Annotated in this window: 69 protein-coding genes (2 of these 69 running past the window's edge); 42 read left to right on the top strand and 27 right to left on the bottom strand. The window is 72.1% G+C overall.

From position 1 onward, the window contains the following. A protein-coding gene (locus ACA511_RS13140; protein WP_375024454.1) for a TetR/AcrR family transcriptional regulator crosses the window boundary here: on the top strand, positions 1-173 show its 3' end. It extends 424 nt beyond the left edge of the window; 173 of the gene's 597 nt are visible here — the last part of the coding sequence; its start codon lies beyond the left edge, outside the window; its stop codon occupies positions 171-173. Positions 174-212: 39 nt separating this feature from the next. On the opposite strand, the gene ACA511_RS13135 is transcribed toward ACA511_RS13140, so the two are convergent. Beyond that, the gene (locus tag ACA511_RS13135) at positions 213-731 is read right to left on the bottom strand and encodes an ATP-binding protein (RefSeq protein ID WP_375024453.1); all 519 of its coding nucleotides are present in this window, start codon (positions 729-731) and stop codon (positions 213-215) included. Between the two features lie 398 nt (positions 732-1129). On the opposite strand from ACA511_RS13135, the gene ACA511_RS13130 reads away from it, so the two are divergent. The 4 genes from ACA511_RS13130 to ACA511_RS13115 all read left to right on the top strand — a co-directional run bounded on the left by ACA511_RS13130 (position 1130) and on the right by ACA511_RS13115 (position 4615). After that, positions 1130-1975 carry a helix-turn-helix domain-containing protein gene (locus ACA511_RS13130; protein WP_375024452.1) on the top strand — a complete coding sequence of 282 codons (846 nt, stop codon included), beginning with the start codon at positions 1130-1132 and terminating at the stop codon, positions 1973-1975. Beyond that, positions 1972-2172: a DUF397 domain-containing protein gene (locus ACA511_RS13125; protein WP_375024451.1), complete on the top strand. Its 201-nt coding sequence runs from the start codon at positions 1972-1974 to the stop codon at positions 2170-2172. The genes ACA511_RS13130 and ACA511_RS13125 overlap by 4 nt, the downstream gene beginning before the upstream one ends. A gap of 130 nt (positions 2173-2302) precedes the next feature. Further along, on the top strand, positions 2303-3322 hold the full coding sequence (locus tag ACA511_RS13120; RefSeq protein WP_375024450.1) for an LLM class F420-dependent oxidoreductase: 1020 nt from the start codon (positions 2303-2305) through the stop codon (positions 3320-3322). Between the two features lie 111 nt (positions 3323-3433). After that, on the top strand, positions 3434-4615 hold the full coding sequence (locus ACA511_RS13115; protein ID WP_375024449.1) for a cytochrome P450: 1182 nt from the start codon (positions 3434-3436) through the stop codon (positions 4613-4615). Positions 4616-4651: 36 nt separating this feature from the next. On the opposite strand, the gene ACA511_RS13110 is transcribed toward ACA511_RS13115, so the two are convergent. From ACA511_RS13110 to ACA511_RS13100, 3 genes are all read right to left on the bottom strand, one after another. Continuing rightward, positions 4652-5452, bottom strand: a complete 801-nt coding sequence (locus tag ACA511_RS13110; protein WP_375024448.1) for an SAM-dependent methyltransferase — start codon at positions 5450-5452, stop codon at positions 4652-4654. A gap of 34 nt (positions 5453-5486) precedes the next feature. Beyond that, positions 5487-6278 (bottom strand): methyltransferase domain-containing protein, encoded by a 792-nt coding sequence (locus tag ACA511_RS13105; RefSeq protein WP_375024447.1) that lies wholly within the window; start codon positions 6276-6278, stop codon positions 5487-5489. Between the two features lie 115 nt (positions 6279-6393). Then, positions 6394-6600: a hypothetical protein gene (locus tag ACA511_RS13100; protein WP_375024446.1), complete on the bottom strand. Its 207-nt coding sequence runs from the start codon at positions 6598-6600 to the stop codon at positions 6394-6396. 304 nt (positions 6601-6904) lie between these two features. On the opposite strand from ACA511_RS13100, the gene ACA511_RS13095 reads away from it, so the two are divergent. The 6 genes from ACA511_RS13095 (at position 6905) to ACA511_RS13070 (ending at position 10952) form a co-directional block, all read left to right on the top strand. Further along, on the top strand, positions 6905-7864 hold the full coding sequence (locus ACA511_RS13095) for an aliphatic sulfonate ABC transporter substrate-binding protein (RefSeq protein ID WP_375024445.1): 960 nt from the start codon (positions 6905-6907) through the stop codon (positions 7862-7864). Beyond that, positions 7861-8694: an ABC transporter permease gene (locus ACA511_RS13090; protein ID WP_375024444.1), complete on the top strand. Its 834-nt coding sequence runs from the start codon at positions 7861-7863 to the stop codon at positions 8692-8694. Before ACA511_RS13095 ends, ACA511_RS13090 begins: the two co-directional genes overlap by 4 nt. Continuing rightward, positions 8667-9392 carry an ABC transporter ATP-binding protein gene (locus ACA511_RS13085; protein ID WP_375024443.1) on the top strand — a complete coding sequence of 242 codons (726 nt, stop codon included), beginning with the start codon at positions 8667-8669 and terminating at the stop codon, positions 9390-9392. The genes ACA511_RS13090 and ACA511_RS13085 overlap by 28 nt, the downstream gene beginning before the upstream one ends. 125 nt (positions 9393-9517) lie before the next feature. Beyond that, on the top strand, positions 9518-9739 hold the full coding sequence (locus ACA511_RS13080) for a hypothetical protein (RefSeq protein ID WP_375024442.1): 222 nt from the start codon (positions 9518-9520) through the stop codon (positions 9737-9739). A 91-nt stretch (positions 9740-9830) separates the two neighbouring features. Further along, positions 9831-10160, top strand: a complete 330-nt coding sequence (locus tag ACA511_RS13075) for a hypothetical protein (RefSeq protein ID WP_375024441.1) — start codon at positions 9831-9833, stop codon at positions 10158-10160. Between the two features lie 111 nt (positions 10161-10271). Continuing rightward, the gene (locus tag ACA511_RS13070; protein WP_375024440.1) at positions 10272-10952 is read left to right on the top strand and encodes a DUF4328 domain-containing protein; all 681 of its coding nucleotides are present in this window, start codon (positions 10272-10274) and stop codon (positions 10950-10952) included. Here ACA511_RS13070 and ACA511_RS13065 read toward each other — a convergent pair. From ACA511_RS13065 to ACA511_RS13055, 3 genes are all read right to left on the bottom strand, one after another. Further along, a complete protein-coding gene (locus ACA511_RS13065) occupies positions 10949-14281 on the bottom strand; it encodes a DNA polymerase III subunit alpha (protein ID WP_375024439.1) in 3333 nt (1110 codons plus the stop codon). The two genes, ACA511_RS13070 and ACA511_RS13065, sit on opposite strands and share 4 nt — an antisense overlap. Position 14282: 1 nt before the next feature. Further along, a complete protein-coding gene (locus ACA511_RS13060) occupies positions 14283-14558 on the bottom strand; it encodes a DUF6504 family protein (RefSeq protein ID WP_375024438.1) in 276 nt (91 codons plus the stop codon). 105 nt (positions 14559-14663) lie between these two features. Beyond that, entirely contained in the window at positions 14664-14930 is a 267-nt protein-coding gene (locus tag ACA511_RS13055; protein WP_375024436.1) for a hypothetical protein, read from the bottom strand. 333 nt (positions 14931-15263) lie between these two features. Here ACA511_RS13055 and ACA511_RS13050 point away from each other — a divergent pair, with 333 nt between their 5' ends. The 4 genes from ACA511_RS13050 (at position 15264) to ACA511_RS13035 (ending at position 20181) form a co-directional block, all read left to right on the top strand. Further along, complete coding sequence (locus ACA511_RS13050) at positions 15264-15944, top strand: TetR family transcriptional regulator (RefSeq protein WP_375024435.1); 681 nt, start codon at positions 15264-15266, stop codon at positions 15942-15944. A gap of 79 nt (positions 15945-16023) precedes the next feature. Beyond that, entirely contained in the window at positions 16024-16986 is a 963-nt protein-coding gene (locus ACA511_RS13045) for a quinone oxidoreductase (RefSeq protein WP_375024433.1), read from the top strand. 73 nt (positions 16987-17059) lie between these two features. Continuing rightward, positions 17060-18361, top strand: coding sequence for a DUF4389 domain-containing protein (locus ACA511_RS13040; RefSeq protein ID WP_375024432.1), 1302 nt, complete (start codon positions 17060-17062; stop codon positions 18359-18361). A gap of 92 nt (positions 18362-18453) precedes the next feature. Then, positions 18454-20181, top strand: a complete 1728-nt coding sequence (locus tag ACA511_RS13035) for a serine/threonine-protein kinase (RefSeq protein WP_375024431.1) — start codon at positions 18454-18456, stop codon at positions 20179-20181. Positions 20182-20184: 3 nt separating this feature from the next. Here the strand turns inward: ACA511_RS13035 and ACA511_RS13030 are convergent, their stop codons facing one another. Further along, a complete protein-coding gene (locus ACA511_RS13030; RefSeq protein ID WP_375024430.1) occupies positions 20185-21141 on the bottom strand; it encodes an alpha/beta hydrolase in 957 nt (318 codons plus the stop codon). Between the two features lie 138 nt (positions 21142-21279). Between ACA511_RS13030 and ACA511_RS13025 the strand changes: the two genes are divergently transcribed. Further along, entirely contained in the window at positions 21280-23088 is a 1809-nt protein-coding gene (locus tag ACA511_RS13025; protein ID WP_375024428.1) for a serine/threonine-protein kinase, read from the top strand. A 19-nt stretch (positions 23089-23107) separates the two neighbouring features. Here ACA511_RS13025 and ACA511_RS13020 read toward each other — a convergent pair whose 3' ends face one another. Next, a complete protein-coding gene (locus ACA511_RS13020; protein WP_375024426.1) occupies positions 23108-23746 on the bottom strand; it encodes a LysE family translocator in 639 nt (212 codons plus the stop codon). Positions 23747-23858: 112 nt separating this feature from the next. Here ACA511_RS13020 and ACA511_RS13015 point away from each other — a divergent pair, with 112 nt between their 5' ends. Next, a complete protein-coding gene (locus ACA511_RS13015; RefSeq protein WP_375024424.1) occupies positions 23859-25397 on the top strand; it encodes a glycosyltransferase family 39 protein in 1539 nt (512 codons plus the stop codon). Positions 25398-25424: 27 nt separating this feature from the next. On the opposite strand, the gene ACA511_RS13010 is transcribed toward ACA511_RS13015, so the two are convergent. The 4 genes from ACA511_RS13010 to ACA511_RS12995 are packed head-to-tail and all read right to left on the bottom strand — an operon-like array spanning position 25425 to position 29308. Further along, on the bottom strand, positions 25425-26051 hold the full coding sequence (locus ACA511_RS13010) for a DUF1444 domain-containing protein (RefSeq protein ID WP_375024423.1): 627 nt from the start codon (positions 26049-26051) through the stop codon (positions 25425-25427). Between the two features lie 38 nt (positions 26052-26089). Continuing rightward, complete coding sequence (locus tag ACA511_RS13005) at positions 26090-27748, bottom strand: cobyric acid synthase (protein ID WP_375024422.1); 1659 nt, start codon at positions 27746-27748, stop codon at positions 26090-26092. Further along, positions 27745-28650: a cobalamin biosynthesis protein gene (locus tag ACA511_RS13000; protein ID WP_375024421.1), complete on the bottom strand. Its 906-nt coding sequence runs from the start codon at positions 28648-28650 to the stop codon at positions 27745-27747. Before ACA511_RS13000 ends, ACA511_RS13005 begins: the two co-directional genes overlap by 4 nt. Then, positions 28625-29308: a phosphotransferase gene (locus ACA511_RS12995; RefSeq protein ID WP_375024420.1), complete on the bottom strand. Its 684-nt coding sequence runs from the start codon at positions 29306-29308 to the stop codon at positions 28625-28627. Before ACA511_RS12995 ends, ACA511_RS13000 begins: the two co-directional genes overlap by 26 nt. Before the next feature lie 382 nt (positions 29309-29690). Here ACA511_RS12995 and ACA511_RS12990 point away from each other — a divergent pair, with 382 nt between their 5' ends. Then, positions 29691-29966 carry a hypothetical protein gene (locus ACA511_RS12990; protein ID WP_375024419.1) on the top strand — a complete coding sequence of 92 codons (276 nt, stop codon included), beginning with the start codon at positions 29691-29693 and terminating at the stop codon, positions 29964-29966. Positions 29967-30069: 103 nt separating this feature from the next. On the opposite strand, the gene ACA511_RS12985 is transcribed toward ACA511_RS12990, so the two are convergent. Together ACA511_RS12985 and ACA511_RS12980 are read right to left on the bottom strand one after the other, a co-directional pair. Further along, positions 30070-30270 (bottom strand): DUF397 domain-containing protein, encoded by a 201-nt coding sequence (locus ACA511_RS12985; protein ID WP_375024418.1) that lies wholly within the window; start codon positions 30268-30270, stop codon positions 30070-30072. Positions 30271-30299: 29 nt separating this feature from the next. Continuing rightward, on the bottom strand, positions 30300-31304 hold the full coding sequence (locus ACA511_RS12980) for a DUF5753 domain-containing protein (protein ID WP_375024417.1): 1005 nt from the start codon (positions 31302-31304) through the stop codon (positions 30300-30302). Positions 31305-31463: 159 nt separating this feature from the next. Between ACA511_RS12980 and ACA511_RS12975 the strand changes: the two genes are divergently transcribed. The 18 genes from ACA511_RS12975 to ACA511_RS12890 all read left to right on the top strand — a co-directional run bounded on the left by ACA511_RS12975 (position 31464) and on the right by ACA511_RS12890 (position 41412). Next, complete coding sequence (locus ACA511_RS12975) at positions 31464-31751, top strand: hypothetical protein (protein WP_375024416.1); 288 nt, start codon at positions 31464-31466, stop codon at positions 31749-31751. Positions 31752-31967: 216 nt separating this feature from the next. Then, positions 31968-32174, top strand: coding sequence for a hypothetical protein (locus ACA511_RS12970; RefSeq protein ID WP_375024415.1), 207 nt, complete (start codon positions 31968-31970; stop codon positions 32172-32174). Next, positions 32171-32386, top strand: coding sequence for a hypothetical protein (locus tag ACA511_RS12965; RefSeq protein ID WP_375024414.1), 216 nt, complete (start codon positions 32171-32173; stop codon positions 32384-32386). Before ACA511_RS12970 ends, ACA511_RS12965 begins: the two co-directional genes overlap by 4 nt. A gap of 77 nt (positions 32387-32463) precedes the next feature. Then, positions 32464-32943 (top strand): DUF1707 domain-containing protein, encoded by a 480-nt coding sequence (locus ACA511_RS12960; RefSeq protein WP_375024413.1) that lies wholly within the window; start codon positions 32464-32466, stop codon positions 32941-32943. Further along, the gene (locus ACA511_RS12955; protein WP_375024412.1) at positions 32937-33203 is read left to right on the top strand and encodes a WhiB family transcriptional regulator; all 267 of its coding nucleotides are present in this window, start codon (positions 32937-32939) and stop codon (positions 33201-33203) included. The genes ACA511_RS12960 and ACA511_RS12955 overlap by 7 nt, the downstream gene beginning before the upstream one ends. Next, complete coding sequence (locus ACA511_RS12950; RefSeq protein ID WP_375024411.1) at positions 33200-34333, top strand: DUF2637 domain-containing protein; 1134 nt, start codon at positions 33200-33202, stop codon at positions 34331-34333. The genes ACA511_RS12955 and ACA511_RS12950 overlap by 4 nt, the downstream gene beginning before the upstream one ends. Further along, on the top strand, positions 34333-34569 hold the full coding sequence (locus ACA511_RS12945) for a hypothetical protein (RefSeq protein WP_375024410.1): 237 nt from the start codon (positions 34333-34335) through the stop codon (positions 34567-34569). The genes ACA511_RS12950 and ACA511_RS12945 overlap by 1 nt, the downstream gene beginning before the upstream one ends. After that, entirely contained in the window at positions 34566-34832 is a 267-nt protein-coding gene (locus ACA511_RS12940; RefSeq protein ID WP_375024409.1) for a hypothetical protein, read from the top strand. Before ACA511_RS12945 ends, ACA511_RS12940 begins: the two co-directional genes overlap by 4 nt. 1 nt (position 34833) lies before the next feature. After that, positions 34834-35154, top strand: a complete 321-nt coding sequence (locus tag ACA511_RS12935) for a hypothetical protein (RefSeq protein ID WP_375024408.1) — start codon at positions 34834-34836, stop codon at positions 35152-35154. Continuing rightward, positions 35151-35528: a hypothetical protein gene (locus ACA511_RS12930; RefSeq protein ID WP_375024407.1), complete on the top strand. Its 378-nt coding sequence runs from the start codon at positions 35151-35153 to the stop codon at positions 35526-35528. The genes ACA511_RS12935 and ACA511_RS12930 overlap by 4 nt, the downstream gene beginning before the upstream one ends. Next, positions 35528-37804 carry a DNA translocase FtsK gene (locus tag ACA511_RS12925; protein WP_375024406.1) on the top strand — a complete coding sequence of 759 codons (2277 nt, stop codon included), beginning with the start codon at positions 35528-35530 and terminating at the stop codon, positions 37802-37804. The genes ACA511_RS12930 and ACA511_RS12925 overlap by 1 nt, the downstream gene beginning before the upstream one ends. Positions 37805-38150: 346 nt before the next feature. Beyond that, positions 38151-38363 carry a hypothetical protein gene (locus ACA511_RS12920; protein ID WP_375024405.1) on the top strand — a complete coding sequence of 71 codons (213 nt, stop codon included), beginning with the start codon at positions 38151-38153 and terminating at the stop codon, positions 38361-38363. Then, entirely contained in the window at positions 38360-38815 is a 456-nt protein-coding gene (locus ACA511_RS12915; RefSeq protein ID WP_375024404.1) for a transcriptional regulator, read from the top strand. Before ACA511_RS12920 ends, ACA511_RS12915 begins: the two co-directional genes overlap by 4 nt. Before the next feature lie 41 nt (positions 38816-38856). Further along, positions 38857-39216 (top strand): PadR family transcriptional regulator, encoded by a 360-nt coding sequence (locus ACA511_RS12910; RefSeq protein WP_375024402.1) that lies wholly within the window; start codon positions 38857-38859, stop codon positions 39214-39216. Next, on the top strand, positions 39213-39605 hold the full coding sequence (locus ACA511_RS12905) for an endonuclease domain-containing protein (protein ID WP_375024401.1): 393 nt from the start codon (positions 39213-39215) through the stop codon (positions 39603-39605). The genes ACA511_RS12910 and ACA511_RS12905 overlap by 4 nt, the downstream gene beginning before the upstream one ends. Continuing rightward, positions 39602-40645 (top strand): tyrosine-type recombinase/integrase, encoded by a 1044-nt coding sequence (locus ACA511_RS12900; RefSeq protein ID WP_375024399.1) that lies wholly within the window; start codon positions 39602-39604, stop codon positions 40643-40645. The genes ACA511_RS12905 and ACA511_RS12900 overlap by 4 nt, the downstream gene beginning before the upstream one ends. Before the next feature lie 27 nt (positions 40646-40672). Then, a complete protein-coding gene (locus tag ACA511_RS12895; RefSeq protein ID WP_375024398.1) occupies positions 40673-40882 on the top strand; it encodes a hypothetical protein in 210 nt (69 codons plus the stop codon). A gap of 35 nt (positions 40883-40917) precedes the next feature. Continuing rightward, complete coding sequence (locus tag ACA511_RS12890) at positions 40918-41412, top strand: hypothetical protein (RefSeq protein ID WP_375024397.1); 495 nt, start codon at positions 40918-40920, stop codon at positions 41410-41412. A gap of 177 nt (positions 41413-41589) precedes the next feature. Here the strand turns inward: ACA511_RS12890 and ACA511_RS12885 are convergent, their stop codons facing one another. Beyond that, positions 41590-41841: a winged helix-turn-helix domain-containing protein gene (locus ACA511_RS12885; RefSeq protein WP_375024396.1), complete on the bottom strand. Its 252-nt coding sequence runs from the start codon at positions 41839-41841 to the stop codon at positions 41590-41592. 309 nt (positions 41842-42150) lie between these two features. Between ACA511_RS12885 and ACA511_RS12880 the strand changes: the two genes are divergently transcribed. Next, positions 42151-42690 carry a hypothetical protein gene (locus ACA511_RS12880; RefSeq protein ID WP_375024395.1) on the top strand — a complete coding sequence of 180 codons (540 nt, stop codon included), beginning with the start codon at positions 42151-42153 and terminating at the stop codon, positions 42688-42690. 59 nt (positions 42691-42749) lie between these two features. Here the strand turns inward: ACA511_RS12880 and ACA511_RS12875 are convergent, their stop codons facing one another. Continuing rightward, a complete protein-coding gene (locus tag ACA511_RS12875; RefSeq protein WP_375024394.1) occupies positions 42750-43901 on the bottom strand; it encodes a hypothetical protein in 1152 nt (383 codons plus the stop codon). A gap of 407 nt (positions 43902-44308) precedes the next feature. Between ACA511_RS12875 and ACA511_RS12870 the strand changes: the two genes are divergently transcribed. The 5 genes from ACA511_RS12870 (at position 44309) to ACA511_RS12850 (ending at position 46860) form a co-directional block, all read left to right on the top strand. Beyond that, a complete protein-coding gene (locus ACA511_RS12870; RefSeq protein WP_375024393.1) occupies positions 44309-44806 on the top strand; it encodes a hypothetical protein in 498 nt (165 codons plus the stop codon). Between the two features lie 6 nt (positions 44807-44812). Next, entirely contained in the window at positions 44813-45619 is an 807-nt protein-coding gene (locus ACA511_RS12865; RefSeq protein WP_375024392.1) for a hypothetical protein, read from the top strand. Then, entirely contained in the window at positions 45616-46071 is a 456-nt protein-coding gene (locus tag ACA511_RS12860; protein ID WP_375024391.1) for a hypothetical protein, read from the top strand. The genes ACA511_RS12865 and ACA511_RS12860 overlap by 4 nt, the downstream gene beginning before the upstream one ends. Before the next feature lie 350 nt (positions 46072-46421). Then, positions 46422-46598 (top strand): hypothetical protein, encoded by a 177-nt coding sequence (locus tag ACA511_RS12855; RefSeq protein ID WP_375024390.1) that lies wholly within the window; start codon positions 46422-46424, stop codon positions 46596-46598. 31 nt (positions 46599-46629) lie between these two features. After that, on the top strand, positions 46630-46860 hold the full coding sequence (locus ACA511_RS12850) for a hypothetical protein (protein WP_375024389.1): 231 nt from the start codon (positions 46630-46632) through the stop codon (positions 46858-46860). 60 nt (positions 46861-46920) lie between these two features. Here the strand turns inward: ACA511_RS12850 and ACA511_RS12845 are convergent, their stop codons facing one another. The 10 genes in view from ACA511_RS12845 to ACA511_RS12800 are tightly spaced (at most 53 nt apart) and all read right to left on the bottom strand, a layout consistent with a single transcriptional unit that may run on beyond the window. Continuing rightward, on the bottom strand, positions 46921-47304 hold the full coding sequence (locus tag ACA511_RS12845; protein ID WP_375024388.1) for a hypothetical protein: 384 nt from the start codon (positions 47302-47304) through the stop codon (positions 46921-46923). 52 nt (positions 47305-47356) lie between these two features. Then, positions 47357-47554 (bottom strand): hypothetical protein, encoded by a 198-nt coding sequence (locus ACA511_RS12840; RefSeq protein WP_375024387.1) that lies wholly within the window; start codon positions 47552-47554, stop codon positions 47357-47359. A gap of 11 nt (positions 47555-47565) precedes the next feature. Beyond that, a complete protein-coding gene (locus ACA511_RS12835) occupies positions 47566-47814 on the bottom strand; it encodes a hypothetical protein (protein ID WP_375024386.1) in 249 nt (82 codons plus the stop codon). Positions 47815-47816: 2 nt separating this feature from the next. After that, the gene (locus ACA511_RS12830) at positions 47817-48026 is read right to left on the bottom strand and encodes a hypothetical protein (RefSeq protein WP_375024385.1); all 210 of its coding nucleotides are present in this window, start codon (positions 48024-48026) and stop codon (positions 47817-47819) included. Next, a complete protein-coding gene (locus tag ACA511_RS12825) occupies positions 48002-48847 on the bottom strand; it encodes a hypothetical protein (RefSeq protein ID WP_375024384.1) in 846 nt (281 codons plus the stop codon). The genes ACA511_RS12830 and ACA511_RS12825 overlap by 25 nt, the downstream gene beginning before the upstream one ends. Further along, positions 48844-49755, bottom strand: a complete 912-nt coding sequence (locus ACA511_RS12820; RefSeq protein ID WP_375024383.1) for an N-acetylmuramoyl-L-alanine amidase — start codon at positions 49753-49755, stop codon at positions 48844-48846. Before ACA511_RS12820 ends, ACA511_RS12825 begins: the two co-directional genes overlap by 4 nt. A 53-nt stretch (positions 49756-49808) precedes the next feature. Then, a complete protein-coding gene (locus ACA511_RS12815; protein ID WP_375024382.1) occupies positions 49809-50342 on the bottom strand; it encodes a hypothetical protein in 534 nt (177 codons plus the stop codon). Beyond that, positions 50339-50668 (bottom strand): hypothetical protein, encoded by a 330-nt coding sequence (locus ACA511_RS12810; RefSeq protein WP_375024381.1) that lies wholly within the window; start codon positions 50666-50668, stop codon positions 50339-50341. Before ACA511_RS12810 ends, ACA511_RS12815 begins: the two co-directional genes overlap by 4 nt. A gap of 36 nt (positions 50669-50704) precedes the next feature. Continuing rightward, positions 50705-50998, bottom strand: coding sequence for a hypothetical protein (locus tag ACA511_RS12805; RefSeq protein WP_375024380.1), 294 nt, complete (start codon positions 50996-50998; stop codon positions 50705-50707). A 3-nt stretch (positions 50999-51001) separates the two neighbouring features. Beyond that, a protein-coding gene (locus ACA511_RS12800; protein ID WP_375024379.1) for a hypothetical protein crosses the window boundary here: on the bottom strand, positions 51002-51932 show its 3' portion. The gene runs 143 nt beyond the window's last position; the window shows 931 of its 1074 coding nt (coding positions 144-1074); the start codon falls outside the window, past its right edge; its stop codon occupies positions 51002-51004.

Below are 51932 nucleotides of genomic sequence, written 5' to 3'. Positions count from 1 at the left end.
AGCCGACGGAGACGCTGCGGGCCGTCCTGCGCGTCTACACCGGGCTGGTGGACGCGGCGACGCGCCAGTGGCTGCAGGAGAAGACGCTCGACCGCGAGCAGGTCCACACGCTGCTCGCCCGGTCATTGCAGACGATGGTCAGCGACATCGGCCCCGCGCTGGAGAACGGCTGACGCCGCCGGGCGGGGGTCGAGGGGCAGGGGGCCAGGGGGTCAGCGGGGCAGCGCGGCGTTGCCGCCCGGCAGGGCGAACCAGACGGCCTTGCCGCGGACGGGCGGGCCGAGCCGGGAGAGCGTGCGCCGCGTCCCCCAGCGCCCGCCGGACAGCTCCCGGACGATGCTCAGCCCGCGCCCGCAGTCGCCGGACGTCCACGAGTAGCCGGGCAACGCGGCGTCGGCGAACGCGTCGAAGACCGCGCAGCGGAACTCCCGGGCGCACTGGCCGCCGCGGTACAGCCACAGCTCGTGGGGGCCGTGCTCGCCCGCGTGCTGGTGGGCGTTCGTCGCCAGCTCGCTCACCATGAGCTGCGCGTCGGCGATCACGCCCGGCGGCGCGCCGAGTGAGGCGAGCGCCTCGCGCAGGACGCGGCGGGCGTGCCCGGCGCAGCCCGCGCCGCCCGGCAGGGCCCACACCCAGCCGGGCATGCCGTCGCCCGGGGGGCTCTCGGCGGCGGGGACCTCCTCCGCCCCGGCCGGCGCCCCGGCATCGGGCACGGCCGGTTCGGACGCCATCGCGCCGGGCCCCGTTAAGGCATCGGCCCCTGTCAAGGCATCGGGCCCCGTCAAGGCATGGGACCTGGTCATCGCGTCGGGCCTCGGCAAGGCGTCGGACGCCGGCGAGGCATCGGGCCTCGTCAAGGCGTCGGACATGGTCAAGGCGTCGGTCGTGGTCAGTGCTTCGGTGTGCGCCGAAAGTTCGGCCGGCGTGCTCTTCACGGGTCCTCCCGCGGTCAACGTGCCCGGGTGCGCGACCGCCCGGCCCGTCACTGTGGGTCTCCGAGCGGTCACGCAACACAGCGTCTCGTGAGATTCTCACGATCGCAACCGTCTTCCCGGAATTACTCGGCCGTTCCCGCCGGGTTCGCCAATCGCGTTGTGACGCGCGTCGAGAGTCGCAAGACTCCACTTCCATGACCTACCGCCCCACCGTCCGTGGCCGCCGCCTCGCGCGAGAGCTCCGCAAGCTGCGCGAGGAGCAGGGCCTGACCCTGCAGGAGGTGGCGGACCGGCTCGACTGGTCGCGGGCCACCGTCTCCCGCCTCGAGACCAGCCAGACCCGCCCGAAGCCCGGCGACATCGCCGACATCCTCGACCTCTACGGCGTCCCGAGCCCGGATCGCGACGCGCTCATCACCCTCGCCCGGCAGGCCGGCCAGCGCGGCTGGTGGACGGCCTACCAGGACGTCTTCGCCGGCAGCTACGTCGCGCTCGAGGACGAGGCCTCCCACATCCGCACCTGGGACCCCCAGCTCGTCCACGGGCTGCTGCAGACCGAGCCGTACTCCCGCGCCGTGATCACGGCGGGCCGGCTGCTGCCCGCCCAGGAGGACATCGAGCGCCGCATCGCCGCCCGCAAGATCAGGCAGGCGCTGCTGGACCGCGCCGACGCCCCGCGCCTCCAGGTCATCTTCGACGAGGCGGTGCTGCACCGCCCGATCGGCGGCGCGGAGGTGATGCGCGCCCAGCTGGCCGCCCTCGCGACCGTCGTCCAGACCCACCCAACCGTGACGATTCAGGTACTTCCGTACACGGCAGCCGCGCATGCGGGCCTTGACGGACGTTTCACCATATTGTCGTATCCAGACCCCGCCGACCCCGATATCGCCTACGTAGAGGGCACTATGGGCGACGTTTACCTTGAGAGCGCCGAGGAAATAGCGAAGCATAGGTACCGCTTCGATCGGATCGAAGCGGCCGCCATGTCCCCCGAGGATTCCGCGCACCTCATAGCCGAGGCAGCAAGGAGCAGCCCGTGACCAACCTGCAGCGCGAACTCACCGTCGCCGTCTGGCGCAAGTCCTCCCGCAGTGGAAGCGGCGACCAGTGCGTCGAGGTGGCGCCCCTGTCCCGCGACCTCCGGGCGGTGCGCGACTCCAAGGACCCGGCCGGCCCGGCCCTGGTGCTGACGCCGTCCGCCTGGCGGGGTCTGCTGGACGCGATCAAGGAGAGCTAGCGATGGACCGGGGGCCGCGGCGAGCCACGCCGCGGCCCCCGCCCATGCCCGCCCCCGGCCGTCCCCGCCTCTTCCGGGAAACTAGAACCTGTTCTAGTATCGCCGTGCGTCGACAACCGGAGGGTGCAACGTGACCGCGGAACTCAAGCTCGGCATCAACGTCGGCTACTGGCAGCGCGACCCCGACGACCAGACCGAGACGGTCCTGGCCGCCGAGCGCTGCGGGTACGACTCGGTGTTCACCGCCGAGGCGTACGGCTCGGACGCGTTCACCCCGCTGGCCTGGTACGCCGCCCGAACGTCCCGGATCAAGCTCGGCACCGCCGTCGTCCAGATCTCGGCGCGGACCCCGGCGGCCACCGCGATGCACGCCCTCACCCTGGACGCGCTGTCGGGCGGACGGGTGATCCTCGGCCTCGGCGCGTCCGGCCCGCAGGTCGTCGAGGGCTGGTACGGGCAGCCGTTCCCGAAGCCGCTCGCCCGCACCCGCGAGTACCTCGACATCGTCCGGCAGGTGTGGCGCCGCGAGGCCCCGGTGACGAGCGAGGGCCCGCACTACCCGCTGCCCTGCCCCGGCGGGGCCGGCCTCGGGAAGCCGCTCAAGTCGATCGCCCACCCCGTCCGGCCGGAGATCCCCGTCTACCTGGGCGCGGAGGGGCCGAAGAACGTCGCGATGTCCGCCGAGATCGCGCAGGGCTGGCTGCCGCTGTTCGTCGACCCGCAGCAGATCGACTCCGTCTTCGGCGCGTCCCTGGCGGGCCGCCCGGACGGCTTCGAGATCGCCGCGACCGTCACCACGATCGTCACCGACGACCTCGCCTCCGCCCTGGAGTTCGCCAAGATCCCGCTCGCCTTCTACATCGGCGGGATGGGCGCCAAGGACCGCAACTTCCATCTCGACCTGATCGGCCGGCTCGGCTTCGCGGAGCAGGCCGAGCGCGTCCAGGAGCTGTTCCTCGCCGGCCGCCGCGACGAGGCGGTCAAGGCCGTCCCGAACGAGCTGGCGGACGCGATCTCGCTGCTCGGCCCGATCGGCCGGATCAAGGAGCGGCTCCAGCTCTGGCGCGACAGCCCCGTCACCACCCTGCTGATCGCGGGCGTGCGGGACGAGCCGACCCTGCGCGCCATCAAGGACCTGGCCGACTCCTGACCGCGGCGGCGCCCGCGATGGCCGTTTCCGGCCCTTAGCGATCATGGTCTGGCGCCGGGCGGCGGCGCGGACGAGACTGTGCGGGAACGCGGACATGGCGGGAGACCAGAAGTGGGCGTTGCGTTCGATCCCTACGGTTTCCACGAGGTCGACGCCGATCCGTACCCGGTGTACGCGCGGCTGCGCGAGGAGGCGCCGGTCTTCCGCGACGAGGCGCTGGACTTCTGGGCGCTGTCCCGGCACGCCGACGTGGTGGGCGCGTTCCGCGACCCCGTGCGGTTCTCCAGCGCCAACGGGCCGCTGCTGGAGCGGCGGGCCTGGGGGCCGCAGGCCCGGGAGGCGATGTCGTTCATCGCGATGGACCCGCCCCGGCACACCCGCATGCGCCGGCTCGTGTCCCGCGTGTTCACCCCCCGGCGGATCGCGGAGCTCGAACCGCGCATCCGCGAGATCGCCCGGCGCCATGTCGAGGCGGCGTTCGAGCGCCGCGCGTTCGACCTGGTCGCCGCGATCGCGGCGCCGCTGCCCACCGACGTCATCTCCGAGCTGGTCGGCGTCCCCGAGGCGGACCGCGCCGAGGTGCGGCGGCTGGCGGACGCGGCGCTGCACCGCGAGCCGGGGGCGCGGGAGATCGGCCCGGACGGCGTCGCGGCCCTGCTCGAACTGGTCGGGCACTTCGCCGCGCTCGTGGCCGACCGGCGCGGGCGCCGCCGCGACGACCTCGCCTCCGCGCTGCTCGACGCCGCGGTGGACGAGGAGCCGCTGACCGACGACGAGATCATCGCGTTCCTGCACCTGCTGGTCGGGGCGGGCAACGAGACCACGGCCAACCTCGTCGGCAACGCCTGGTACTGGGCGTGGCGCCATCCCGCGCAGCGCGCCAAGGCGTTCGCGGGCCGCGTCCCCGACTGGATCGAGGAGACGCTGCGCTACGACACCGCCGCCCCGCTCCAGCTCCGGACCCTCACGCAGGACGTCGAACTGCACGGCGTCCGGATCCCGCAGGGCGCGCGGATCGTGCTGCTCCCGGGGTCGGCCAACCGCGACCCCCGCGTCTTCGAGCGGCCCGAGGAGTACGACCTCGACCGGGACACCGGCCGGATGGCCACCTTCGGCAGCGGCCCGCACTACTGCCTGGGCGCGTCGCTGGCCAGGCTGGAGGCGCGGATCGTGCTGGAGGAGATGGCGGCCCGGCTGGCCGGCTTCGACCTCGACCCGGCCGCGGGGAGCCGGCCGCACTCGGCCTACGTGCGCGGCTTCGCGTCCCTCCCGATGACGGTGACGCCCCGCTGACCGGCATTTTTCGCGCCGCTCAGGGGCCTGCGCGGCTCAGGGCTTGCGCGCCACCGCCGCGAGCCAGACGTCGCGCAGGTCGACGGGGATGGCCGCGGGATTGCGCGACCGCCACCGCGTGATGCACACCAGGCCGGGATCGTGCGGCTCCAGGCCGTCGAGGAACCGCTCGATGTCGGCGCGGTTGCGCGGCCGCATCGGGGCGTTGCTCTCGGCGAACACCGCGAGCCCGGACCGGTTGTCGGACGGCCGCGTCCTGCGCACCTCTTCGTCGGTGATGTGGGAGACGGCGAGGTGGCCGCCGGAGCTCATCGCCTCGGTGAGCACCCCGATCGCCCCGTGCGGATCGTCGCCGTCCGGGACGAAGTGCAGGACGCCGGTGACCAGGATGCCGAGCGGCTCGCCGAAGTCGATGAGCCGCCGGGTGTCGCGGTGGGCCAGGATCCGCTCGGGGTCGCGGAGGTCCTCCTCGATGACCGCGACCGTGCCGGGGTCGCCGGCCAGCAGCGCGCGGGCGTGGGCGCAGACGGCCGGGTCGTTGTCGGCGTACACGACGCGGGAGCCGGGCGCGTGCCGGTGCGCGATCTGGTGGACGTTGTCCATGGTGGGGAGGCCGGTGCCGATATCGAGGAACTGGCGGACTCCGCATTCGGCCATCAGCCGCACGGCCCGGCCGATGAAGGCCCGGTGCTGCCGCGCGTACATGGCCGACATCGGCTCGACCTCGCTCAGCCGCCGGGCGGCCTCCCGGTCGGCGGCGAAGTTGTCCTTGCCGCCGAGCATCGCGTCGTAGATCCGAGCGATGTTGGGAACGCCGACGTCCGCATTCGGTGGCATGGAGACTCCAGATGGCCCGGCCGGGAAGACCACCTTAGCCGCGGCAGACGACCTCGGCGTGGGTAACCGAATACCAGCCGTCATCGGCCGCGGCCCAGGTCTTCCAGCCCTCGTAGACGCGCCGCAGCTCGTCGCGGGTCGCGTGGCCGCCCGCCACGGCGCGGTCGGCGACGGCGGAGCGGAGCATGCGGCCGCCCCACGACTCGCTCCACCATTCGCGTTCCTCGGGGGTGGCGTAGCACCAGGCCGAGGCGGACGCGGTGACGTCGGTGAAGCCGGCGGCGCGCGCCCAGGAGAGCAGGCGGCGGCCGGCGTCGGGCTCGCCGCCGTTGCCGCGGGCCACCTTGTAGTAGATCGGCAGCCAGGAGTCCATGCCGGGCGGGTCCGGGTACCAGGCCATGGTGCCGAAGTCGGCCTCGCGCGCGGCGACGATGCCGCCGGGCCGGGTGACGCGGCGCATCTCGCGCAGGGCCTGGACGGGGTCGGCGACGTGCTGCAGGACCTGGTGGGCGTGGACGACGTCGAAGGCGCCGTCCGGGAAGTCCAGGGCGTGGACGTCGGCGACGGCGAACCCGACGTTGTCCAGGCCGGCGGTGTTCTTGCGGGCCTCGTCCAGGACGGTCTCGGCGGAGTCGGCGGCGACGACGCGTCCGGGGGCGACGCGCCGGGCCAGGCCGGCGGTGATCGTGCCGGGGCCGCAGCCGACGTCCAGGAGGGACAGCCCCGGGCGCAGGTGCTCGATCAGGTAGGCGGCGGAGTTCTCGACCGTGCGCCACTGGTGCGCGCTCAGGACGGTCTCGTGGTGTCCGTGCGTGTATTCGGGCATGGGCCGAACCCTACGACGGCTTCTCATACTTTGAGAACCACGTATCAATATATGAGACGTCCGGGCATGGGAAAGGGGACCGAGATCCTGTCCCGGTCCCCTGTTCCGGCGTCTGTCAGGCCGCCACGGCGACCCGGCGGGCGGGCGCCGGCCGCGACCGCACGGGCAGGGCCTCGACCGCGGCGAGCACGGGCGCGGTCTCGGCATAGGCGTTCAGCGACGCGTGGGAGAGCTCGGTGAGCCACGGCTCGACGACGGTCCGCTCGGCGGGCCCGCCCAGCCGCGGGTGGGAGAGATGGAACGTGCCGGTCGCTGCGCTCATGCCAACGCCCCTTCCTTGAACCCCGGCGGGCTGCTCCTGTGCAGGTACCACCGCTGGTCACATACCCCTTAGTACGTCCGTACAAGCAACCTGGTTCGACGCCTGTTCCCAGGTGTCTCCCAAATCACATGGTCAACGCTACGGGGCGCCTCGGACACTTTCGAACGTGTATTCGACCCGGCGATCCCATGGGGTGATCTACCTCATAAATTCCTACTAAATCGGTAGCTTTAGTTCTAAGGTGAGGCCGCACGCCCCCCGCACCCACCCCGCACCACCGTCCCCTACTGGAGCACTGACCCTGATGATGCGCCGTTACGCCGCCGCACTCGCCTGCGCCCTCGCCCTGTCCGTATCCGCTCTGACGGCCGGCTGCGGCGCCGGCGGCGGCGAGGCGGGCGCCGCCGAGAGCGGGGAGCTGCGGGTCGGCTACCAGCGGTTCGCCTCGCTCAGCCTCGTCAAGGCCCGGCACGCCGAGGCGCCCGGGACGACCTGGTCGCTCTTCGAGAGCGGGCCGGCGCTGTCCGAGGGCCTCAAGGCCGGCGCGATCGACATCGGCGAGGTCGGCGAGGCCCCGCCGATCTTCGCCGCCGCCGGGAAGATCGACTTCAAGATCATCGCCACCTCGGCGCCCGTCCCCAAGGGCGAGGCGGTCCTGGTCAAGGAGAAGAACGGGTTCCGTTCCTTCAAGGACCTCAAGGGCAAGAAGGTCGGGCTCAACAAGGGCTCCAACGTCAACTGGCTGCTGGTCAAGCTGCTGGAGGCCAACGGCATGACGATCGACGACATCGACGTCAAGTACCTCAAGCCCGCCGAGGCCCGCCCGGCGTTCGACAACGACCAGATCGACGCCTGGATCATCTGGGACCCCTACTTCGCGCTCGCCGAGACGCCCGGCGTCAAGGTCCTCGTGGACGCCACCGGGCTGGCCAACAACCGCGAGTACGTGCTGGTGTCGCCGGAGGCGCTGGAGAAGAAGCCCGAGCAGGTCAGGAAGTTCCTGCGGACGCTGCGGGAGACCACCGCCTGGGGCATCGCGCACCCGGCCGAGCGCGGCGCCCTGCTCTCCCCCGAGCTCAAGATCCCGCTGGACACCACGCTGCGCGCGCAGGCCCGCAGCGCGCAGCCGATCGAGCCGGTGAACGCGGCGATCGGCGCCGAGATCCAGGAGATCTCCGACGGGTTCACCGAGCTGAAGCTGATCCCCGGCAAGGTCGACATGAAGAGCCGCATCGACGACCGCTTCACGGACGTCCTCGAATGAGCGTGGCGCAGACGGACGCGGCCGCGCCCGCCGCACTGGAGGCGCCGCCCGGCAGGCCGGCCGCCGGGCGCGCGGGCTTCCGCAAGAGGCGGCTGATCACCCCGGTCGCGCTGCTCGTCCTGTGGCAGGCCGCGGCGCAGACGGGCGTCCTCGACCCGGACAAGCTCCCGCCGCCCACCGACGTGCTGGCGGCGGGCCGGCGGCTCGCCGCCGACGGCGCCCTCGGCGGCTACCTCGCCGACTCGCTGCAGCGCGCCGTGGCGGGCCTGCTCATCGGCGGGCTGCTCGCGCTCGCCCTCGGCACCCTCGCCGGGCTGCTGCGCGCCGGGGACGACCTGGTCGACCCGACCGTGCAGATGGCCCGGATGCTGCCGCACCTCGGGCTCGTCCCGCTGCTCATCATCTGGCTCGGCATCGGCGAGTCCACGAAGATCACACTGGTCGCGCTCGGCGCGTTCTTCCCCGTCTACCTCAACACCTACGCGGGCATCCGCGACATCGACGAGCGGCTGGTCGAGGCGGCGAGGACGTGCGGGCTGACCGCGCTGGAACGGATCCGGCACGTGGTGCTGCCCGGCGCGCTGCCCTCGGTGTTCATCGGCCTGCGGCTGGCGTTCGCGGCCGGCTGGCTGAGCCTGGTCGTCGGCGAGCAGGTCAACGGGGACGGCGGGCTCGGCTTCATGATGATGGAGGCCCGCGAGTTCAGCCAGACCGACGTCGTCGTGCTCGGCCTGGTCGTGTACGCGGCGCTGGGCCTGCTGTCCGATCTCGTCCTGCGGATCCTGGAGAGGAGGCTCCTCGGATGGCGGCGCGGACTGCGGGCCACGTAGCGGAGGCGGCCGGAGTGCGCCGGTCCTTCGGCGGCACGGTCGTCCTGGACGGCGTCGACCTGGCCATCGAGCGCGGGCAGGTGATCGCCCTGCTCGGCGCGAGCGGCTCGGGCAAGAGCACCCTGCTGCGCGTCCTGGCCGGGCTGGACGACGAGGCCGCCGGCGAGTTCAGCACCACGTCCTCGCAGGCCGTGGTCTTCCAGGAGCACCGGCTGCTGCCGTGGAAGCGGGTCGCCGGCAACGTGGCGCTCGGCGTCCGGACGCCCGACGCCGGGGAGCGCACGGCGCGGGCGCTCGCCGAGGTCGGCCTCGCCGACCGGGGGCGCGCGTGGCCCGCCGAGCTGTCCGGCGGCGAGTCGCAGCGCGTGGCGATCGCCCGCGCCCTCATCCGCGAGCCCGAACTGCTGCTGATGGACGAGCCGTTCGGCGCCCTGGACGCGCTCAACCGGCTGAAGATGCAGTCGCTGTTCGGGCGGCTGCGGGCCGCGCACGGCTTCGCGGCCCTGCTGGTGACCCACGACGTCGACGAGGCGATCCTGCTCGCCGACCGGCTGCTCGTGTTGGACGGCGGCCGGATCGCCGAGTCCATCGACGTGGGGCTCGGCCGTCCGCGGGCCGTCGACTCGCCGGGCTTCGGCGCGCTGCGGCGCCGGCTGCTCGCGCTGCTGGGCGTAACCGCCGACCTGGACGGCCGGTAGGCGGAGCCGGATCGGCCGGATCGGCCGATCCGGCAGTCCGCCACCGGCCCTGCCCCGGCCTCGGGACGCGGCGCGGAGGGACGACCCGGTGAGGGCTGTCCGCGGATGCTGACAGAATCGACCCCGTGGCCATCCGCGTACTCGTCGCCGACGATCAGGAGACGGTCCGGACCGGGTTCCGGATGATCGTCGACTCGCGGCCCGACGTGTGCCCGTCCGACATCCGGATGCCGGTTCTGGACGGCCTGGCGGCGACCCGCGCGCCGGCCGGCGTCCACCGCGAGCCGCCCGCCCGGAACCGGGTGGAGACGGCCGCCTGGGCGTGGGAGCCCGGCCTCGTGACCTGACCCGCGGGCGGGCGGACGCGGGAGGGGCACGGGGCGCGCATTCGGGGGAAGGGGCACGGCACTGGCACCGGAGTCGCTGCACGGGCTGCCCGTGGCCGTCCTGGTCATCTGGGTGCTGGGCGCCGTCGGCTGGGGCGCCGTCCTCGCCGGGCTTCGCGGCCTGCGCGGGCCCGCGCGCGGCCCCGCGCTGTTCGCGCACACGGCGACCCCGGCCGGGATCGTCCTCCTCTTCTCCCTGCTCGGCTTCGGGTCGCTGTACGCGACGATCGCGCTGACCGCCGAGTGGTGGGCGCTGCTCGCCGTGACCGGTTTCCGTCCCGGGCGGCTGGTGGCCTCGGGCGGCCTCGGACGGCTCGCCGCGTGGATCGCGGGCACCGCCGCCGCGGCCTGGGCGGCCCACTGGTTCGTGTTCCACCCGTGACGCTCCGGTGGGCGTGTCGCGCGAACCCGCGTTGGGCCCGGCATGTCAAACGTACGTAGTATCCAAAGCAACCAACCGCAAAGGCCAGCTGCCAGACCAGGGAGGTGGACCATGCCGTGCGCGTTGTGCGGCGACATCATCCCGACCGAGGTCGACCGGTGTCCGGCGTGCGGCGCGTGGGCGCGGCGCCGCGACTTCCGCGCGGTCGGCGTGGCCGTGTTCATGCTGCTCGGCTTCAACGCGTTCGTCGCGCTCGGCTCCGGAATCAGCCTGCTCAGGATCGCGCGTCCGCTGCGCGGGGCGACGCACGACAGCTACGACGCGGTGGCCACCGGCAGGGCCCTCGCCCCCTACGGGGACGTGTTCACCATCGGCGCGATCATGGCGGTCGTCACCGGGCTGCTGTACCTGGTCTGGCTGTGGCGGGCGTTCCGGCAGTCGCCCGGCCCGCACCGGCACCACCGCGCCTGGGTGGTGCTCGGCTGGTTCCTGCCCGTCGTCAACCTGTGGCTGCCGCCCCGGATGGTCTACGAGGTCTGGGTGAACAGTGGCCGGTACCGGACGGCCGAACGCCAGGCCGCCGGGCTCGTCGTGACGGGCTGGTGGGTCTGCGCCCTCCTCGGCCTGCTCCTCGCCCGCGCGTTCACGCACGGCAGCGTCGACACCCTCGCCGAGGCGCGCTTCGACGTCCACGTCGGCGTCGCCGCGGCCGCCTTCCAGGCCCTCGCCGCCGCCCTCTGCATGGCCACGGTCTTCCAGATCACCCGCCTCCAGCTGGTCCGCGACGGCTAGCCGCCGGAGGAGCCGGGGCTCGCGTGCCAGAGGGCGGACCCCGGGGGGCGTTTGACGGCCGGGCCCGCGTGCCCGACGTCGGAGTACGGCGACATCGCGAAGCCCGTCGGCTGGACGATGCGGCGGCCCACCGGGCGGCCGTGCGGCGCCCGGCCCGCCATGGCGGCGCGGACGGCGTCCGGGCCGCCGCGCCGCCACTCCTCGTGCAGGACGTTCAGGTCCCAGCAGGCGTCCGCGGTGATCGAGACGGCGCGGTCCCCGGCGCGGCGGATCCGGCCGCGGGCGACGAGCAGCCAGGAGCCGAACACGGTGGCGGCGCACCGGTCCTGCACCGACTCGAAGAACGCCAGGTCGACGGGGCCGGTCGCGTCGTCCAGCGTCGCGAAGATGACGCGCTGCCCGGACCGGACCGCCGGGGTCTGCGTGGCGACCTTGACGCCGGCGACCAGGACCTCGCTCCCGGCGGGACGTCCCGGCAGGTCGGCTGCGCGGACGACGCCGAGCCCGGCGAGCAGCCCGTCGTAGAAGGTCAGGACGTGCCGGCTCACGTCCATGCCGAGGATGTCCAGCTCCGCCTCGACGATCTCGGCCGGCGTCATCGGCGGCAGCTCCCCCGCCGGGATGTCGTCGGCGGCGCCGGCCTCCAGGCCGAAGTCGTCGGCGAAAGAGAGCTGGCCCTCGACGAGGGGCGCGCGGGCGGTGACGCGGTCCAGGGCGCCGACGCGGCAGAGCAGGTCGCGGCGCGGGACGGCGTCGTGCACGGCGTCGAACGCCCCGGCCAGCACGAGCCGCTCGGCGGTCGGGCGGGACACGTGGGCGCGGCGCCAGAAGTCGGCCAGCGACGCGTACGGGCGCTCGTCCACGATCGTGCCGACCTCGGCGTCCGAGATGCCCTTGACCTCGCTCAACGCGACCCGGATGCCGGTCCGGCCGCCCTCGGAGACGGGTTCGGCGTGCCAGCCGGCGGCCGAGTGGTTGACGTCCAGCGGCAGGATCGGAACGCCGAAATGCCGCGCGTCGTCCAGGATGACCCGCTTCGGGTACATGCCGGGGTCGTGGGTGAGGACGCCCGCGTAGAAGGCGGCCGTGTGGTGCCGTTTCAGCCACGCCGACTGGTAGGTGGGCAGCGCGAACGACGCCGCGTGGGCCTTGCAGAAACCGAACGCGCCGAACGCGGTCAGCGCCCGCCAGACGCGGTCGACGACCGGCCCGGCGTAGCCGCGCGCCAGCGCCCGCTCCCGGAACCAGGCGCCGACCACGGCCTGCCCCCGCTCGTGGCCGAGGCTCCGCCGCGCCGCCTCCGCCTTCGACAGGCCGCATCCGGTCATCGCGTCGATGACGCGGAGCACCTGCTCGTGGAAGACGACCACGCCGAGGCTCTCCCGCAGCGCCGGCTCCAGGTCGGGGTGGGGGTAGTCGGGCTCGCGGGTCCCGGCGCGCGCCTCCAGGAACGGCGACACCATGTCGGAGTTGACCGGCCCCGGCCGGAACAGCGAGATGTCGATGACCAGGTCGTCCAGGTCGCGCGGCTGGAGCCGGCCGATCAGGTCCCGCTGGCCGGGCGACTCGATCTGGAAGCAGCCGAGCGTCCGGGACGTGCGGATCAGCGCGAACGTCGCCGGGTCGTCGCGCGGGACGTCCTCCAGCGCGATCGCCTCCCCGGACACCCGCGCGACCTCCGCCACCGCGTGCGCCATCGCCGACTGCATCCGCACGCCGATGACGTCGAGCTTGAGCAGCCCCATCGCCTCGACGTCGTCCTTGTCGAACTGGCTCATCGGGAACCCCGCGGCGGCCTGCTCGATCGGCGTCCGGTCGCGCAGCGAGGGGTTCGACAGCAGGACGCCGCACGGGTGCATGGCGATGTGCCGGGGCAGGCCGTCCAGGCGCTCGGCGATCCGGAACAGCACCTCCAGGCGGCCCGCCGCCAGGTTGCTCTGCCGCAGCTCGGGCAGGTCGTCCAGCGCCGCGCGGATCTGGCTCGCCCGGATCCGCGGGAACGCCTTGGCGATCGCGTCGATCTCCGCCGGCGGGAGCCCGACCGCGTTGCCGACGTCGCGGAGCGCGCTGCGCGCCCGGTAGGTCTCCATCATCGACACGCACGCCGTGCTCTCCGCGCCGAACCGGTCGAACAGCGCCCGGTACGCCTCCAGCCGCCGCGCCGACTCGACGTCCAGGTCGATGTCGGGCAGCCCCTCCCGGCTGTCGGCGAGGAACCGCTCCATGAGCAGGTCGTGCCGCAGCGGGTCGAGGTCGCCGATGCCGAGCAGGTAGTTGACCAGGCTGCCCGCGCCCGAGCCGCGGATCGCGCAGCGGATGCCGCGCTCCCTGATCAGCGCGGCGGCGTCCGCGACCGTGAGGAAGTACGGCGCCAGCCCCTTCCGGGCGATGACGCCGAGTTCCGCGTCGAGCCGCCCGGCGGCCCGCCCGGACCCTTCGAGCCCGCGCCGGGCCATCCCGTCCGCGCACCGGGCGGCGAGCAGCGCGTACGGGTCGCCCGGCGCGGCCGGCAGGTGGACGTCGTCCATGCCGAGATCGCGGCCCGGGTCCAGGACGCAGCGCTCGGAGAGCCGCCGCGTCGCCCGCAGGAGCGCCTCGGCCTCCTCCGGCCCGCAGCTGAGCTCGGCGACCCGGCGCATCTCCGGGACCGACTTCAGGTAGGCGTGCCCGGTGTGGTCCTCAAGGTGCCGCCGGTCCAGCGGGACGAGCTTGCGGGTCACGTCCAGCACCTGCGCGACCGGGTGGTCGGCCGGCTCCAGGTAGCGGACGGCGTTGCCGAGCACCGCCGGGACCCCCGCCGCGCGGGCGAGCGCCAGCATCCGGGCGGCCCGCGGCCCCTCGCCCCGGCCGTAGTGGTTCACGATCTCGAGCGCGGTCTCGGCCGTCGCGCGCCAGTCGTCCAGCCGCGCCGCCGCGACGTCCGGGCGGCGCCCGGCGACGGCGCGCCCCACGTCGGACGCCGGGCCGAGCAGCACCACGAGCCCTTCGGCGTGCGCGCCGACCATCTCCCGCGTCACGACGGGCCTCCCGCGCTCGCCCGCCGCGTGCGCCGCCGACACCAGCCGGCACAGCGACCGCCATCCGGCCCGCCCCTCGGCGAGCACCACGACGCGTTCCTCCCCCGTGGAGGCGACCCGCAGGTCTGCGCCGACGACGGCCCCGAGCCCCGCGTCCGCGCAGGCCAGGACGTGGCGGACGGCCCCGTACAGCCCGTCCCGGTCGGTCAGGGCGAGCGTCTCCATGCCGAGGCCCGCCGCCCGCTCGGCCAGCGCCGCCGGCGAGGCGACGCCGTACCGGAGCGAATAGCCCGAAGCGACATGAATATGCACGTCAGTCCCATACCCGGGAGAGCAGCCAGCTGTCGGCGGCCACGTCGCAACGCAGCTCGTAGACGCCGATCTCCCTGTCCGGGGTCGCCTCGACCCGCCAGAACTCCCGCTCCCCGGTGGCCTCGCCGGCGGGCTGCTGCTCCCGCCACCAGTCACGGGTCGTGACCCAGTGCTCCAGCACCCGCCGGACGGCGTAGAGCCGGCCACGCCAGACGAACCGGACCGGACGGCCGTCGCTCACCCAGACGTCCACCGGATCGCCGAACACGCGTGTCATCTGCCTCCCCCTAGCGCTCACCGCACGGGGGAAGGGCATGCGGCCTTTCGAACAGACGTTCGTCTCGGAGTCTAGGGAAGGCGCGACCCCGGGGGCAAGGCGGGATCAGGTCAGGAGGCGGGCCAGTTGGTCGGCGGCGATGGTCAGGTCGGTCACGTCGGCCATGCCGCCGTCCGGCCACAGGTAGGACCAGCCGTCGCCCACGGGCGTCGCGACGACCATCAGGCGGCGCCGCCCGCGCGGGCTGTAGACCGCCAGCAGCGAATCCCCGGGACCGGCGAAGCTCCAGGCGAGGCCCCGCGCCTCGACCTCGCGCGCGAGCGCCGCGAGGTGGCGCCTGCGCACCTCGGCCATCCCACCGACTACAGACATCAGCCGCCTCACCACGGTTCGAGCCGCCCGGAATGACCTTGGGCGATCATCCGGCGACGAATGGTGACCGGCCTTCAGCATGACCCGAAAGACGCGGCTGCGCAGGGAGAATCCGGAGAGTGGGACGGCTGTTTCCCGCTCCGCCGGGGACGGACCCGGGAGATGGATCCCGGAGAGGGACGCGACACGCCGCGCCCCCGTGCGCCGATCCCGCGCGGCGGGCGCCTTCCGGCGGCCGGAACCCGTCGCGTATGCGGAGGGTGCGTCCGTGATAAAAGCCTCTGTGAGACGGGCATGCTGTGCCCGCGTCAGGCCGAGAGAAGGAGCGAGCCGATGAGCGCCGTCCCCGCCGGCGACCCGTCAGGCCACCCGCCCGGTCCCGCTCCGGCGGAGGGCCGCGCGCTGGCCGGGCTCCGCGAGCGCAAGAAGCAGCGGACCAGGCTCGCGCTCATCGACGCCGCCCTGGACCTCTTCCTCGCCAAGGGCTACGAGGCCACGACGATCGACGAGATCGTGGCGGCGGTCGAGGTGTCGCAGCGGACGTTCTTCCGCTACTTCGCCACCAAGGAGGACGTCGTCACGAGCTTCATGACCGAGCACGACCAGGTGCTCGGGGAGGCGCTCGCGACCCGTCCGCCCGGAGAGCGCCCGTTCATCGCGCTGTTCGAGTCGCTGCGCGTGGTGCTGCGGGCCATCGCGGAGGGCGATCCGGCCGAGGGCGCCCGGTTCCGCCGCGTCCGGCAGGTGGTCGAGTCGACGCCGTCGCTGATGGCGGCGCAGATGGCGCGGTACTCGGCGTCCGCGGAGGCGCTCGCCGCCGAGGTCGCGCGGCGCGAGGGCGTCGACCTCCGGCACGACCTGCGGCCCCGGATCGTCGTCGCGTTCTACCTCGCGGCCGTCAAGGTCGCGTTCGAGGAGTGCGCCCGCCGGGAGATCTGGGACGCCGAGACGGTCGCGGCCCGCGTGGAGGAGGCCGTGACCCTCGCGGGCCGGACGATGCGCGACTGGGTCTGACCTCCGGCGGAATACCCGGCGGAGGCGCCGGGTTTCCCGGATCGCGACCACCGGGCCCCAGCAGGAAGGCAGAGACGCCATGCGCGCGATCGTCATCACCGAGACCGGCGGACCCGAGGTCCTGGAACCGGCGGACCGTCCCGTCCCCGCGCCCGGCCCCGGCGAGCTGCTGATCGGCGTGGCGGCGGCCGGCGTCAACTTCATCGACGTGTACTACCGGACGGGCGCGTACGCGCAGGAGCTTCCGTACACGCCGGGCGTCGAGGCGGCGGGGACGGTCGAGGCGGTCGGCGACGGCGTCCGCGACTTCGCGGTGGGCGACCGCGTGGCCTGGGCCAACGTGCAGGGCGCCTACGCCGAGAAGGCCGTCGTCCCGGCCGGCAGGGCCGTCCCCGTACCGGACGGCGTCGGCCTGGAGGACGCGGCGGCGTCGCTGCTTCAGGGCATGACGGCGCACTACCTGACCCGGTCGACGTATCCGATCGAGGCGGGCGACACCGTCCTCGTGCACGCGGCGGCGGGCGGGATGGGGCTCCTGCTCACCCAGGCGGCCAAGGCGCTCGGCGCCCGCGTCATCGGCACGGCCTCCACCCCGGACAAGGAGAGGCTCGCCAAGGAGGCGGGCGCCGACGTCACGATGGGATACGACGGTTTCGCCGACCGGGTCAGGGAGCTGACCGGCGGCGAAGGCGTCGCCGCCGTGTACGACGGCGTGGGTGCGCCCACGTTCGACGGGAGCCTGGCGAGCCTCCGGCGGCGCGGCACCCTGGCGCTGTACGGGGCGGCCGGCGGCGCGGTGCCGCCGTTCGATCCGCAGCGCCTCAACAGGGCCGGCTCGGTGTACCTGACGCGGCCGACGCTCACCCACTACGTGGAGCGGCGCGAAGAACTGCTGGAACGCGCCGCCGACGTCTACGGCTGGGTGGCGTCGGGGGCCGTGAAGGTGCACGTCGGACGCCGCCACGACCTCGCCGACGCCCGCTCCGCGCACGCGGATCTTGAGGCGCGGCGGAGCACCGGCAAGCTCCTGCTGATTCCCTGACCGTCCGGTCCGGCCCCGGCGGCTCCCTTAGGCTGGGTCCGGAAAGACGATCTTCCAAGGAGCGCCGCCCCCCATGACGACGACCGCCGCCCGCCCGCTGGAGCAGGACGAGCCCCGCGTCCTCGGCCCCTACCGCCTGCTCGGGCGGCTCGGCCGGGGCGGCATGGGCACCGTCTACCTGGGCGCCGAGCCCGACGGGCGGCGGGTCGCGGTGAAGGTCGTCAACCGCGACCTCGCCGGGGAGCCGGCGTTCCTCGACCGGTTCCGCCGCGAGGTGACCGCCGCGCGGCGCGTCCACCGGTTCTGCACCGCGCCCGTCCTGGACGCCGAACTCGACCAGGACCCGCCGTACATCGTCACCGAGTACATCGACGGGCCGAGCCTGGAGAAGGCCGTCCAGGACAAGGGGGCGCTGCCCGGCTCCGACCTGGAGGGAGTCGCGGTCGGCGTCGCCACCGCGCTCGCCGCCATCCACGGCGCCGGGATCGTGCACCGCGACCTCAAACCCGCGAACGTCCTGCTGTCGTCCACCGGCCCCCGCGTCATCGACTTCGGCATCGCCCGCGCCCTCGACGCCCCCGACGGCCCCACCCGCACCGGCCAGTTCGTCGGGACGCCGTCCTACATCGCGCCGGAGGTACTGCGGGGCGACCCGGTCGAGCAGGCGTCGGACGTGTTCGCGTGGGGCTGCGTCGTCGCCTACGCCGGAACGGGACGCCCCCCGTTCCAGGGCAGGACGGTCGCGGAGACGTTCCACCGCATCGGCCACGAGGACCCCGACCTCGCCGGCCTCGACCCGCGCCTGCACGAGGTCGTCGCCGCCGCGCTCGGCAAGGACCCGGCGGCCCGCCCGACCGCGCGGCAGCTGCTCACCCGGCTCGTCGGGCAGGAGAAGGCCGACCCGGAGCGCGCCGCCGAGACGATCTCGATGTCGTGGCGCGGGCCGGATCCGGTCTCCGCTCCGGAACCCGAACCCGTGCGGGACGACGTGGAGGTCCCGCGCCCGCGGCCCGTCCCCGAGCCCGCCCCCGTGCCGGAGCCCGTGCCGGAGCCGGTCGGCGGCCGGCCGACCGTCACCGTCGACCTGCCGTTCCCGGACGCGTGGCGGGGCCCGAGGCGCTGGTTCACCCTGCTCAGGGGCCTGCTGGTCATCCCGCACCTGATCGTGATGCTGGTCATGTACGCGCTGCTGGTGGTCGTGATGGTGCTCAGCTGGCTGGTGATCCCGTTCACCGGCCGCTACCCGCGCCCGCTGTACGGGCTGGTCGTCGGCTGCCAGCGCTGGTCCAGCCGCGTCGTGGCGTACGCGTTCGGGCTGACCGGCGAGAGGCTCCCGCCGTTCCGCACTCTGCCGCGCGCCCGCCGGACCCGCTGACGCCTTCCGCCGTCCGACCCGCACCGGGTCGGCGGCGACCACTAGAGTTCAACGGACGACTCCCCCCAATCCCCCTCAGGATCACGATCACGATGACCACGCACGCAGGAGAGAACGGTGAGGCCCTGCGCCCCGAGGACCCGGCGGAGCTCGGCCGGTACCGGCTGATCGGACGGCTCGGCCGGGGCGGCATGGGGACGGTCTACCTCGGCGAGGACGCGGCCGGGCGCCGCGTCGCGGTGAAGGTGATCAACCGGGAGCTGGCCGGGGAGGCCGCGTTCCGGGACCGGTTCCGCCGCGAGGTGACCGCCGCGCGGCAGGTCCGCCGGTTCTGCACCGCCCCGGTGATGGACGCCGAACTCGACCGCGACCCGCTGTTCGTCGTCACCGAGTACATCGAGGGCCCGAGCCTGGAGAGCGCCGTCGCCGAACGCGGCCCGCTGCCCGGCTCCGACCTGGAGAGCCTCGCCGTCGGCGTCGCCACCGCGCTCGCCGCCATCCACGGCGCCGGGATCGTGCACCGCGACCTCAAGCCCGCGAACGTCCTGCTGTCGTCCACCGGGCCCCGCGTCATCGACTTCGGCATCGCCCGCGCCCTGGACGCCTCCGACGGCCCGACCCGCACCGGCCAGTTCGTCGGCACGCCGAACTACCTGCCGCCCGAGCTGCTGCGCGGCGAGCAGGTGTCCTCCGCGTCCGACGTGTTCTCGTGGGGCTGCGTCGTCGCCTACGCCGGGACGGGCGCCGCGCCGTTCGCGGGCAGCACCGTCCCGGAGATCTTCTACCGCGTCGTGCACGAGGAGCCGAAGCTGGACGGGCTCGACCCCGGCCTGCGGGACGTGGTCGCCGCCGCGCTCGACAAGGACCCGCGCCGCCGGCCGTCCGTCCAGGACGTCCTCGGGCGGCTCGTCGGCAACGGGACGACGGACCCGGCGACGCTCGCCGAGACCGTCCAGGCGGGCTGGCACCAGCCCGGCGCGGGCCCCGCCGCCGGGTCGGCCACGCAGGCGGCCGCGGCCGCCGCCGCGCCCACCGCGTTCCCGCAGCCGAGCGCCATGCGCGGCGCCGACACCACCCGGCGCGACGCGCGCCCCGGCCCCCGCCCTGGCGGCGGCCCTCCCCGCCGCGCGCTGCTCATCGGCGGCGCGGCCGTCGCGGCGGTGCTGCTGCTCGTCATCGGCGCGTTCACCGTGCTGCGCTCGGACGGGCCGCCCGGCAACCTGGCGACCGCGTTCAGCGACGCGTTCTCCAACCCCGACTCGGGCTGGGGCGACGACTACAGCAAGACCTACACGTACGCGAACGACAAGTACCGGATGCAGACCAGCGGCACCACCGCGGCCGTCGCGCGCTGGGTGCCGAAGGACGGCGCGGACGACTTCCCCGACCCGATACTCGCGACCGTCACGGTCTCGGTGGCGCAGGGCCCCGCCGACAGCACCTTCGGGATGCTCTGCCGGTCGAACGAGGAGGGCAAGAAGCAGTACATGTTCCTCGTCCGCCACGACGGCAAGGGCGCCGTGCTCCGCAAGATCAACGGGGACCTCGGCACGAAGGACCTCGCGACCCCCGACTCCGTCCCCGGCTTCGACTCCAAGGGGCCGAACAAGGTGCAGATCGCCTGCGAGGGGCAGGAGAAGGACGGCCCGAAGGTCAGGCTGCGCCTCTGGGTGAACGGCGAGAAGGTCATCGACGAGACGGACACCGACCAGCCGCTCGCCAACGGCTGGATCGGGCTCCAGATCGAGCGGGGCGGCAACGCGGCCGAGCAGATCGTCGCCGACTTCGACGACTTCGACATGTCGAAGATCCGCGGTTAGGCGTCAGCGGCCCGGCAGGTAGCCGTTCGTCCAGCGGGTCAGCTCCTCGAACACCCGCGTCCGGGCGGGCTCGGCGGACAGCACCAGGTCGTGCAGGCCGCCGTCGATCCGGACGAGCGTGACGTGCCGCCCGATCCGGGGCGCGTACCGGGCCATGTGCTCGACGTCCAGGACGGCGTCGGCGCCCGTCACGTCCAGCACCCTGCGGGACGGGCGGACGCTGCGCGTCGACGCCATGACGAGGACGGGCACGTCGACGTCCAGCCCCCGGTGCAGGCGGAGCTGGCCGCGGCGGACGGCGGCGAGCCACGCCGCCCGCACCGGGAACCCGAGGAGCGGCTTCCAGGCGAGGTCGAAGTCCCATTCGCCTTCGTGCTCGCGGTGGATGCTGCGCGGATACCGGTCCGACACGCCCGCCGGCAGCTTCGCCTTCGGGAACCGGGAGCGCAGCGCCCGCGCCAGCCCCGCGCCGGCCTTGCGCATGACGAGCGGCTCGGCGAGGTCGAAGAACGGGCTGTTGAGGAACAGGCCGTCCACCAGGCCCTTGCCCGCGACCCGGTCGGCCCAGAGCGCGGCGATCAGGCCGCCGGTGGAGTGCCCGTTCAGCAGGAGCGTGTCGTGGCCGTCGACGTCCCGGACGATCCGGACGGCCTCGCCGATCTCCGGGAAGTAGTCCGAGAGGCTCTCGATGTAGTTCGGCGTCTGGTGCGGCCGCAGCGAACGTCCGTATTTGCGCAGGTCGAGCGCGTAGAAGTCGAAGCCGAGGTCGACGTAGAAGTCGGCGAGGTGCTTCTGGAAGAAGTAGTCGACGAACCCGTGCAGGTACAGCACCGCCCGGCGCGACGGGTCGGGGCGGCGCCGCCGGACGAGCGTCGCCACCACCTCGCCCTCGGCGTCCCGGCCCATCGGCAGCTCGATCGCCTCGTAGCCGGGGCCGAGCACGTCGTCCGTCACGTCCACGCTTCCTCCCAGGGGCCCTCTCACAGGATCTCAGCGTACGGGCGGGACGGCCCGCGCCCGTGCAAGGGAACGGATGCGCCCCGTTCCGGCGTCCGAAAGACTAAGCGCGCACACCCCTCCGGCTCCGGGAGACGCTCCATGCAGGCCCCCCTTCGCGACCGCGACCCGCGGCGGCTCGGCCCGTACCGGTTGACCGGACGGCTCGGCCGCGGCGGCATGGGCACCGTCTTCCTCGGCGAGGACGACGCGGGGCGGCGCGTCGCGGTCAAGGTCATCAACGCCGAACTGGCCGACGACGAGGCGTTCCACGACCGGTTCCGGCGGGAGGTGACGGCCGCGCGGCAGGTCCGGCGGTTCTGCACCGCGGCGGTGCTGGACGCGCGGCTGGACGGCGACCCGCTGTACGTCGTGACCGAGTACGTCGCCGGGCCGTCCCTCGACGAGGCCGTCAAGGCGGGCGGGCCGCTGCGCGGCGGCGACCTGGAGGCGCTCGCGGTCAACATCGCGACGGCGCTGAGCGCGGTCCACGGCGCGGGCATCGTGCACCGCGACCTCAAGCCGTCCAACGTGCTGCTGTCCCCGACCGGGCCGCGCGTGATCGACTTCGGCATCGCGCGGGCGCTCGACACCCCGGACGGGCCGACCAGAACCGGCCAGTTCATCGGCACGCCCGCCTACATGGCGCCGGAGCTGATGCACGGCGAGGAGATCAGCCCGGCCGCGGACGTGTTCTCCTGGGGCTGCGTCGTCGCCTACGCGGGCACCGGCCGCGTCCCGTTCCCCGGCGGGACGCTCCCGGAGACCATCAACCGGGTGACGACCGCCGAACCCGACCTGGACGGGCTCGACCCGGCCCTGCACGACCTCGTCGTCCGGGCGCTGTCGAAGGACCCCGCCGGACGTCCGTCGGTGAAGCAGCTCATCCAGGTGCTGACCGGCGACGGCACTCCTGCCGGGACACCGCTCGCGGTGCCGCCGGCGGCCGGGGCGCCGTCCGCGCCCGTGCCGCCCACGAAGCAGATGCGTTCGCCGTCGCCTCCGTCTTCCGGTTCGGCGGAGCAGCCGACCGCAGGGGCATCCGCCCCGCCCACGCGTCCGATGGGCGCGGCGCAGCACCCGCGGCCGCCGTCCCCGGTCCCGTCCTCCCCCGGCCCGGCGGCGAAGGCCGGGCGCCGGCGCCGCGACCACGGGCTCCTCATCGGCGCGGTCGCGGCCGTCGTCGGCATCGCAGCACTGATCGGCCTGGGCGACCTGCCGGACGGCGACGGAAACGGGACCGCGTCCGGGAGCGGGAGCGGGTCCGGGAGCCGGAGCGGCCCCGGGACCGGGGTGTCGGGCGGCTCCGGCACCGCGGCCGCGGCGGACTTCGGAGAGCAGCCGCCGGACACCGAAGACGAGCTCGTCGACGACAAGTTCAACCAGGAGGATTCGGGCTGGCCGCGGTCCGGCGACGGGGCGTACCTGGACCGGCGTTACGAGGTCCGGCTCGTCCCCTCGCTGAGCCACACGACCGTGGCGGCCCCCGTGCAGAGTTTCCCGGGCTCGCAGCTCATCGAGGTCAAGGTCCGGCCCGGCGGAGCGGACACGGAGGCCGGGGTGTTCTGCCGCAGCGAGGAGGGCACCGGGTACGCGTTCCTGGTCCGGGGCAACGGCAAGGCCCGCATCGTCTGGATGGCGCCCGACAGGCTGGAGGAGCTCCAGACGGGGTTCGTCGGCGACTTCCGCGAGGACGACGACAACCGTCTCCAGGCGGCCTGCCTGCCCGACGACCCCGGCATGCGGCTGGGCCTGTGGGTGAACGGCGACGCGGTGGCGAACACCACCGACCACGGGCACGCCGACGGTTACGGCAAGCCCGGCAAGAGCGGCCTGATCGTCGCCCGCGCCGGTGACCCGTCCCAGGAGCAGCGGGCGTCCTTCGACAACTTCTCGCTCTGCTCGGTCTGAGCGGAGGGCCCCGGACGGGTCAGTCCTTGCGGCCGGTGGCGGCGACGGTGACGCCGAGACCGATCATCATCAGGCCGCCGGTGCCGCCGATCGCCGCGAGACGGCGCGGCGAGCCGGCGAACCACTCGCGGGCGGCCCCCGCCGCGACGCCCCACACGCTGTCGCTGAGCAGCGCGATGACCGCGAAGACCAGCCCGAAGACCATCATCTGCAGGGCGGCGTGGCCGTGCTCGCGGACGACGAACTGCGGCAGGACGGCCGCGAAGAACACCGTCGTCTTCGGGTTCGTGATGCCGACGACGAAGCCCTGGACGAGCGCCCGGCCGCCCGACCCGCCCGGTTCGCCCGCGCCGATCGTCTCCTGGAGCGAGCGCCGGTGCCGGACGGCCTGGACGCCGAGGTACACGATGTAGACCGCGCCCACGATCTTCAGCGCGGTGAACACGACCGCGGAACGCTCCACGACCGACCCGACGCCGACCGCGACGGCGCCGGTGAGCACGAGCGCGGCGAGCACCCCGCCGACGACCCCGGCGAGGGCCGTCCGGCGGCCGTGCGCCAGCGCCCGTCCGACGACGAACAGGACGGACGGCCCGGGGATCACGATGATCGCGAACGCCATCACCGAGAACCCCGCGACTTGATGCAACGAGACCATGGGACGCACATTACGCAGCATGTCCGGCACGTCCCATCGAATATCCGCTCCCGCCGGGGACGGACACGTGGAGATCGTGACTTAGGCCACAATCTCTGCCAAAGTCTGGATCATGTCCGCCCCCGCGTCCGAGGCGTCCGATCCGGTCGAGGCCGATGTTCCGCCCGGCTCCCCCGTTATCGCGTGGCGGCCGGTGCTGGTGCTGGCCGGGGTGCTCGGGGTGCTGCTCCTGGCCGTCAGCGCGCGGTACGGCCACCACCGCGACGAACTGTACTTCCGGGTGGCCGGACGGCACCTGGCCTGGGGATATCCGGACCAGCCGCCGCTGCTGCCGCTGATCGCGCGGGCCATCACGGCCGTCTTCGGCGACTCGCTCGTCGCGCTGCGCGTCCCGGCCGCGCTGTTCGCCGCCGCCGGTGTGGTGATCGCCGCGCTGACGGCGCGGGAGATGGGCGGCGGACGGCGCGCGCAGGTGCTGACGGCCGCGTCCTACGCGGTCTGCCCGTTCGTCGCCGCGGCCGGGCACACGTTCTCCACGGCGGCGCTGGACCTGCTGCTGTCGACCGCGATCGTGTGGCTGGTCGTCCGGTGGGCGCGGACCCGCGACCAGCGGCTGCTGCTCGCGGTCGGCGCCGTGTCGGCGGTCGCGCTGAACGTGAAGTACCTGGCGGCGTTCCTGCTGGTCGCGCTGGCGACCGGGCTGCTGGTGTCGGGGCCGCGCGAGTTCCTGCGGCGGCCGATGCTCGCCGCCGGGCTGCTCGCCGCCGTCCTGGCGGTCGTTCCCGGGCTGGTGTGGCAGGCCCGGCACGGCTGGCCGCAGCTCGACATGGCGAGCGCGATCGCCGACAAGGGGGACTTCGCCGGACGGCCCGGATTCATCCCGTTCCAGCTCGTCCTGACCGGCGTGTTCCCGTCCTGGCTGTGGATCTACGGGCTGTGGCGGACGTACCGGTCGGACGGCCTGCGGACGTTCCGCTTCCTCGGGCACGCGTACCTGCTGCTGAACGTCCTGTTCCTGATCACCGCCGGCAAGCCGTACTACCTGAGCGGGCTGTGGGCGGCGCTCTGGGCGGCCGGGGCCGTGGAGATCGAGCGGAACGGCGCGCCGCGCGGCTTCGGCCGGCTCGCGTCCGCCACGATGTACGCGATCACGGGGATCACGACCGTGCTGCTGACGCTGCCCGTCTACCCGGTGAAGTGGCTGGCCGACACCCCGCAGCCCGCGGTCAACGCCGACGCGGCCGAGACGGTCGGCTGGCCCCGGTTCGCCGCGCAGGTCGCCGCCGTCTACCGGACGCTGCCGCCGGCCGAGCGTTCCGCGGCGACGATCGTCGTCGGCAACTACGGCGAGGCGGGGGCGCTCGACAAGTACGGGCCGGGCCTCGGCCTCCCCCGCGCCTACAGCGGGCACAACGGATACTGGTACTTCGGGCGTCCGCCCGACACGGGCGGCCCCACCATCGTGGTCGGCCCCGACGACGTCGCCGAGGGCGCCGGGCTACAGCGCTTCTGGACGGACGTGCGTCCGGTGGCGCGCATCGACAACGGCGTGGGCCTCGACAACCAGGAACAGGGCAAACCGGTATGGGTCTGCCGCGGGCTGCGCGACACGTGGACGCGGCTGTGGCCCGAGTTCAAGCAGCTGTCGTGACCCTGCCCCTGACCGTGCCCTCGCCCGTCAGGCGGGCAGGACGTCCCAGACGCCGCCGCGGCGCACCATCAGGTTGTGCGTGAGCAGGCTTCCCGCCGGGACGTCCCAGGCGGGGTCGGGATTGTCGCGCTCCTCGGCCCACACCTGCGCGATCGCCCAGCGCAGCTTGTCGACGCCATCGGGATGACCGGTGCCGGACGCCGCGAACACGTCCCGCGCCGGGACCGCCACGACGAGGTCGCCCTCAACGTCCTGCGCCAGCTTCTCCAGGAAACCGTCGTCCAGCAGCAGGCCCGACTCCAGGGTGCCGCGCCCGGCCGTCCCGCCGAGGGACACCGTCACGGCGCGGACGTCCGGGTACCAGCTGAGACTCAGCTCCGGGCGCAGGTCGCGCAAGTTGATCACGGCGCGGCGGCGCAGCTCGGCCGGCGCGACGCCCAGCTCGGCGCAGTGCCGGCGCGCCACGTGCTCGTAGCGGCGGCCGGACGGGGCGCCCTCGTCGGCGATCTCCATCGCGTACGTGGCGTACAGGTCGCCGGCGAACGGGTCGCGGATCGGCTCCTCGTCGGCGGGCAGCGGGAACTCCAGCTGGACCTCCGCCGGCACCCGCGCCTTCATCAGCGGGACGATCAGACTGGACCGCGGGTCGGTCACGAGACGTTCCTCCTGGCACCTGGTGCGGTCTGAGTGGATCACCTTACCGCCGTGGCGGGCGGTTCCGGAGTGTCGCCGGACGCTTCCGGTGCGCCGCCGCGCGGTTCCGGTGCGCCGCCGCGCGGTTCCGGTGCGCCGCCGCGCGGTTCCGGTGCGCCGCCGCGCGGTTCCGGTGCGCCGCCGCGCGGTTCCGGTGCGCCGCCGCGCGGTTCCGGTGCGCCGGCGGGCGGGACGACGGGGAGGCCGCCCGGCGCGCCGTTCTCGATGATCCGCCACACGGCGTCGGTGTCCAGGTGCTCCTCGACGAGATCGCCGAGCGCGTCGAGGGTCGCCTCCCTCAACGCCGCGAACGACACGTCGGGGGCGGGGGTGAATTCCCTCCCGGCATGCCGGGCGACGTCCTTGAGGAACGCCCTTCTGAAACCGTCGTTCTCCATGGCCCCGTGCCAGGTCGTACCCCAGACGGCGCCTTTCCGGCAGCCGTCCAGGAATGGCTCCCCGTGCGCCGTCACGACGCCGTGGTGGATCTCGTAGGCGTGGACGTCTTCGCCGTACGCGCGTCCCGTTGGACGTCCGAGCGTCTTCTCCGCCTCGAATCCGACGTTCGCCGGCAGAAGGCCGAGGCCCTTCGTCGTCCCGGTCCCGGACTCGACTCGATCGGTTATCTCTCCGGCGAGCATCTGGTAGCCGCCGCAGATGCCGAGCACGGGACGCCCTTCCGCGGCGCGCCTGCGAATATCCTCGGCCATTCCCCTCTCGCGCAGCCATTCCAGGTCGGTCACCGTGGCCCTGGTGCCCGGCAGGACGACGAGATCCGCCTCGGCCAGATCGCCGACGCTCGCCGCGTACCGGACGATGACGCCCGGCTCGCACGCAAGGGCGTCCATGTCCGTGAAATTCGAGATGCGCGGGAACCGGACGACCGCTATCCGCAGCGTCTCCTTCCCGTAGGGGCCGCGGGCATCGGGCCTGGGCGCGTCCAACGCCAGGGTGTCCTCGGAGTCGAGATACAGGCCGAGTTTCCATGGCAGCACGCCCAGCGTCGGCCGCCCGGTGAGCGTTTCAAGCTGCTCCAGCCCCGGCTTCAGCAACTCATAGGCGCCCCGGAACTTGTTGATGACGAACCCGGCGACAAGCGCCTGATCCTCTTTCTCCAGCAGGGCGACCGTCCCGTACAAGGACGCGAAGACTCCGCCCCGGTCGATATCCCCGACGACCACCACCGGCAGATCGGCCGCCCTCGCCAGCCCCATGTTGACGATGTCTCCGGCCCGCAGATTGATCTCGGCCGGGCTTCCCGCGCCCTCGCACACCACGACGTCGTACTCGGCCCGCAATTCGGCGAGGCTCTCCAGCACGACGCCTTTGAGCCATTCCTTGTGATGCCCGTACTGCAGCGCGTCGACCTCCGCCACAGGACGCCCCAGGACCACGACCTGACTGCGCCGGTCACTGCCCGGCTTCAGCAGCACCGGATTCATCACCGCACGCGCCTCCACCCCCGCGGCCTGCGCCTGCATGTACTGCGCGCGCCCGATCTCCGCCCCGTCACCCGTCACCATCGAATTCAGCGACATGTTCTGGGCCTTGAACGGCGCGATCTTCACCCCCTGCCTGGCCAGCCACCGGCACAACCCGGCCGTGACGACGCTCTTCCCCGCGTCCGACGTCGTCCCCGCCACCAGCAGCCCGCTCACCGCAGCACCCCGACAATGGCCGCCGCCGCGAACGTCACCGCGGCCGAAAGCCGGACGGCCCTCCTGATGTCCTTCACCTCGGGCGCCCTGCCGTCCCCCATTTCGGGACGCCGTTCGACCCGTCCCCCGTAGGCGTTGACACCGCCCAGCCGCACACCGAGCGCCCCGGCGAACGCCGCCTCGACCCGTCCGGCATTGGGACTCGGATGCTTTCCCCCGTCCCTCCGCAGAACCCGCCACGCCTCGGAACCCCCGCACAGCACGACCAATCCGCCGGTGACCCTCGCCGGAACCCAATTGGCGACGTCGTCCAGCCGGGCCGCGGCCCACCCGAACCGCTCGTATCTCGGATTCCGGTACCCGACCATCGCGTCGAGCGTGTTGACGGCCCGATACATCAGCAGCCCCGGAATTCCCGCCGCCGCGCCCCATACCAGCGGAGCGATCGAGGCGTCCGACGTGTTCTCCGCGACCGATTCCACGACGGCCCGGGACATCCCCGGCGCGTCCAGCCCCTTGGGGTCCCGCGCGCACAGATGAGGAAGCCGCTCCCTGGCCGCCTCCAGGTCTCCCCGCTCCAGCACCCGGGCCATGACGAGCCCTTCGCGCCCCAGCGACGTCCCGCCGAGCACGGCCCAAGTAACCCCGGCAGTGGCCAGGGAATGCACCCCGAACCGCCGGCTCACCCTTTCGACCGCAACGCCGAGCGCCCCCGCCCCGCCGACGAGAACGCCCGCATAAAGAACGCCCCGCCACCGCGAATCCCCGTACAAGCGCCTTTCGACGACCGAGGCGACCCGTCCGAAACCCGCGACCGGATGCCACCGGCGGGGATCCCCCAGAAAGGCGTCGAGCACGACCCCGACCGCAAGCCCCTCAGCAGAGACGCGCTTCGAGCTCATCCCAGTACCTCTCCAACCAGTCCTGCGCCCGCCGTATCCGCGGCCCGGCACCGCCGTCCCAGATCCGCGCCCATCCCCCACCCCGTTCAGCCCTCGCCCGCATCGCCCGATAAGACCGCTCGAACCTCACCCGCGCCGCCGGCAGCACGTCCCGCCGCAGCTCACGCTCCAACCCGTACGCGTCGCAGAAGACCTTCAGCCTCCGTCCGACATCGGCCCGATACAGCAGCGCGTCCCGATCGGCCGGATCCTCAATGGGCCCCCAATGCCGCAACGCCGTCACCACATCGAACAACCGCGTAGTGGGCCGCGCCAGATCGAAATCGATCAACGCCTTGGGCACCCCGCCCCGGAAGACCACGTTCTCCGGCGTCACATCGCAATGCCCGATGACCTCGGGCTCCCCGTCCACATTGGAGACGTCCCCGTCCCAGTGCGCCTCCGGCACCCCGTAGGACGCCACCGCGTCGTGATACCGCCGCAGCAGCCGCCCGACGCCCCGAAGCGCCTCCTCCGACACCACATGCGCCGCCAGCGGCCGATGCGGCACCTCCCCTGGCACCCAGCTGAGCACCTCCCGCCCCCGCTCATCGACCCCCAGCACCCGCGGCGCCCCGTCGAACCCCACCGCCTCCAGATGCCGCAGCACCCCGTGCACCGCCGGACTGTGCGCCCCGAGCGGCCTCCGCACCGTCTCCCCGACCCGCACCACGCCCTCCGACACGTCCCCACCGGAGAGCGGAACCTCAAAGTCCACTGCCACAGCACCCAAAGATAGATCCCCGAACCACCCCAACGCCCCACTCACGCGTGGTAGCGGCGTTATAGATGTGGAGCTGGAGGACCGGCACCCTTACACTGTGTCCCGGCGTCCCGCCGGGCGCCGAGCGCCCGTAGCTCAGCTGGACAGAGCATCGGACTTCTAATACTCGCTGCTCAAGCAACATGCGACCAGGGTTTCCGCAGGATTCAGCGAAGCTACATACGCGGAATCCGACGCTGTGACTCAGGCCCGTCTCCGGTCACTCTCTGGAGGCGTCATGGTTCCCGGTCACCAGACCACCACCTCTACCCCGGCGGACGAGTCGGTCCCGGCCGCTGTGTTCCCCGACCTCCGGACGGCCGAGGCGTACGGCCGCGCCTGCGTCGTCTGCCACGCCTCGTTCATCCCGCCCGACCACCAGCCGGCGCCCGAGGTGGTGGTGGTCGGACGCTCCGCCTCGACCGGCCGGCTCGTGTGCGCGTGCCGGGAACGGTGCGCCCCGATGATCGGGTACGTGCCGCCGGCGGCGGCCGTCCAGGAGACGCTTCTCTGATCAAACCGGCAGGTATCCTGACGGAGCGGGACTTGGTACTTCCGCACTCTCGATGCGAAGGCCCCGGCAGCGCACGCTGCCGGGGCCTTCGTGTTGGTCAGGGTCAGAGTTCGAGCTCGCCCTTGCGGATACGGGCGGCCAGGTCGGCGACCGCGGCGCGACCGAAGGTCAGGACCGGGCCGGCCGGGTCCTTGGAGTCACGGACACCGACGGTCGACTGCAGGTCGGCGACCTCGACGCACGCCTGCTGGTCAGACGATCGGCTGCTCTTGCGCCAACGGGCAGGGGGAAGCTGCTTGTCCATTTGGTACTTCGCTCTCGGATAGTGGGTGGTCAGGTCAGGTCTGCCGCTACTTCGGCAATGAATGCCAGGCTAGTCCTCGGGTCGAGCGCCACCCCCTTCAGCTTCTCGTGCGCATTCCGGAACTTCTTGAGATCCTCCGTCTTCTGGAGCATCAACTGTCCGGCCAGGTTCTCGGTGTAAGCCACGTCGCTCGCGGTCTCGGCGTACTCCAGGATCGTGAAGGGGCCTGACATGCCAGCGTGAAGCCCCGCTGTGAAGGGAACGACCTGGACTGTCACCCTCGCTAGGCCAGCGAGTTCCCGGATCCGCTGAAGTTGCTCCCTCATGATCTGGGCTCCGCTCTTGATGAGCTCACCGTCCGGGTTGACGTCATCGATGGGGACCCGGCGGAGCACAGCCTCGTCGATGATCGTCCAGAGCCGGAGCGGGTCCTTGCCTTCGGTGAGGAGCTTCTGCCGTTCCAAACGCACGTGGACACGTTCTTCTATCGCGTCATCGTCGAGTTCGGTTGGCCCGTTGCGCATGATGGCGCGTGCGTAGTCGGCTGTCTGGGTGAGGCCGTGGAAGACACCCTGCTCGAAGGTGTAGATGGTCTGGGCCTCGGTCTCTAGGCCGAGGTAGGTGGTGAACGTGTCGGACAGCATGGACTGGTAGTCGTGCCACCAATCCTTCTCGCGGCCTTGGCGGGCGAGGGTGAGCAGGTAGTCGCGGTGCGGGTCGCCGTCGGCGATCTTGAGTAGGTCGAGGATGTCTCGGATGTCCCGCAGGCTGGGGAGTCTCCATGCGCCGCGGAGCATCTTGGCTGTCTTGCCGCGGGTCCAGTGGAGCGACTCGTCGACCTTGACGGCGTCGAGCCCGGCGCCCTTGATGAGGGTCTCCAGTTCGGCGGAGAGGCGGCGCCTGCGGGCGGTGGGTGAGCGCCTGTCTTCGGCCATCGGGTCGTCCTCGTCCTGCTCGGTGTGCTGCGTGATGTCGTGCTCTGGTGGTGCGGTGATCGTATCTGCCGTGCCGGTGGGGCTGAGCGATGCGGACATTCGAGCACCTATCGGACGGTTGCGATTCGCCTAAGTCGATTCGCCTATGGTGATTGTGCATCGTCTGGTGCATGCTTGGGGAGTACCTAGTCCCCACAGGTCTCAGTCCCGGCTCACGGGATTGTGACAGTAAGCGAGCGCGCCATGACGCAAAACCAGGTGGATGGCCAGGATGCGCCACCCGCCAGCGACGGCCCAGCGCAGCAGTACATCGCCAACCTCCAGACCGTCATCAAGGACCTCACCGGCTGGAAGGTGTGGGCGTCCGACGGTGGCAACGGCGGCCTCTACGCCACCCGCGGCGCGTCGCTGACCGGCGTCGAGATCGACGCCGGGCTCGCGCGCACCGTCGACGCCGACGACCCGCACGACCTGGTCGCCAAAATCCAGGAGGAGTTGCGGAAGTCGGCGAAGCTCGCGGCCGCACCGCACCCCGCCGGGTTCTGACCGCGTGGCGTTCGTCTCTCGTGGAGTCGTCGCGCACCGCATAGCACGGCCGGGAGTGGTGCGCGGCGGCCCCACGAGAGACGAACCCCCGAGCTCGGGCACCGCCACACCTCGACCCCCGCGGTGCCCGAACGCGGTTGCGTGGCCGGGACGCCAGGACCCCCTCGTCCCGGTCACGCAACCACCACCCCACCCCTACGAGCCGGAGAACCCCTGATGGCCGGCGAATACGAATACACCACGATCAGTCGAGACACCTGGACCATCGCGATGAACGGCCTCGCGTCCCGCGACCCGGACGTCCGCGGCCGCGCGTACACGCGGCTCCTCGTCGCGGGGCCGCCCGGCTGGGAAGCCGACGTCGACGACCCCGACCCGGTGCCGCAGCCCACCATCCCGCCCGCAGACCAGGCCGGGCCGTGAACGAGTACGGCCTCTACCTGGACGAGACGGGCGCCTACATCGTGCGCTCCGCCAGCCGCGATATCGCCGAGCTTCGCCCCGCGGAGCCGAACTGGTGGGACGGGCGGCGGCTCCCGGACGGGCTGCCGCGGCACATGTACGAGCCGTACGACGTCGGCTCCGACGAGAGCGAGCTCCAGGCGGCGGCGAAGGTCGCCGTCCGGCTCCTCTAACCCACCACCCCGGCCAGGCGCGGACACGCCTGGCCGGGGGTCCTGCTACCGGACACCTGCAAGGAGGCATCCGGCTCATGAACCGTAACGACTACTCGACGGTTACAGAAGATCCGCCGCGCCCGCCGTGGCCCTACCGTCACCCGCACCTGTTCCCCGTCACCATCCTCAGCGGTCTGCTCCTGGTGAGCACCGGACTCGCGTTCTCGATCAAGATCGAAGTGACCGTGCCGCTGCTGCTCCCCCTCGCCGGCGCCGCCTCCACCTACCTCCTCATCCACGGGGGCATCCGCAGGCGCCGGGCCGACGCCCAGGCCAGAGCGCGGCAGCGGACCGAGTACGGGCCGCCCCTCGGCCTGCGCCTCAAGCACGCGCTCACCGGCGACGACGGGGACCTCATCGGCCGGGACGAGCGCGACGCCGTCCTGGAGCTCCTCAACGAGCGGTACGCGACGAGCCATTTCGACGACGAGGAGTTCGGGCGCCGGCACACGGTCGTCCTGCACGCCAGGCGGCGCCGCGAGCTGCGCGCCCCGCTGGAGGGGCTGACATGGTGACCATCCCCCTGACCCTGGTGAAGTCGTCCCGCACGTGGCGGGAGTCCGCCCGGTGCGCCGAGGTCGACCCGGAACTGTTCTTCCCGTTGTCGGGTGAGTCGTCCGAGCCGGCCAAGAAGATCTGTCGCCGCTGCGAGGTCCGCGCCGACTGCCTCCAGGACTCCCTCGACCGGGGTGAGAGGTCGGGTGTCCGCGGGGGCCTGACCGCCCGTGAGCGCCGCAGCCTCCGGCGGCGGCGGCGTCAGGAGGCGGCGGCATGACGATCCGCGCTGATCGTGGCCGGACGGCCGCCTATGCTCTCGCTCTCGCTCTCGGGTTCGCTGTGGCCGCGGTGGGCTACATCTCCTCCTACGACAACCTCTCCAGCTACGCGTCCGCCCAAGACTGGGCGTGGGGGCCGGCGCTGCCGATCGGCCTGGACCTCGGTATCCCGGCGCTGCTCATATTGGACTGGCTGCGTGCGTCGGTGTTCCTGCGCTCGGCGGCGTGGGCGCTCGCGCTCGGCACGGTGGCGGCCAACGGTGCCGTCGCCGACGGCGACTGGAAGGACCGGGCGCTGCACGCGGTCATGCCCGCGCTAGCGATCCTCATCATCGAGGCGGCGCGGCATCTGCGTGACGACCCGGCGCGGATGGACAAGATCCGGCTGTCGCGGTGGCTGCTGTCCCCGGTCCGCACCGCGCGGCTGTGGCGGCGGATGGTGCTGTGGGAGATCACCTCCTACTCCGACGCGCTCACCCGGGAGTCCGCGATCCTGCACGCCCGGACCGTGTTGGCCGCGCACTACGGCCGGCGGTCCTGGTGGCGGACCCGGCGGCTCGTGCCGCTGACGCTCACGCACCTGCTGGCGACGGGCCAGTTGCCGGTGACGGTCCTGCACAGTCTGGACGCTCAGGAGTCGGTCCAGGCGTGGGTCCAGGAGATGCTCGCCACGCTCGACCCCGCGCCGGTCCCGGTCCAGGCGGTGGCGGAGGAGACCGGGCCGGACACGACCCCGGACCCGGACAAGATCGTCCGCGACAGGTGGGATGCGATCTGGGTCCGGCAGGACTCGATCAGACCCGACGGTGTTCCGGCGGAGGTTTTCGCGTCCGCGATCGCGATCGCCCGGCGGGAGTTCGAGCAGGCTGGGACGCACATTACGAACGAGGAGATGCGGACCCGCCTCAAGATCGCGAAGCCTCGTGCGGATGCGACCGCGAAGGCGATCCGGTCCGCGTTCCAGTCCGGGCCGGTCCGGCCGGACCAGACTCCGGACTCCGCACCCGGCGTGGTGCCCGCGGCCGCCGAGACGGCCGGTCCCCTGATCGGGGCTCCCGGACCTGCCGGACCGGATGCCGGACTGAACGGGCACCCGGTGGCCGTCCGCGTGGGGGGCGGTGAGTCCTGATGGGTCGCATCCGCAGACGCTCCCGGACCCGCCGGACCGGTCGGCGCCGCTACAAGCTCTTCGACCACCTGATGCTCGCCGGGATCACGGGCGGCGGCATCTACATCCTGCTGCGCGTGGCCACCGCGCCCACCGTCCTCGCCGCGATCGCCGGTCTGATCGGGGTCGGGTTCTACCTCGGGACGACCATGCGGACGCCGCGGCTGCGTTCCCCGATCGTGTGGAGGCGGCGGTGACCTGCTACTGCAAGACCCCGCTGGTCTACGACCCTGATCGGGCGTACTGGTCCCGGGTCCGCTCCGCGTTCCGTGGCCTGCTGGCGGTGGCGGTGCTCCTACTCACCGCGCTGGACGAGGTGGCCACGGCGCTGCTCGGTCTGCCGGCCCTCACCCCTCGGCTCCGCCGCTGGTGGGGCGCGATCGCCGACGAGTACCGGGCCGGGGCCATGGGCGTGTTCGACGCCGAAGTCATCGAAGACGAGAACGAGGAGGTGCTCTGACGTGGGACGACGCACCATCAGTGAACTGAACGACATCCAGTTCGACGGCAGCATCGGTGAGGCGATGCACGAGTACGGCGAGCGCCTCCGCGGCCTGTCTCTGCGGTGGGCGTTCGAGTTCGAGGCGGCCGCAGGGGACGCCGAGGCGGCCATGTCCAGCCTGGACGGCCGCTGGTGGGCGCTCGGGATCGACACCAAGGTCCGGGCGCGGAAGGTGGCCAGGCGGCTGGTGCGCGCGCAGGAGATGGCGCACGCCATGGGTGACCAGGGCGGCAAGCTCCACCGCGTCTACCTGCGGCACTTCCCGGAGGCGTCGCGATGAGCGGGACGGGGAAGGCGCGGATCGACAAGCTCGGCGACACCGACTTCCGGGGGAAGGTCGGCAAGAACGTCGCCGCCTACTCCAAGGACTCGCAGCGGCTGGCGCACGACTTCGCGGCCGAGCTGGACGACGCGGCGGAGCGGGCACGGCGCAACATGCTGAAGCTCCGGAACCATCCGATGCTGTCGCCGGGTGGGGTGGCCGTGCGTGTGCGGGCCCGCCGTGTGACCAGGCAGTTCCGTAAGGCCAAGGAGGCGGCGCTTGCGGTGTCTGCGGAGATGGTGAAGTTCAACGCGCAGTATCGCCGCGAGTTCATCGAGACCGACGCGGACCGTAAGGACAAGAAGCGCTGGTCCGGGGAGGTGGATCTCTGATGGCGCGCAAGCAGACCCTGGAGGTCGCGCAGCAGGAGGGGATGGAGCGGCTCGTCGTCGCCGGTGTCTCCCGGATCGCGGTGCTGCTGCCGCCGTGGATCCTCATGCTGCTGCTGCTCATCGTGGGTGCGATCGCACATCACGTGTGGGGCGCCCCGCCGGCGGTGACGTGGACGACGATGGCCGGGACCCTCTGCACCGCGGCCCTGACTGCGCTGACCTGGGTGATCTCGCACCAGCGGGGGATGCTCGGACGCGCGCACTCGACGTTGACGACGGGGGGTGCGGGGCTGTGGTTCGTGGTCGCGAACATCACCGGCGTCACGGCGCCGGTGACGTTCACGGCGTGGGCGTTCGGTGGGGCGACGTTGTCGCTGGCCTGGAACTTCCGCGCCGTCATCCGGCAGACCGCGTCCGAGTCCGCGCAGGTCGACCCGCTCAAGGCCCTGTTCGAGGGGGCGAAGGCCAAGGCCGGGATCGAGGGTGCGAAGCTCCGCACGAAGGAGATCACCGCGGCGAAGGCGACCGGTGAACTGACCGTCCCGGACGGGAAGACCGTCGCTGACGTGCAGAAGAAGGTGGACGTGCTGGAGGCGGCGTCCGAGGTTCCGCCTGGCTCGATCAACATCGCGAAGAACGAGGACAACGCCGGCCGGGCGCACTTCACCATCGCCGACCCGCGGGTGATGAACAAGTCGATCCCGTGGCCGGGTCCGTCGCGGGCGGGCGAGAGCATCGCTCAGCCGCTGCGGCTCGGGATCTTCCAGGACGCGGAGCCGGTCGAACTGCTGGCCACGGGCGCGAACCTGCAGATCATGGGCGCATCCGGGTCGGGCAAGTCGATCGGTGGCGGCTGGAACTATCTCGGTGAGGCCATCACCAGGTCCGATGTGGCGGTGTTCGCAATGGACATCTCCAAGGGAGACCAGACCCTCGGGCCTCTCCGGCCGGCCCTGCACCGGCTGGAGACCACCAAGGCCGGGGCGTCCAAGCTGATCGAGGACGTCTACTCGTCGTTGTCGGAGCGGACGAACTGGCTCACTGCGCGTGGCTACACCGACTGGGAGGAAGGCTGCGGTCTCGCGTACTGGGTCTTCTACATGGAGGAGGCGGCGAAGGCGTTCCGGCAGCTCAGCGATACCAGCGTTGAGCAGTTGGAGGAGATCGCCAAGGAGATCCGCAGCGCGGGCGGCCGCCTGGCCGTCAGCCTGCAGAAGAGCATCTTCTCCGAGATGTCCACCGTCGTGCGATCCCAGCTGTCGTACATGTGCTTCGGGCTGAACGCCGACGACGACACCAGCTACGGCCTGTCGGCCAAGCAGCAGGCATTGGACGTGGACCCGGCTCTGTGGGGCGCGGGCCGGTCCGAGCATCAGGGGAAGGCGTTCCTGGACGCGCCCGGTGTCCCCGACACCCACATCGCGGTGCCGCTGCGCACCTACGACTGGGGGCCGAAGAGCCAGGCCGCCGCGGTGATGGCCGCGCATGCTGCGCAGTTCCCGGCGACGGCCCGGCGCGGGGACGAGTTCACGCAGCGGATCGCGGGCCCGGGCGGGTCGGCTGCGCTGCCCTCCGGGGGACAGGCGATTCCGATGCCCGCCGCATCCACCCCCGCAGCACCCGCCGTGCAGGAGAACGCGCAGGCCGGTGATGTCCCCGCAGACCTGGCGGATGCGCTCGGCTTCGCGGCTGAGCTGGTCATCGCCACCCAGGGCGCGTCCACGCAGATGCTGCAGCGCAAGCTCCGCCTCTCCCATAAGGACTGCCTGCGGGTGATGGAGGTCCTGGAACGCAAGGGCATCATCGGCCCCGCCCAGGACGGCGGACTGCGTGAGGTCCTCATCGCCTCTGATGAGGCTGCCGAGGCGTTGGAGGACCTGCGGCGGGACGGCGATCCGGTCGCCGCGTACGTGACCACGCCGGATCCGGATCCGGAGGTGACAGCCGGGCCGTATGACGAGATCCGTGAGCCGACCGAGGAGGAGAACGCCATCGAGACGCCGCCGGCCAAGGTGGCGCGGATGTCGCCGGAGGCGTCGCGCAGGTTGGTGGAGGACTGGATCCTGCACCGGCATTCGCTCGGTGAGCTGTCGTTCACTTCCTCTGATGATGAGCTTCGGGTGATCCGGGATCGGACGGGGAACACGTCGCGGACGTGGGCGCACAACGTGCTGTCTCGGCTGGCCGATGAAGGGGTGCTGGAGAAGGACAACTCTGGGAAGTCGACGGTGTTCCGGATCAGGGACCTGGCGCCGCTCGGCGGGGTGCCCGCGTGAGCGCCCGCGCCGAGAGGCTGCTTGACGGTCTGGTTGTCACGGGGGCGGGGGCTGGGGGAGGGAGTTACAGGTCAGCGGCCCGTGACGGCTGCTTGACGGTGCCCGTGACGGCCCCGCTTGACGGCTGCGTGACGGTGCATGACGGGCCCGTGACGGGGGTGCGTGACGCCCGCGCGGGGGCGCCCGCGTGCTCGCCTGCGTCCGGGTGCGCACTCACCCGCACACAAGATCATCCACGCGGGTGCGTCATCACCCACGCGCAGCCGTGCACGCACGCGCATGCGCATGAGGCGCCCGCGCCCACACCCGCCCGCGGCCGCGGGCCCGCACACGAGGAGCCCCACCGATGAGCGCCTACACCACTCTCTTCACCGACCAGGCTCAGATCCATCCGACCACCGGATCCGGCAAGCACTCCGCCGCGGGCATGGTCGCTGGCGACCTGGTGCACTCTGCGATGAGCGGCATCCTCGCCAAGCTGGAGGCGCGGCTCGATCCGCAAGAGAAGCTCGCCGACCTCTACGCCCGCGTGCAGCGCAACCAGGGCGGGCGGTCATGAGCCTCGGACGGATCGGCGGCATCTACGCTGCTCTGAACTCCGCCCACACCTTCGCCGACCACGTCGTCCAGTCAGGGGACGACGCGCAGGCCAAGGCCGGGCATGGGCGAGCCGCCCAGGTGGCGTGCGCCCGGCACGTCGCCGAGCTCAGCGCCGTCCAGGTCATCGCGCTCGCCGGCGTCTCCGCCGCGGCGGGCGAGCGACTCGACCCGCGCAGAGTGGTGGCCGGGTTGGCGTTCAACGCGGCCACGCACTACGTCCTCGACCGGCGGCCGATCGCGCAGCGCCTGGCCTACGCCTGCGGGAAACGGGACTTCTACGACAAGTTCGCGGTGCAGCGGGAGACGTGGCTCGACCCGCACGGCCCCGGGTCAGGCCCGAACGCGCTCGACCAGGCGTGGCATGTGGGGCTCCTGGCGATCACGGCGACGATCATCGCCGGGAGGGGCTGACCGTGGCGGGCCATGTGGGGAGAGCGCGGTTCCGGGAGCGGATGACTCCACAGCTGCAGCTCGTCCTTCGGCAGGCGCTCGTCGATGAGGGGCGGGAGTGGTTCGGGCGGGAGATGTCTCTGGTGACCGGGCTGGCGGAGGGGACGGTGTATCAGATGCTGGCGCGGTTGGAGGCGCGCGGTTTCGTGGCGTCGCGTCTGGAGGATCGGGGTGAGCGTGCGCCGGCGCCGGGTTCGCCGCGGCGGTACTTCCGGCTGACCGGGCGCGGCGTGGAGTTGGCGCGGTCGGCGGCTGCGGCCGCGGGTGGTGGTGGTGTGGATCGGACGGCGCCGGTGCCGTGGCCCGAGCCGGGTTCGGTGGACCGCGAGGACCCGAATGGGGTTCTGGAGGCGGTGTCATGACCGAACAAGATCAGAGATCACCTCAGCTTGCCGCCAAACGGTGCTCGAAGTGCAAGACCATCCGGCCGCTAGACATGTTCCCGCCGGACAGACGCCGCAGGAGCGGTCTCGCCTCGGACTGTCACGTCTGCCGCCGCGTCACCACGAGGATTCATCGCCTCGGGCTGGACCCGGCGGTAGCCGCGACGCAGTACCCGGACGATGGCGCCTGCGAGATATGTGGCGTCGAGCCACCGAACCACGGGCTTCACCTTGATCACGATCACGAGACTGGAGCGTTTCGTGGATGGCTGTGCCGGAGCTGTAACCCAGCAGTCGGGCTAGCGGGAGACGACCCGTCTCGACTGCGGGCTATGGCGGACTATCTCGACCGAAAGAACCGGCAATGACCGAAGATCATTACGGAGACCGCATAACTCCGGTTATGGGGGAAGTCGCGATCTTGGACGGGATGCCGCGACCGAGCGGCGTTCGGTCCAACGGCGCACGGCTCACCGTTGCACCGGCAACCATCTCCCCCAACCTTCGTTGGCCCGGCCGCGCCGCGGCCGTCGACACCTGGCTCCGCGCCTACGACTCACCCCACACCCGCAACGCATACCGGACCGACATTCGCCGCTGGCTCGACTGGTGCGACCTCTACGGCGTAGACCCCGCGGATGCTCGCCGCGGCGACGTCGACGCGTACCGCTCTGAACTCCAAGACACCGACCCGCCCCCCGCCGTCCGGACCGTGCGACGCCGCCTCGCCGCGGTCTCCAGCTTCTACCGCTACTGGGTCGCCGAGGGCGGCCTCGACTACAACCCGGCCGCGCACGCACGCCGGCCGAAAGCATCCAGTACCCCCGGCTCCATCGCGCTCACCCTTGCCCAGGCCCGGCAGCTCGTCGACTACGCGGACAGCCTGCCGGACATCCGGCCGAGCCTCGTCATCCGGCTGCTTCTGGAGACCGGCATGCGGGTCTCGGAGCTGTGCGCGGCCGAGGTCACCGATCTCGCGTTGGATTCCGGGCACCGGACTTTGACGATCGTCCGCAAGGGCGGCATCGAGGCGACCACCGTTCTGACTATCCGCACGGCCCAAGCGCTGGAGACCTACCTGCAGGGCCGGGCGGCCGGGCCGCTGCTGGCGACGTCCGGGTGCAAGAAGGACGGCACACCCCAGCCGCTCGATCGTGGGTACGTCCGCAAGCTCGTCCGACGCCTCGCCCGCGAAGCGGGCCTGCCCGCCGAGGTAGTCGAGCGCATGCATCCGCACGTGCTCCGCCACACTGCGGCCACGCTCCTCGATGAGGCGGGGATTCCGATGCAGCGGATCCAACGCCAGCTCGGGCACGCCGACATCCGCCAGACCGAGCTCTACGCCGGCCACCGGCAGGAGCTGGAGGCGTCACCGGTGTATGTGCTCGGTGGCCTTCTAGCTGCTTGACCTCTATCGATACCTCAAGGAGAACCCGTGGAGATCGATCAGCCTGCCAGGGTCGCGAGGATACGGCGTGGCGCCGATGTGGGTGTGGACGCCGAGTTCGTCATCGAGTACACCGTGGACGGCAAGCCGACCGGGCGGGGCTTCGCGCGCGCCGGCGACCTCGACACCTGGTGCCAGCATCTCCGCGAAGGAGGCTGGACCATCCAGGGCAACGAGGGAGAGACCCCGGTAGCGTGACCCGGCAGACGAGCGACAGCAGAGCAGGAGGCCATATGAGACTGCCCAGGTGGGCGCCATGGGTGCAGGAGATCCTCACCGGGTCCCCGGCCATCACACAGGTGCAGAGCTTCGCCGACGCCGGGATCGCCGACCGGCCGTGCGGTCACGTCATCACCCTGCGGACCGGCGCGAACGTCGCCGTGCAGTGGGTGCGCACATCCGCGTCCGGCGGTGAGGACCAGTCGCAGCCGGAGGAGCCCGTCACCAGGGAAGCGCCCGCGCCCGTGACGCTGCCTGAGCTGCCGTCGTCCGGCCGCACGCCGCTGACGCTGGTCGAGGAGCACCTCGCCGCCCTGATCACGAACGGTGGCAGCGCCGAGATCCGCGAGGTCGCGCGGAAGTCGACCCGCCCGGAGCCGGGGCCGCGTCCGTGCGGCATCGCCGTCCACATGCATTCCGGCGCCGACGTATTCGGTGTCTTCCTGCACACCGCGCCGGCCGGCGGTTCATTCTCGGGGGGTGAGTTCCAGCAGAGAGAGGAGGTGTGATCCATGGCCAACTGCCCCGACTGCGGTCAGAGCACGTCTGCTGAGGCGGGTGAGTCGACTCCGGCTCATCAGAAGCCCGGCAGCCGCGAGGCGTGCTCCGGCGCAGGCAAGACGGCCACCTGAGAGAAGCGGCGCCCCCGCCCAGGGGAATTGGGCGGGGGCGTCCGTATGTGCGGGCTATTGGTGGTCTTGTGGTGGGAGGACGTAGGTGCCGCGGCGGGGCAGTGTCTCTACGAGGCCCAGGTCGCGGAGGTGGCGGACGGCGCGGCGGATGGTGGTTCTGGCGGTGCCGGGGAACTCCTGCTGGAGGGTCGTCTCGCTGGGGATGGGCATGCCCGGTCGCAGGTCGCCGTTGTGGATGCGGTGTGTGATCCAGGCGGCTATCTGTTCGTAGGGGTAGAGCCGCGAGGTGCGGTCGATCTCCGGCATGGCGGAAACCGTATGGGTCATGATCGTCTCGCGTTGACGTGCTACGTAGCGATACGTAGCGCTCCTAGATCTGGACGTCTCAGGGATTCGGTCATACGGTTCCGGGGACGCCCAACCTGCTCTCATGGGTGGTCAGGTCCGGGGGGTGCGCGGGTTCGGCCGGGAAGCAGAACCCTGCGCGCCCCCCTTTTTCTCTCGGCTGGCCGGATCGCGCCAGGCGGGTTCGGCCGGTGAACGGCCGGTGAACGGGTCGCGTCTCATGTGCGCCTTGTCGCCCTCCGCCACCGACCGACACACGGGGAGAAGCACATGCGGAAGATCATGATTGTGGTGGCGGTCCTGACCGGCCTGGCGCTCACGGGCTGCGCGGCCGAGACCGGGGTGTCCACCAAGCCCGGCAGCCAAGCTACCTCCAGCGCCGGCGGCGAGGAGACCGGGGATGACGGCGACAACAACGTCACCAAGGTCGGGCAGTGGGCGCGAGCCGATGACGGGGTCGCGTTCCGGGTGGCCACGCTGAGGCGCGGCCGTGTGAGCGATATCGCCTCGGGTGGGCACCCGGGTGATCCGGCGGTGGTGGTGACGGTGCAGATCAAGAACCGTGGGAAGCACCGGGTCGATCTGTCGATGGTGGAGGTGACGGCGCGGCTCGGGAAGAGCGGCGACGAGGCGGAGCGGGTGTTCCAGGACGGGGTCGACGAGGGGCTCACGGGGACGCTGGCGCCGGGGCGGACGGTGTCGGACAAGTACATGTTCGCGGCGGCGAAGGCGTCGGATCTGAAGGTGGTGAGTGTGGAGATCGCGCCCGGTGTCGAGTACGACTCGGCGACGTTCGAGGGCGGCCTCTGACCGCAGGTCGATGTGGACGCCCGCCCTTCACGGGGCGGGCGTTCTCATGTCTGGAGACATCATCGAAGCGAGGCCAGGAGCCGATCGGCATCGGCGACGGCCGGATGCCGGCGTAGAGGACTCCAGCCCGCGCGGATCTGGCCGAGGACCGAATGCACACGCTCGGAGGAAATCCCGGCCAGGTCATCCGACAGGTCCAGCACCGTCCGGGCGGCCTGGTCGGGGTGCCGACGGCGTAGCTGGACGTAGGCGAGGCGGGCGCCGATGAGCGCGCGGGTCCGCCGCTCTATCGTGCGCCGTGACTGCACCGACGCCGCGTAGTGCTCCTCCGCCCCAGCAAGGTCGCCGAGCTGCTGGAAGGTCAGACCTACCTGGTGGGCGAACGACTCGCGCCGGTAGGCTCCGGTGATCTCGGCCTCGGGCAGTGAGTCCGCGCACTCCAAGTCGGCCTCCGCCGCGTGCAGCAGGGACCGGGCGCGGACCCGGTCGCCGGAGGCTGCGGCGAGCGCCTCGGCGCGCATCCCGGTGATCCATGCTCGTGTGCGCGCGGGCGCCCCTGCGCGGATGCCGTCGGCTGCGGCGTCGGCCAGGTCCCGCCCGTTGCGATTGTGTCCGAGTTCGATGGCCTGGACGGCCAGGCCGCGCAGGGCCGTCGCGCGCATCACCGGGGCGGCTGCCTCGTCTGCCAGCCGAACCGACTGGACATACCATCGTTGCGCAATGCCGGCTTTGCCCGCGTCGCTCGCCATGTACGCCGCCAGGTAGGACGCCTCGGCGGCCGCGACGAACAACTCGGGCCGGGCGGCTCCGGTGGTCCCGCGGAGGAGCGGCGCGACGTCGTGTGTGAGGTAGGCGGCGAGCGCGGTGCGGGCGTGCCCGCCGCCGTACAGATCGTCCAAGTCGCCGAAGGCGCGGGTCGTCTCGCGGATGCGGGCGACGTCGGCAGCGCCGGCGCGCCGTGGTTCCCCCGCCCGGCGCGTGATGCGGTGGAGGCGTTCAGGCAGGGCAGCGGCCCCCAAGGAGTACAGGCTGGCCGTGAGCGCTTCGCGCCGGTCGAGCATGTCGTTCCGTCCCAGTTGTGTGATCCAGGTGACGGGGTCACCTCGCCAAGGGTCCTCTGGTGCACTCACCGGTCCGCCCGGCCAGCCGAGGTCGCCGGCGGTGAGAGCGGGCTCGTTCAGCAGGCGCGCGAACGCCTCGACGGCGTACACCCTGGTCGCTGGGACAGGTACCGCACCAACGAGCCACCTACCCAGCGTCGCGGCCGTGCATCGCAAGTCCGCGCCACCCTCGGCCGCCACTTCATTGATCACGGCGGCGATCGATGCGTAAGTGTGCCCGCCGCGTTTGATCGCGGCGTCCAGTGCGGCGTTGCATAAGGCTCGCGTTCGCGGTCGCGGCATCGCCTTTCACCCTCCTAGCTGGGGTTTCGAGACCAGGCTCCCTCCAGCCCGACAGCAAAGCAATACGAAGCAAAACGAGGAATACGAAGCAAAACGGCGCCCCCTGTCGCACACACGAGACGAGGTGTTTCCTTGGCTCAACCCCGCTGCCCCGGGCTGTGGCGCGCACCAGGACCTGCGGGCACCACCCTCAAGTAGCGCGCCTGGAGGTTCCGATGACCATCACCACCGAACGGCCGGCCGTGGCCGTCAAGGACCCCAGGAGCCTGGTCTCCGGGGACCTCTTCGAGCGGCTCGTGACGCGGGTCCGTGAGGAGTACCTGGACGTCGCCCGGTTCTACGCCGAGACGATGGTGGAGCAGATGCTCTGCTTCCTCGCGGCGACCGCCGAGTACGACCCGGCCGACCCGCCCGAGGGCATCGTCCAGGACGGCGAGGACTTCACCCAGCTCACCCCGTCGAAGGAAATCGACCCCGCCCTGCACGCCTTCCTGGACCTCACCGCGGACTACCGGCAAACCTGTATGCGGCTGACCGGCGGCCGGTTCATCGACCACGTCCCGGTCACCAACGCATCCATCACCAGCGGCCGGTCGGTCGCCATCACCGTCCGGGCGCTGCGGCACTACGGCTGGCCGGTGGACGACCGGTTCTGGGCGGTCGGTACGAGCTGCTGCTCGGACGTCTGCCAGGGCCAGATCACCAACCTGTAGGGACACATGACGCGAAGCGACTGGAATGACCTGCCCGCCGAGGTGCTGGAGGCCATCACCCGCACCACCGGGCCGATCCGGGGCGTCCGGTCGGCCGACCTCGGCAACCACGCCGACATCGCCTCGACGGTGGCCGGCGAGCACGGGACTTTGTTCGTGAAGGCCGCGCGCAAGCTCCCCGACAAGGACGGCCCGGAGGTCATGTCGCTTCGCTGGGAAGCGAAGGTGAACCCCTTCCTCGGCGAGTTCGCCCCCCGGCTCCACTGGACGGTGGAGTCCGGGGGGTGGCTCGTCCTGGGGTTCGAGCACGTGCCCGGCCGGCACCCCGACTACGCGCCCGGCTCACCGGACCTGGGCCTGGTCGCCCAGGCGGTACAAGCCCTGCAGAAGACGCCTCTGCCCGCTGTCGTGGACCGCCCGGTCACCATGCGGTGGGAGGGCCTCGGGGACGCGTCGCCGATGGCGGGGACGGCGCTGCTGCACACCGACATCAACGCCGGCAACGTCCTGGTCACCGACCGGCGAGAGGTCCGGTTCGTCGACTGGGCATTCGTCAGCCACGGGGCCCCGTGGGTGGAGATGGGGCAGATGATCCCGTGGCTGCTCGGGGCCGGACACACCCCCGCCTCGGCGGAGGAATGGCTGGGCCAGTTCCCCGCCTGGGCCGCCGCCGACTCCGCATCCATCGACCAGTACGCCCGGCTCCACGTAGCCGTGTGGAGCCGCCGCCACCAGATGGCGTCCGCCGAATGGATCGGCCTCTACCTCGCGGACGTGCGGCGCTGGGCGAAGCACAGAGGAGTACTCGAATGAGTCACGCAGCCCCGGGCTACCCCGAATGCGTCCAGGTGCACCCGGCCGAGACGCTCACCGCGCCGGGCGGCGAGCCGGTCCAAGTCGACTGCGGGATGGTCCCGCTGGTGCGGGCGCTCTGGGCCTGCGGCATGGACACGTTCCAGTGCTGCCAGGACGTCGGCGCGAGCATCTACGGGGGAGGGTGGCACTATCCGGAGCCGCGCAGGGTCCGGTACGCCGCTTTCTGGGACGGGTTCGCGTGGCTGCAGCTGCCGATCGATGACGCCGAGCGGATCATGGCGTCGACTGTGGACATCGCCGCGGGGAACGGCTGGGAGTGCAGCATCCCGATCCGGGCTCAGGGCCGGCGGCCGGGGGCGAACCTCTATTTCCCGGCCAGGCAGATCCCGGCGGTGTTGGGTGTGCTCAGGGGCGGGATGTCGGGCTGCGGTCGCGGAGCCCCTCGGTAGCCTGCCGGTGCGGCGCTGTGGTCGGCGGCCACCCGGACGGTCCGCCGGGGTGGCCGCCGCCGATGTGCTCGGGCGTGTACTGGATGCTCGTGATCCGGTAGGTGGTGCAGGTGCGGCACTGCACGGTGCGGTGGCCGCGGCCTCTCAGTCCGGTGAGGGCCGGTGGGCAGTCGCAGGGGGTCCAGCCGACGAGGACGCGGCCGGGGCGGAGCCGGTGGCCGTAGGGGCAGATTGGGTGCACATCGCCACGTTAGAACATACGTTCTAAGTATGCGAGGGTGGGGGCGGCCCGGCACTTGAACCAGGCATAGCATGTTTTCGCAGGTCGTACCCTATGCACCGTGGGATGGGTGGGGCCTCGCGGCTGGGACGTCGAGCTGATCCGGCTCGACGGCCGGACCGTGTTCCGTGCCCGGCAGCACCGGATGCTCGTGGGCTACTGCGCGAACGTCCGCGCGCTGGAGGTGGTGCTCGCACGGGCGGGGCTCACGACGGCGGACCTGGTCGAGGTGCTCCACGCCGGCTGACCTCGTGGGCCTTCGTGGTTACCGTGGAGCCATGAGCGAGGACGAGCACGCCGGCGAGCAGCAGGTCAGCATCACCCCGCGGATCGTCGTGAACGTTGAGCCGCCGCGCCCGACGGCCGTGCTCGGCGCGCCAGGCGGGATCGGCGTCCACCCGCCGATGGCCGACTCCTACCGCGACGCGCGCTTCCATGCCTGGGTCGACGAGGTGAACGCCAGGTATCTGCAGCGGCAGTACGCGGCCAGGCACATCAACCGGGCATGACGAAACGGCCCCTGCCCCCTCCCGAAGGAGAGAGCAGGGGGCGCCTTCGCGTTGGTCGGGCTACCGCTCGACGCGGCCGCTGATCACCTTCACCTTCGGCACCCGCTCCATGTTCGCGTCCACCGGCGCCGTCACCTTCCCGTACAGCCAGAACGCCAGCAGCGCCGTGATCGCCGCCCCCGTCATCGCGATCCGCTCCTGGCTGACCTCCACCCCAAGCGACACGGCGAGCTGACCGAGCGCACCGATGACGCCGCCGGCCGCCGCAGCGGCCTTCTCCTTGGAGACGGCCCACGCGAGGACGAAGCCCATCACCGCAGTGGCGGCCGCGTTGATGGCGGCCTGCTGGCCCTCGCTGAGGGGCAGGCCCCACCCGGCGGCCAGTTGGATGGCGATGGCCAGGACTGCCAGCCATTGGGCCGGTTCTCTCCCGAACAGCTTCATTGCGACCTCCTTGGGGTCACGACAACTTTGCGCACCCGCGCAAAGTTGCAGGTCAGGGGGAATCTGAAAGGGTTTCTTTCAGGTTCAGGGCAGCGCGGATCTCGCGGGCGGTCTCGCGCTGCTCGCGGCGCTTGGCCTTGCGGGGGTCGGTGACCGCCCCCGAGCAGTCCGGGCTGTGCGCACGGCGCGTCCGGACCCAGCCCTGCCGCGTCCCGGGGCAGCAGCCAGGCGACTCCACCCGGCCCAGCATCCGCGCCATGGTCAGACGCGCGGCGGCCAGGACCAGGTACCCGGCTCCCCGCCCTCGCTGTAGGGAATGTTCATCTCCGGGAACTGACCCTGCTCGCCGGGGGTGAACACGGTCAGGTGGACGTGCATGTCGGAGTCGAGAGGGGCGACGTCACCGCCCGGCACGATGTCCGCCGTCGTGCACGAGACGACGGCGGCGCGGGGGGCGTGGATGCCGTACTTGCCGACGTAGCGGACGATGCGACCCAGGGTCGGCTTCATGTTCACTCCTTCTTGCTAGCTGGCATGAGCCGCGCGACGTCCTCGTCCTCGGCCAGGTCTGCGAGCGCCTCCCGCACCGCCGGATGCGACAGGTCACGATCTCGGAGAACACGGGCGGCGGTGATGATCGAATCGATCAGCCCAACCGTTACGCCCGCCGGCGAGCGGCAGTCGAGCGGCTGCTCGGCTACGGGAGGTTGTGGCGTCGCCACCAGATCTCCACCTCCGCCCACCACCGCTGAAACAGCGACAGCAGGTCGTCCAGCGGACTGTCCGCCTCCGGCTCGGGCTCCGGGGCCGGGGCCGGCTGATCGAGCGGCACGAACACCGTCACGTCCCCGTCATCGCCGAGCAGCCGCGCGAACGTCTCCCACGACCACCACGCCCGTCCACCGATCCCCCACCCGAGGCCCCACGAGTTCGTGAACCACACCCGCTCGCGCTCGCGGTCGAGCTCGTCTAGGACCACCTCGTGGCCACCCCGGATGGACGCGCCTCTCACGATCCGGGCCTGCCCGTCCGGCTCAGGCTCATCGAAGCTCGACCACCAGGTGATGCCCGCGATGACCGGGCGCTCGGCGAGAGCGGTCAACGCCGCCTCCACCCCGAACGCGTGCCGGTATCCGCTGATCAGCCTCGCCCGCTGGCAGGCTTTCGCCACCGACAGGCCGTTGGACCCGGTGTCCTCCGGAGGCCACTCGCCGGCGAACTCGTCCAACCGGGTCGCCGCCGCGTACAACGCGACCGCCTGCTCGTGATCGGCGACCTCATCCCCGGTCGGGCGGGCCGCGACGGTGAGAGGGATCGGGCCGAGCAGGTCACCCGACCCCAGCGCGCCCTCCGCCGCGTGGCCCGTGCACGACCCCAGCGACCCCTGATCCAGGACCGGGATGTACCGGAAGTGCCGCACGCTCTGCAGGGCGGCCGGGTCCACGGCCGCGACCGGATACCGCCGCGACCGCGGATCGTGCAGGACATGCCGGCCGAGGGGCTTGCCCTCGACCACATGCTCGGAAAGGCGGACGAACCTCACGCAGTCCCCCACGCCAGGGCCTTGGCGGACCCGTCCGTGACCTTCGCAGGCGTGGTGCCGTACTGGGCCACCTGGAACCGGACCCGGTAGCCCTTGCGGACCGTGTCCGCCGCGACGTTGTAGTGCAGGAACGTCGCACCCTTGGAAGCGGCGTACTCCGCGATCGGCCCAGTCTCGACCTTGCCGCCCTCCTCCGCCACCTCCACCACGCGGGCCTGCAGCTCGGTGCCGACCGCCAGGCCCTCGACCCGCACGTTCGCGGTCAGGTTGTAGCGGGCCGGCCCGACGATGAGGGACGGGCCGCCCTTGTCCCAGTGGTGGTGTGCGGAGTCGGAGAACTCCTTGCCCCAGTTGATCGTGACCCACTCGCCGGGCGGGAGGTCCTGGCTCTCGCTCATCCCGACGGAGACGTAGTCCGGCATGTCGTCCTCCTGCTCATCGACGTTGTCTGTGGGCATTCCGGCGTGGACCCAGTTCCACAGCTGGTCGCCGGGGCAGCTGGTCTCGTAGACGTCGCGGTGCCCGAGCTTGGCGAGGGAGCGGCCGGCGCGGCGGCATGCCTCGTCGTAGATCGCCCGGATGGAACGCTCGGCGGCGGGGGTGGCGTCGCCGTCCCGGCCGATCATGCAGATGCCGATGCCCGAGCTGTTGTGGTCGGGTGCGTGGGCGCCCACCGTGAGCCAGCCGCGGCCCTCGTAGATGCGGCCCTGGACGTCGACGAGGAAGTTGTAGCCGACATCGGACCAGCGTCGATCCGGGCCCATGTGGAAGTCCTGGATGGACCTGACGGTCTGCGTGGTGGGGCCTTCGGAGTAGTGGACGACCACCTCCCGCCGGTCGCCCCAGGTGACCGTTGAGCGGGCCCGCGGCGCCCGGGCGCCCCACTCGGCGCGGCTGATGATGTTCATGTCGGCATCTCCCTCTTCGGCGCGCTGGGGTGCTGCTGCGATGGGCACGGATATCAGCCCTCTGGTGGTGTGGTGGTGCAGGCCCATGGCCCGATCGGCGGCGTGGGCGGGGTGCAGTACACCGTCGGCGGCGCCGAGCCCGGCTCTCCCTGCTGCCCCGGCTCGCCGCGCGGACCGCGTTCCCCCGGATCGCCTTTCGGGCCCGACGGCCCGACCGGCCCCGGGGACCCGGGTGCGCCGTCCTGTCCGGGGCCACCAGGCGCACCGGACGGACCGGCCTTCCCCGGCGCGCCCGCCTGACCGGACGGCCCCGCGGATCCGGGGCCGCCAGGAGCCCCCGGCGCACCGCTCGCGCCCGGCCGACCCTGCTCGCCCTGCTCACCGGCCGGGCCTGGCTTGGGGGACGGCTCCGGCGACACGTTCGGCACGCCGCCGAGCTGGCGAACCTGATCGGACAGCGCGGCGCGGTCACGCTCCAGCCCGGCCAGCCGCTGCCCCTGCACGTACAGGACCGCCACGATCCCGGTGAGCACCACGGCGATCGTCAGCGCCCACATGAAGGGAGGACCGTAGATGCGGCGGGTCACGGCGCAGCCCCCTTGGTGCGCATCATGATCTGCAGCAGCACCAGACCCAGCGGTGCCAGCACGCTGGTGAAAAGAGCCATCAAGATGAGCCGCCGGTCCGCGCTGCGCTGCCGCTGATCCGCGTCCATCCGGGCGTTGACGTCGGCGATGTCCTTGGCCAGCTCGTCGTGCTCGCGGCGGCTGGCCTCCAGGTGCGCCTGCCACAGCGCGAGCGGGACCGTGGTGTCCAACCGTTGATTGAGCGCGTGATGCCGCTCGCGCAGGTCCAGGCGTATGTCCTCGATAGATCGGCGCAGCTCACCAGGCGTGGGGGGCTCATCGGTCATCTACACCGCCCTTCACCCGGGTGTCCTTCGCCCAGCTCATGTGAGTCGTCCGCCCCGCACGGCGTAGAGGGTGAGCGGGCGGAGCCGACCATCCCTGGCGAGCCACCAGCTGGTGGCGGGCGAGTCCGCTGGCCGGGCGCCGGTCAGGTAGATCTCCGAGATCCGTGTCCGGGCCTGCGTGACCAGCGGTCCGGTCAAGGACACGGCGGCGATCCGGGACTGGGCTTGGCTCGCTGCCGCACCGGTCAGGGACACGGCTGCAATCCGCGTGGTCGCTTGCGACGGCGCCTCGCCGGACAGGGTGATGGCCGCGATCTGCGTGGTGGCCATCGGCTACGCCGTCGTCTGCGTGACGCGCACGCGCAGGTCTGACCAGTCCGTGATCGCCGCCAGATCGGCGGCGGGGACCGTGACGGGCACGTCGGTCAGGCTGGACCGGACGGTGGTGTCGCTGTGCGTGGAGATCAGGGTCGCCCCCTGCCGCAGCTCGATGACTCGCGTCACCGACGCGGCCGAGGTGTCCCGGCACCGGACGGTGAGGGTCATGTCCTCGCCGGCCCCGGGGGGGACGACCCGGCCGAGCGCCCATTCGCCGACGAGCGCGGTCGGGCCGGTGCCGGTCTCCAGGTAGGAGGAGTCGCGGCCGTCGGACAGGTTGCTGGCTTGCGGCTGTCCGCTGGCCAGCGCGGGGGAAGCGGTCCACCCGGCCGTGGTGATATCCGAGATGGGGTGCACGGTCTGTGTGCCGGTCGCCGGGGCCAAGGCCAGGGTGAAGAGCGCGGTGTTGTTGCTGGCCACGTCGGCGGTCCACACGTGTCCGCCGATGGTCGTGCCGGACGACTTGGCCGCCCCCGAGTCCCCGATGACCGCCTCACGCTGCGACTGCCCGGACGTCGCGCCGGACAAACCAGTCTTCCGGGCGGCGAACCCGCCCGGCGGCGTCCACGTCGTGATCGGGTTCCCGTTCGGGCTCTTGCTGCAGACGATCTCCACTTCCCAGCAGCCGGCGATGGTTGTGGTGATCGTGCCGGGGGTGGTGTGGGTCGTCGACGTGGCGGTGTCCGACGTGGACGCGATCTGGTGGATCGGGTCACCGGGATCGGTGCCGCTCCAGACGACGAGGGTCGCGATGCCGCGTGACGGCACGGCCGCCGTCAGCAGTGTGACCGTGGTGCCGGCGTCGTCCGGACCGGCGACCCTGCTATACACGTAGGCCTTGTTGTTGCCGTCCTGGGTCGTGATCTTTTTGCGGAGCGCCCAGCCT

This window comes from Actinomadura sp. GTD37 (genome assembly GCF_041951365.1).
Taxonomy (GTDB): domain Bacteria; phylum Actinomycetota; class Actinomycetes; order Streptosporangiales; family Streptosporangiaceae; genus Spirillospora.
This window is presented reverse-complemented; position numbering and strand designations above follow the sequence as displayed.

What these genes read in the sequence shown, in the direction of transcription:
- ACA511_RS13135 (WP_375024453.1), bottom strand. Translation starts at nt 731, where the DNA reads ATGGCGTCCGAACCGGCCGTGCCCGATGCCGGGGCGCCGGCCGGGGCG.
- ACA511_RS13130 (WP_375024452.1), top strand. Translation starts at nt 1,130, where the DNA reads ATGACCTACCGCCCCACCGTCCGTGGCCGCCGCCTCGCGCGAGAGCTC.
- ACA511_RS13110 (WP_375024448.1), bottom strand. Translation starts at nt 5,452, where the DNA reads ATGCCACCGAATGCGGACGTCGGCGTTCCCAACATCGCTCGGATCTAC.
- ACA511_RS13105 (WP_375024447.1), bottom strand. Translation starts at nt 6,278, where the DNA reads ATGCCCGAATACACGCACGGACACCACGAGACCGTCCTGAGCGCGCAC.
- ACA511_RS13100 (WP_375024446.1), bottom strand. Translation starts at nt 6,600, where the DNA reads ATGAGCGCAGCGACCGGCACGTTCCATCTCTCCCACCCGCGGCTGGGC.
- ACA511_RS13095 (WP_375024445.1), top strand. Translation starts at nt 6,905, where the DNA reads ATGATGCGCCGTTACGCCGCCGCACTCGCCTGCGCCCTCGCCCTGTCC.
- ACA511_RS13090 (WP_375024444.1), top strand. Translation starts at nt 7,861, where the DNA reads ATGAGCGTGGCGCAGACGGACGCGGCCGCGCCCGCCGCACTGGAGGCG.
- ACA511_RS13085 (WP_375024443.1), top strand. Translation starts at nt 8,667, where the DNA reads ATGGCGGCGCGGACTGCGGGCCACGTAGCGGAGGCGGCCGGAGTGCGC.
- ACA511_RS13070 (WP_375024440.1), top strand. Translation starts at nt 10,272, where the DNA reads ATGCCGTGCGCGTTGTGCGGCGACATCATCCCGACCGAGGTCGACCGG.
- ACA511_RS13060 (WP_375024438.1), bottom strand. Translation starts at nt 14,558, where the DNA reads ATGACACGCGTGTTCGGCGATCCGGTGGACGTCTGGGTGAGCGACGGC.
- ACA511_RS13055 (WP_375024436.1), bottom strand. Translation starts at nt 14,930, where the DNA reads ATGTCTGTAGTCGGTGGGATGGCCGAGGTGCGCAGGCGCCACCTCGCG.
- ACA511_RS13050 (WP_375024435.1), top strand. Translation starts at nt 15,264, where the DNA reads ATGAGCGCCGTCCCCGCCGGCGACCCGTCAGGCCACCCGCCCGGTCCC.
- ACA511_RS13045 (WP_375024433.1), top strand. Translation starts at nt 16,024, where the DNA reads ATGCGCGCGATCGTCATCACCGAGACCGGCGGACCCGAGGTCCTGGAA.
- ACA511_RS13040 (WP_375024432.1), top strand. Translation starts at nt 17,060, where the DNA reads ATGACGACGACCGCCGCCCGCCCGCTGGAGCAGGACGAGCCCCGCGTC.
- ACA511_RS13035 (WP_375024431.1), top strand. Translation starts at nt 18,454, where the DNA reads ATGACCACGCACGCAGGAGAGAACGGTGAGGCCCTGCGCCCCGAGGAC.
- ACA511_RS13025 (WP_375024428.1), top strand. Translation starts at nt 21,280, where the DNA reads ATGCAGGCCCCCCTTCGCGACCGCGACCCGCGGCGGCTCGGCCCGTAC.
- ACA511_RS13020 (WP_375024426.1), bottom strand. Translation starts at nt 23,746, where the DNA reads ATGGTCTCGTTGCATCAAGTCGCGGGGTTCTCGGTGATGGCGTTCGCG.
- ACA511_RS13015 (WP_375024424.1), top strand. Translation starts at nt 23,859, where the DNA reads ATGTCCGCCCCCGCGTCCGAGGCGTCCGATCCGGTCGAGGCCGATGTT.
- ACA511_RS13000 (WP_375024421.1), bottom strand. Translation starts at nt 28,650, where the DNA reads ATGAGCTCGAAGCGCGTCTCTGCTGAGGGGCTTGCGGTCGGGGTCGTG.
- ACA511_RS12990 (WP_375024419.1), top strand. Translation starts at nt 29,691, where the DNA reads ATGGTTCCCGGTCACCAGACCACCACCTCTACCCCGGCGGACGAGTCG.
- ACA511_RS12985 (WP_375024418.1), bottom strand. Translation starts at nt 30,270, where the DNA reads ATGGACAAGCAGCTTCCCCCTGCCCGTTGGCGCAAGAGCAGCCGATCG.
- ACA511_RS12980 (WP_375024417.1), bottom strand. Translation starts at nt 31,304, where the DNA reads ATGTCCGCATCGCTCAGCCCCACCGGCACGGCAGATACGATCACCGCA.
- ACA511_RS12970 (WP_375024415.1), top strand. Translation starts at nt 31,968, where the DNA reads ATGGCCGGCGAATACGAATACACCACGATCAGTCGAGACACCTGGACC.
- ACA511_RS12960 (WP_375024413.1), top strand. Translation starts at nt 32,464, where the DNA reads ATGAACCGTAACGACTACTCGACGGTTACAGAAGATCCGCCGCGCCCG.
- ACA511_RS12955 (WP_375024412.1), top strand. Translation starts at nt 32,937, where the DNA reads ATGGTGACCATCCCCCTGACCCTGGTGAAGTCGTCCCGCACGTGGCGG.
- ACA511_RS12950 (WP_375024411.1), top strand. Translation starts at nt 33,200, where the DNA reads ATGACGATCCGCGCTGATCGTGGCCGGACGGCCGCCTATGCTCTCGCT.
- ACA511_RS12945 (WP_375024410.1), top strand. Translation starts at nt 34,333, where the DNA reads ATGGGTCGCATCCGCAGACGCTCCCGGACCCGCCGGACCGGTCGGCGC.
- ACA511_RS12930 (WP_375024407.1), top strand. Translation starts at nt 35,151, where the DNA reads ATGAGCGGGACGGGGAAGGCGCGGATCGACAAGCTCGGCGACACCGAC.
- ACA511_RS12925 (WP_375024406.1), top strand. Translation starts at nt 35,528, where the DNA reads ATGGCGCGCAAGCAGACCCTGGAGGTCGCGCAGCAGGAGGGGATGGAG.
- ACA511_RS12920 (WP_375024405.1), top strand. Translation starts at nt 38,151, where the DNA reads ATGAGCGCCTACACCACTCTCTTCACCGACCAGGCTCAGATCCATCCG.
- ACA511_RS12915 (WP_375024404.1), top strand. Translation starts at nt 38,360, where the DNA reads ATGAGCCTCGGACGGATCGGCGGCATCTACGCTGCTCTGAACTCCGCC.
- ACA511_RS12910 (WP_375024402.1), top strand. Translation starts at nt 38,857, where the DNA reads ATGACTCCACAGCTGCAGCTCGTCCTTCGGCAGGCGCTCGTCGATGAG.
- ACA511_RS12905 (WP_375024401.1), top strand. Translation starts at nt 39,213, where the DNA reads ATGACCGAACAAGATCAGAGATCACCTCAGCTTGCCGCCAAACGGTGC.
- ACA511_RS12900 (WP_375024399.1), top strand. Translation starts at nt 39,602, where the DNA reads ATGACCGAAGATCATTACGGAGACCGCATAACTCCGGTTATGGGGGAA.
- ACA511_RS12890 (WP_375024397.1), top strand. Translation starts at nt 40,918, where the DNA reads ATGAGACTGCCCAGGTGGGCGCCATGGGTGCAGGAGATCCTCACCGGG.
- ACA511_RS12885 (WP_375024396.1), bottom strand. Translation starts at nt 41,841, where the DNA reads ATGCCGGAGATCGACCGCACCTCGCGGCTCTACCCCTACGAACAGATA.
- ACA511_RS12880 (WP_375024395.1), top strand. Translation starts at nt 42,151, where the DNA reads ATGCGGAAGATCATGATTGTGGTGGCGGTCCTGACCGGCCTGGCGCTC.
- ACA511_RS12870 (WP_375024393.1), top strand. Translation starts at nt 44,309, where the DNA reads ATGACCATCACCACCGAACGGCCGGCCGTGGCCGTCAAGGACCCCAGG.
- ACA511_RS12865 (WP_375024392.1), top strand. Translation starts at nt 44,813, where the DNA reads ATGACGCGAAGCGACTGGAATGACCTGCCCGCCGAGGTGCTGGAGGCC.
- ACA511_RS12860 (WP_375024391.1), top strand. Translation starts at nt 45,616, where the DNA reads ATGAGTCACGCAGCCCCGGGCTACCCCGAATGCGTCCAGGTGCACCCG.
- ACA511_RS12850 (WP_375024389.1), top strand. Translation starts at nt 46,630, where the DNA reads ATGAGCGAGGACGAGCACGCCGGCGAGCAGCAGGTCAGCATCACCCCG.
- ACA511_RS12845 (WP_375024388.1), bottom strand. Translation starts at nt 47,304, where the DNA reads ATGAAGCTGTTCGGGAGAGAACCGGCCCAATGGCTGGCAGTCCTGGCC.
- ACA511_RS12840 (WP_375024387.1), bottom strand. Translation starts at nt 47,554, where the DNA reads ATGCTGGGCCGGGTGGAGTCGCCTGGCTGCTGCCCCGGGACGCGGCAG.
- ACA511_RS12835 (WP_375024386.1), bottom strand. Translation starts at nt 47,814, where the DNA reads ATGAAGCCGACCCTGGGTCGCATCGTCCGCTACGTCGGCAAGTACGGC.
- ACA511_RS12820 (WP_375024383.1), bottom strand. Translation starts at nt 49,755, where the DNA reads ATGAACATCATCAGCCGCGCCGAGTGGGGCGCCCGGGCGCCGCGGGCC.
- ACA511_RS12810 (WP_375024381.1), bottom strand. Translation starts at nt 50,668, where the DNA reads ATGACCGATGAGCCCCCCACGCCTGGTGAGCTGCGCCGATCTATCGAG.
- ACA511_RS12805 (WP_375024380.1), bottom strand. Translation starts at nt 50,998, where the DNA reads ATGGCCACCACGCAGATCGCGGCCATCACCCTGTCCGGCGAGGCGCCG.